Source organism: Candidatus Merdisoma sp. JLR.KK011 (genome assembly GCF_036941125.1).
GTDB lineage: Bacteria > Bacillota > Clostridia > Lachnospirales > Lachnospiraceae > Laedolimicola.
Genome location: NZ_JAYWSZ010000004.1, coordinates 1,874,216 through 1,931,886, shown reverse-complemented (window position 1 = coordinate 1,931,886; position 57,671 = coordinate 1,874,216). Strand labels below are relative to the sequence as shown.

General features: G+C 41.4%; 46 protein-coding genes (2 of these 46 running past the window's edge). 7 read left to right on the top strand and 39 right to left on the bottom strand.

Annotated features, from left to right (window positions below):
- On the bottom strand, positions 1-3,428 hold the 5' portion of the coding sequence (locus tag VV089_RS23125; protein ID WP_334337561.1) for a phosphoribosylformylglycinamidine synthase. The gene continues 322 nt to the left of window position 1, outside the view; only the first 3,428 of its 3,750 coding nucleotides appear in the window; the start codon lies at positions 3,426-3,428; the stop codon falls past the left edge of the window.
- Positions 3,429-3,663: 235 nt separating this feature from the next.
- On the opposite strand from VV089_RS23125, the gene VV089_RS23120 reads away from it, so the two are divergent.
- Both VV089_RS23120 and VV089_RS23115 read left to right on the top strand, forming a co-directional pair.
- Entirely contained in the window at positions 3,664-5,919 is a 2,256-nt protein-coding gene (locus tag VV089_RS23120; RefSeq protein WP_172544535.1) for a hypothetical protein, read from the top strand.
- Between the two features lie 38 nt (positions 5,920-5,957).
- Positions 5,958-6,839: a LysR family transcriptional regulator gene (locus VV089_RS23115; RefSeq protein WP_172544534.1), complete on the top strand. Its 882-nt coding sequence runs from the start codon at positions 5,958-5,960 to the stop codon at positions 6,837-6,839.
- A gap of 4 nt (positions 6,840-6,843) precedes the next feature.
- Here VV089_RS23115 and VV089_RS23110 read toward each other — a convergent pair whose 3' ends face one another.
- Positions 6,844-9,216 carry an ATP-dependent DNA helicase gene (locus VV089_RS23110; protein ID WP_334337560.1) on the bottom strand — a complete coding sequence of 791 codons (2,373 nt, stop codon included), beginning with the start codon at positions 9,214-9,216 and terminating at the stop codon, positions 6,844-6,846.
- 48 nt (positions 9,217-9,264) lie between these two features.
- A complete protein-coding gene (locus VV089_RS23105) occupies positions 9,265-10,959 on the bottom strand; it encodes an AAA family ATPase (RefSeq protein ID WP_334337617.1) in 1,695 nt (564 codons plus the stop codon).
- A 255-nt stretch (positions 10,960-11,214) separates the two neighbouring features.
- Here VV089_RS23105 and VV089_RS23100 point away from each other — a divergent pair, with 255 nt between their 5' ends.
- Positions 11,215-11,607 (top strand): helix-turn-helix transcriptional regulator, encoded by a 393-nt coding sequence (locus tag VV089_RS23100; RefSeq protein WP_172544532.1) that lies wholly within the window; start codon positions 11,215-11,217, stop codon positions 11,605-11,607.
- A gap of 32 nt (positions 11,608-11,639) precedes the next feature.
- Here VV089_RS23100 and VV089_RS23095 read toward each other — a convergent pair whose 3' ends face one another.
- A complete protein-coding gene (locus tag VV089_RS23095; RefSeq protein WP_334337559.1) occupies positions 11,640-13,088 on the bottom strand; it encodes a deoxyguanosinetriphosphate triphosphohydrolase in 1,449 nt (482 codons plus the stop codon).
- 351 nt (positions 13,089-13,439) lie between these two features.
- Positions 13,440-15,284 (bottom strand): MORN repeat-containing protein, encoded by a 1,845-nt coding sequence (locus VV089_RS23090; protein ID WP_334337558.1) that lies wholly within the window; start codon positions 15,282-15,284, stop codon positions 13,440-13,442.
- Between the two features lie 896 nt (positions 15,285-16,180).
- Here VV089_RS23090 and VV089_RS23085 point away from each other — a divergent pair.
- Positions 16,181-16,843 (top strand): tyrosine-type recombinase/integrase, encoded by a 663-nt coding sequence (locus VV089_RS23085; protein ID WP_334337557.1) that lies wholly within the window; start codon positions 16,181-16,183, stop codon positions 16,841-16,843.
- Positions 16,836-17,993 (top strand): IS91 family transposase, encoded by a 1,158-nt coding sequence (locus VV089_RS23080; protein ID WP_334337556.1) that lies wholly within the window; start codon positions 16,836-16,838, stop codon positions 17,991-17,993. Before VV089_RS23085 ends, VV089_RS23080 begins: the two co-directional genes overlap by 8 nt.
- A 510-nt stretch (positions 17,994-18,503) precedes the next feature.
- On the opposite strand, the gene VV089_RS23075 is transcribed toward VV089_RS23080, so the two are convergent.
- The 32 genes from VV089_RS23075 to VV089_RS22920 all read right to left on the bottom strand — a co-directional run bounded on the left by VV089_RS23075 (position 18,504) and on the right by VV089_RS22920 (position 53,614).
- On the bottom strand, positions 18,504-18,731 hold the full coding sequence (locus VV089_RS23075; RefSeq protein WP_334337555.1) for a phosphopantetheine-binding protein: 228 nt from the start codon (positions 18,729-18,731) through the stop codon (positions 18,504-18,506).
- A gap of 98 nt (positions 18,732-18,829) precedes the next feature.
- Positions 18,830-19,642, bottom strand: a complete 813-nt coding sequence (locus tag VV089_RS23070; RefSeq protein ID WP_334337554.1) for a GNAT family N-acetyltransferase — start codon at positions 19,640-19,642, stop codon at positions 18,830-18,832.
- 36 nt (positions 19,643-19,678) lie between these two features.
- On the bottom strand, positions 19,679-21,193 hold the full coding sequence (locus VV089_RS23065) for an amino acid adenylation domain-containing protein (RefSeq protein ID WP_334337553.1): 1,515 nt from the start codon (positions 21,191-21,193) through the stop codon (positions 19,679-19,681).
- A 32-nt stretch (positions 21,194-21,225) separates the two neighbouring features.
- Positions 21,226-22,155 carry a hypothetical protein gene (locus tag VV089_RS23060; RefSeq protein ID WP_334337552.1) on the bottom strand — a complete coding sequence of 310 codons (930 nt, stop codon included), beginning with the start codon at positions 22,153-22,155 and terminating at the stop codon, positions 21,226-21,228.
- Positions 22,156-22,286: 131 nt separating this feature from the next.
- Positions 22,287-23,750: an MBOAT family O-acyltransferase gene (locus tag VV089_RS23055; protein ID WP_334337551.1), complete on the bottom strand. Its 1,464-nt coding sequence runs from the start codon at positions 23,748-23,750 to the stop codon at positions 22,287-22,289.
- Positions 23,747-25,081, bottom strand: a complete 1,335-nt coding sequence (locus tag VV089_RS23050) for a hypothetical protein (RefSeq protein ID WP_334337550.1) — start codon at positions 25,079-25,081, stop codon at positions 23,747-23,749. The genes VV089_RS23055 and VV089_RS23050 overlap by 4 nt, the downstream gene beginning before the upstream one ends.
- 38 nt (positions 25,082-25,119) lie before the next feature.
- Positions 25,120-25,341, bottom strand: a complete 222-nt coding sequence (locus tag VV089_RS23045) for a HisA/HisF-related TIM barrel protein (RefSeq protein ID WP_334337616.1) — start codon at positions 25,339-25,341, stop codon at positions 25,120-25,122.
- A gap of 113 nt (positions 25,342-25,454) precedes the next feature.
- Entirely contained in the window at positions 25,455-26,594 is a 1,140-nt protein-coding gene (locus VV089_RS23040) for a DegT/DnrJ/EryC1/StrS family aminotransferase (RefSeq protein WP_334337549.1), read from the bottom strand.
- A gap of 109 nt (positions 26,595-26,703) precedes the next feature.
- Positions 26,704-28,209, bottom strand: a complete 1,506-nt coding sequence (locus VV089_RS23035; protein ID WP_334337548.1) for an MBOAT family O-acyltransferase — start codon at positions 28,207-28,209, stop codon at positions 26,704-26,706.
- On the bottom strand, positions 28,184-29,254 hold the full coding sequence (locus VV089_RS23030; RefSeq protein ID WP_334337547.1) for a hypothetical protein: 1,071 nt from the start codon (positions 29,252-29,254) through the stop codon (positions 28,184-28,186). The genes VV089_RS23035 and VV089_RS23030 overlap by 26 nt, the downstream gene beginning before the upstream one ends.
- Before the next feature lie 75 nt (positions 29,255-29,329).
- Positions 29,330-30,091 (bottom strand): GDSL-type esterase/lipase family protein, encoded by a 762-nt coding sequence (locus VV089_RS23025; protein ID WP_334337546.1) that lies wholly within the window; start codon positions 30,089-30,091, stop codon positions 29,330-29,332.
- Between the two features lie 13 nt (positions 30,092-30,104).
- A complete protein-coding gene (locus VV089_RS23020; RefSeq protein WP_334337545.1) occupies positions 30,105-31,178 on the bottom strand; it encodes an acyltransferase family protein in 1,074 nt (357 codons plus the stop codon).
- 61 nt (positions 31,179-31,239) lie between these two features.
- Positions 31,240-31,830 (bottom strand): acyltransferase, encoded by a 591-nt coding sequence (locus VV089_RS23015; RefSeq protein WP_334337544.1) that lies wholly within the window; start codon positions 31,828-31,830, stop codon positions 31,240-31,242.
- A gap of 26 nt (positions 31,831-31,856) precedes the next feature.
- A complete protein-coding gene (locus VV089_RS23010; RefSeq protein WP_334337543.1) occupies positions 31,857-33,311 on the bottom strand; it encodes a lipopolysaccharide biosynthesis protein in 1,455 nt (484 codons plus the stop codon).
- On the bottom strand, positions 33,308-33,880 hold the full coding sequence (locus tag VV089_RS23005) for an acyltransferase (RefSeq protein ID WP_334337542.1): 573 nt from the start codon (positions 33,878-33,880) through the stop codon (positions 33,308-33,310). Before VV089_RS23005 ends, VV089_RS23010 begins: the two co-directional genes overlap by 4 nt.
- On the bottom strand, positions 33,877-34,980 hold the full coding sequence (locus tag VV089_RS23000) for an N-acetyl sugar amidotransferase (RefSeq protein WP_334337541.1): 1,104 nt from the start codon (positions 34,978-34,980) through the stop codon (positions 33,877-33,879). Before VV089_RS23000 ends, VV089_RS23005 begins: the two co-directional genes overlap by 4 nt.
- Before the next feature lie 25 nt (positions 34,981-35,005).
- Positions 35,006-36,058, bottom strand: coding sequence for a glycosyltransferase family 4 protein (locus VV089_RS22995; protein ID WP_334337540.1), 1,053 nt, complete (start codon positions 36,056-36,058; stop codon positions 35,006-35,008).
- A complete protein-coding gene (locus tag VV089_RS22990; RefSeq protein WP_334337539.1) occupies positions 35,973-37,430 on the bottom strand; it encodes a hypothetical protein in 1,458 nt (485 codons plus the stop codon). Before VV089_RS22990 ends, VV089_RS22995 begins: the two co-directional genes overlap by 86 nt.
- A 3-nt stretch (positions 37,431-37,433) precedes the next feature.
- Complete coding sequence (locus tag VV089_RS22985) at positions 37,434-38,633, bottom strand: glycosyltransferase family 4 protein (RefSeq protein ID WP_334337538.1); 1,200 nt, start codon at positions 38,631-38,633, stop codon at positions 37,434-37,436.
- A gap of 9 nt (positions 38,634-38,642) precedes the next feature.
- Positions 38,643-39,770 (bottom strand): glycosyltransferase, encoded by a 1,128-nt coding sequence (locus tag VV089_RS22980; RefSeq protein WP_334337537.1) that lies wholly within the window; start codon positions 39,768-39,770, stop codon positions 38,643-38,645.
- A 163-nt stretch (positions 39,771-39,933) separates the two neighbouring features.
- Positions 39,934-41,250, bottom strand: coding sequence for a nucleotide sugar dehydrogenase (locus VV089_RS22975; RefSeq protein ID WP_334337536.1), 1,317 nt, complete (start codon positions 41,248-41,250; stop codon positions 39,934-39,936).
- Between the two features lie 20 nt (positions 41,251-41,270).
- Complete coding sequence (locus tag VV089_RS22970) at positions 41,271-42,353, bottom strand: Gfo/Idh/MocA family protein (protein WP_334337535.1); 1,083 nt, start codon at positions 42,351-42,353, stop codon at positions 41,271-41,273.
- Positions 42,354-42,365: 12 nt separating this feature from the next.
- On the bottom strand, positions 42,366-43,484 hold the full coding sequence (locus VV089_RS22965; RefSeq protein ID WP_334337534.1) for a DegT/DnrJ/EryC1/StrS family aminotransferase: 1,119 nt from the start codon (positions 43,482-43,484) through the stop codon (positions 42,366-42,368).
- A 60-nt stretch (positions 43,485-43,544) separates the two neighbouring features.
- Positions 43,545-44,117, bottom strand: coding sequence for an acyltransferase (locus VV089_RS22960; RefSeq protein ID WP_334337533.1), 573 nt, complete (start codon positions 44,115-44,117; stop codon positions 43,545-43,547).
- 21 nt (positions 44,118-44,138) lie between these two features.
- Positions 44,139-45,260, bottom strand: a complete 1,122-nt coding sequence (locus tag VV089_RS22955; protein ID WP_334337532.1) for an N-acetyl sugar amidotransferase — start codon at positions 45,258-45,260, stop codon at positions 44,139-44,141.
- A 72-nt stretch (positions 45,261-45,332) separates the two neighbouring features.
- Positions 45,333-46,592 (bottom strand): glycosyltransferase family 4 protein, encoded by a 1,260-nt coding sequence (locus VV089_RS22950; protein ID WP_334337531.1) that lies wholly within the window; start codon positions 46,590-46,592, stop codon positions 45,333-45,335.
- Between the two features lie 87 nt (positions 46,593-46,679).
- Entirely contained in the window at positions 46,680-47,336 is a 657-nt protein-coding gene (locus VV089_RS22945) for a sugar transferase (RefSeq protein ID WP_334337530.1), read from the bottom strand.
- Complete coding sequence (locus VV089_RS22940; RefSeq protein WP_334337529.1) at positions 47,302-47,949, bottom strand: acetyltransferase; 648 nt, start codon at positions 47,947-47,949, stop codon at positions 47,302-47,304. The genes VV089_RS22945 and VV089_RS22940 overlap by 35 nt, the downstream gene beginning before the upstream one ends.
- Positions 47,942-49,237, bottom strand: coding sequence for a DegT/DnrJ/EryC1/StrS family aminotransferase (locus tag VV089_RS22935; RefSeq protein WP_334337528.1), 1,296 nt, complete (start codon positions 49,235-49,237; stop codon positions 47,942-47,944). The genes VV089_RS22940 and VV089_RS22935 overlap by 8 nt, the downstream gene beginning before the upstream one ends.
- 54 nt (positions 49,238-49,291) lie before the next feature.
- Positions 49,292-49,798, bottom strand: coding sequence for an antiterminator LoaP (gene loaP, locus VV089_RS22930; RefSeq protein ID WP_172541841.1), 507 nt, complete (start codon positions 49,796-49,798; stop codon positions 49,292-49,294).
- A gap of 321 nt (positions 49,799-50,119) precedes the next feature.
- Complete coding sequence (locus VV089_RS22925; RefSeq protein WP_334337527.1) at positions 50,120-51,628, bottom strand: hypothetical protein; 1,509 nt, start codon at positions 51,626-51,628, stop codon at positions 50,120-50,122.
- Between the two features lie 111 nt (positions 51,629-51,739).
- Positions 51,740-53,614, bottom strand: coding sequence for an SDR family NAD(P)-dependent oxidoreductase (locus VV089_RS22920; protein WP_172541843.1), 1,875 nt, complete (start codon positions 53,612-53,614; stop codon positions 51,740-51,742).
- 179 nt (positions 53,615-53,793) lie between these two features.
- Between VV089_RS22920 and VV089_RS22915 the strand changes: the two genes are divergently transcribed.
- Positions 53,794-54,126 carry a sporulation initiation factor Spo0A C-terminal domain-containing protein gene (locus VV089_RS22915; protein WP_172541844.1) on the top strand — a complete coding sequence of 111 codons (333 nt, stop codon included), beginning with the start codon at positions 53,794-53,796 and terminating at the stop codon, positions 54,124-54,126.
- Between the two features lie 259 nt (positions 54,127-54,385).
- On the opposite strand, the gene VV089_RS22910 is transcribed toward VV089_RS22915, so the two are convergent.
- Together VV089_RS22910 and VV089_RS22905 are read right to left on the bottom strand one after the other, a co-directional pair.
- Positions 54,386-55,459 carry a hypothetical protein gene (locus VV089_RS22910; protein ID WP_334337525.1) on the bottom strand — a complete coding sequence of 358 codons (1,074 nt, stop codon included), beginning with the start codon at positions 55,457-55,459 and terminating at the stop codon, positions 54,386-54,388.
- A gap of 41 nt (positions 55,460-55,500) precedes the next feature.
- On the bottom strand, positions 55,501-56,955 hold the full coding sequence (locus VV089_RS22905) for an MBOAT family O-acyltransferase (protein WP_334337524.1): 1,455 nt from the start codon (positions 56,953-56,955) through the stop codon (positions 55,501-55,503).
- A 123-nt stretch (positions 56,956-57,078) separates the two neighbouring features.
- Between VV089_RS22905 and VV089_RS22900 the strand changes: the two genes are divergently transcribed.
- On the top strand, positions 57,079-57,671 hold the 5' portion of the coding sequence (locus VV089_RS22900; protein WP_334337523.1) for a TIGR01212 family radical SAM protein. 364 nt of this gene lie beyond the right edge of the window; only the first 593 of its 957 coding nucleotides appear in the window; its start codon is at positions 57,079-57,081; the stop codon falls past the right edge of the window.

Sequence of the window (57,671 nt, the reverse complement as noted above, 5' to 3'; positions counted from 1 at the left end):
TGAAGCCAGGGAGACTTGTTGGAAGCCACCCGGGTATAAACCATCTTCGACACATGGCGGTTAATCGTATTAAAGGTCAAGGTAGGCGAATCCGCCCTCTGGCCCGCGATCTCCCCGTGAGGCACCAGTCCCAGCTTAATCAAAGCCTGGAAACCGTTGCAGATACCCAGGGCCAGTCCGTCCCTTTCCTTCAAAAGCTTCGTCACAGCCTCCTTTATTTTCTCATTCTGGAAGGCAGTCGCAAAGAACTTGGCTGATCCGTCCGGCTCGTCTCCGGCAGAAAAACCGCCGGGGAACATAATAATCTGGGCCTGGCTGATAGCCTTTTCAAAAATATCCACCGACTCCCGGATGTCCTCCGGCGTCAGATTGCGGAACACCCTGGTAATCACCTCCGCGCCGGCCCGCTCAAAGGCCCGGCCGCTGTCATACTCACAGTTTGTTCCCGGAAATACAGGAATAAACACCCTGGGCCTTGCCGTCTTATGCCTGCACACATACACCTGCTCCGCCCGGTACAGAGAATCCTGCGCCTTCTCTTTTCCAGAAACCGCAATGGTAGGAAATACCTTTTCCAGAGGAGCCGTCCAAGTGTCCAAAGCCTCATCCGTTCCAATGTACATATCACTGTAGGCAAAGCCGCTCTCCGTCACCTCGCCCACTACCGTGTAGGTCACTGCCAGCTGGCCCACTCTGCCCTCCGGAACCTCCGCAAGGATATTTCCGAAGCCTGGGGTAAACAGGTCTCTCTTATCCACATTGTGCTCAATCTTCACACCGAGCTTATTTCCAAAGGCCATCTTGCTCACAGCCGCCGCCAGGCCCTTGCCGTCCAGGGCATAGGCGGAAATAATCCTACCTTCCTTCACATCCTGGAAGAACTTCCCGTACAAATCCTTAATCTGCTCATAATCCGGCAGATCATAAGCGTCTCTGTCTATGGAAATGAGCACCAGCTTATTCCCAGCCTTCTTAAGCTCCGGCGTAATGATATGCTTATGGCTGGCAATGTCCACAGCAAAGGAAACCAGGGTAGGCGGAACATCAATCTCATTGAAGGAACCGGACATACTGTCCTTTCCGCCGATGGAAGGCAGGCCGAAGCCAAGCTGCGCACTGTAGGCTCCCAAAAGAGCGGCGAAAGGCTGGCTCCAGCGATGCGGATCCTCCGTCATCCGCCGGAAGTACTCCTGAAAGGTAAAACGAATCTTCTCATAGTCGCCGCCGGAAGCCACAATTCTTGCCACGGACTCAATCACCGCATACACAGCCCCGTGATAAGGGCTCCAGCTGGACAAGTAGGGATCAAAGCCATAGCTCATCATCGTCACCGTATCCGTCTTTCCCTTTAAAACGGGAAGCTTGGCCACCATGGCCTGTGTCTCGGTGAGCTGATATTTTCCGCCGTAGGGCATGAGTACGCTGCCGGCGCCGATGGAGCCATCGAACATCTCCACCAGGCCCTTCTGGGAGCAGACATTCAGATCCTTGAGCGTATCAAGCCATTTCGCCCTCACGTCCTCTATTTCATTTCTTACAAAATACTTCTGTCCCTCCTCTGGCAGATCTACGGCCACAGCAGTCTCCTGGTGGGCGCCGTTGGTGTCCAGAAAGGCTCTGGAAATATTTACAATCTCCTTTCCTCTCCAAAGCAGAACCAGCCGGGGCTCCTCTGTCACATGGGCAACCGTGACGGCCTCCAGGTTTTCCTCCTTTGCAAAAGCAAGAAATGCTTCCTCATCCTTCTTATCCACCACAACTGCCATACGCTCCTGGGACTCGGATATGGCGATTTCCGTCCCGTCAAGGCCGGCGTATTTCTTAGGCACCAGATCCAGGTTCACCCGAAGCCCGGCTGCCAGCTCTCCGATGGCTACAGACACGCCGCCGGCGCCGAAATCGTTGCACTTCTTTATCAGACGTGTCACCTCCGGGCGGCGGAACAGCCTCTGGAGCTTCCGCTCTGTGGGCGCATTTCCTTTCTGCACCTCGGCGCCGCAGGTCTCGATGGAGGCCTCTGTATGAACCTTGGAGGAACCAGTTGCGCCGCCGCAGCCGTCACGTCCCGTCCGGCCGCCCAGAAGCACAATCAGATCTCCCGGATCGGAAGTCTCGCGAATCACATCCTTCCGGGGCGCTGCGCCCATTACCGCCCCTATCTCCATGCGCTTTGCAACATAATCCGGATGGTAAATCTCCTTCACATAGCCTGTGGCAAGGCCAATCTGGTTGCCGTAAGAGCTGTAGCCGCTGGCCGCGCCCCTCACCAGCTTCTTCTGGGGAAGCTTGCCCTTCAAGGTATCCTTTACGGAGACAGTGGGATCCGCCGCTCCCGTCACGCGCATGGCCTGGTACACATAGGTGCGTCCCGACAAAGGATCCCGGATGGCTCCGCCCAGGCAGGTAGCCGCACCGCCGAAGGGCTCAATCTCCGTGGGATGGTTGTGCGTCTCATTTTTAAAGTTCACCAGCCACTCCTGGGTTTCTCCGTCTACCTCCACCGGCACCACGATGGAGCAGGCGTTGATCTCCTCCGACTCCTCCTGATCCTCCAGCTTCCCTTCTGCCTTCAGCTTCCGCATGGCCATAAGAGCCAGATCCATCAGACACACAAACTTATCCTCACGGCCCTTGAATATCTCTGCCCGATCTGCAAGGTACTGCCGGTATGTATCCTCCAGAGGCTTCCGGTAATAGCCCTCGCCGAAGGTTACATCCTTAAGCTCTGTGGAAAAGGTGGTATGGCGGCAGTGATCCGACCAGTAGGTATCCAGCACGCGGATCTCCGTCATAGAAGGCTCACGCTTCTCCTCCTCCCGGAAATACTTCTGAATATGAAGAAAGTCCTTAAAGGTCATGGCAAGGTTAAAAGACTGGTACAGCTCCCGGAAAGCTTCCTCCTCCATCTGGCAGAAGCCCTCCAGAATCTTCACGTCTGCCGGTTCCTGGAATTCCGTGATCAAAGTCTCCGGTTTCATCATATTCGTCTCTCTGGAATCCACTGGATTGATGCAAAAGCTCTTAATGGAAGCAAATTCCTCATCAGAAACAGAGCCTGTTATCACGTAGGTTACAGCCGTCCGGATCTCCGGCTCTTCATCCTCCTTTAAAAACTTCACGCACTGTACTGCTGAGTCCGCTCTCTGGTCAAACTGCCCCGGAAGGTATTCCACACTGAACACATGGGAGTTTTCCGCCGTCTCAAAGGCTTCCTCGTAGAGCATGTCCACGGGAGGCTCAGAAAACACAGTCCTGCAGGCCGCCGCAAATACCTCGTCAGAGATATTCTCCACGTCATAGCGTATCAGCACACGCACCTCTGATACCCCGTCAATTCCCAGATAGCTTTTAATTTCTTCCTTAAGCTCCTTTGCCTTTACCGCAAAAGCCGGCTTTTTTTCCACAAAAATTCTTCTTACACTGCCCATATGCGACCTCCTGTTTGATTCTGCTGTGCCCGGGTATCCGGATCTCCCGTTTCTTTGTTATGATCCATCATATCATAAAATCTGTAATAAGTGTAATTAATAAATTTAATTTTATTTATTATTTTATCTAATAGCAAACCAAAAATATTTGTGCTATAATCCATAAAAAAGAGGTGTGCGCCATAAACAACTTTTTCGCATACAACGATAAACTATTTTACAAGGAGAAATCATAATGGAACTTATTCGTCAATATAAAGGGCAGCTTCTCATCACCCTTGTACTTTTTCTGGTTATTCTGGCCATGCCTTTTCAGGATTACACAGAACGCATATTTCTGCAGGATGAAATCAATATTTCGGAGGAGGACGAAGACCTTGTAATCATAGAGCCCGATCACATTGCAGTTCCTGGGGAGACCGGTTCTGTGACTCTTTCCAGTAATAATTATTATTTTAAAAAAGGAACCTATGAGGTTGTTTTCAATTTGTGCTCACAGGCCGACGGAACTGTGGTAGAGATAGTGGATCCTATCCATCTCAATCCTGACAACACTTCCGGCAAAACCCTTGCCTCAGCATCTCTTCCCGCCGGTGAGGAGCAGCTTCGCCTTTCCTTAACAATTGAGGATTATTCTCAGTGTATCCAATTCCGTATCCATACCCAAAGCGCCACCGATTTCTTTTCCATTTACCTTTTATCCCAGGGCGGCCTGTATCGGGATCCCTATATCTATGCAGGTCTGCTGCTTTTGGCCTCTTCCCTGCTTTTCATCTATCGGATGCGCAGGAAAGTACGCCCTGAGACTCTGATCCTTCTTGCCTTTGCCGCAATGTGGTCTTGTCTTCCCTTATGCTTTACCTGGATTTTAAAGGGACATGACCTGTACTTCCACTATGGAAGATTATCCAGTCTGTCGGCGGCAATTGCCAACGGAAATGCCTTCCCCATACGAATTCATCCGGAAATGTATCAGAGCTTTACCTATATAGCTCCGATCTTTTATTCTGAATTTTTCCTATATCCTTTTGCCCTAATGGGTGTAATCGGAATGTCGCCCATTGGCTGTTATAAGCTGTTACTGATCTGCATCAATTTTGCAACTGCCGGAGTCTCTTACTATTCCTTTTCCCGGCTGTTCCGTTCCAGAAGGCTCGGGCTCACTGCCGCCCTTCTCTATACGCTGTCTATGTACAGGCTTATCAACCTCTACACCAGAGCTGCTGTGGGGGAGCTCTTTGCCACCCTGTTTCTTCCTCTTCTGCTTCTTGGCATGTATCAGCTCTTTCTTGGGGATTCGCGCAAATGGCTGACAGCTGTTCTGTCCTTTACTGCCCTGGTCCAGTCTCATCTCGTCACGACTGAGCTGGCTGTAGGCTTCTCCCTTCTCTTCGGAATTTTCAATATCCGACAGCTAAAGGACAGGAAGCGTCTGATTCATATATGCCTGGGCGCAGTCTTTACGCTGCTTCTGAACCTGTGGTTCATTCTGCCCCTTTTGGATCATATGCGGTTTCCTCTGTTTGCTTCTCAGGATGTCCGCAACCTTGCCGGCTACGCTCCCTATGTTATGCAGCTTTTTGACCCTTCTGCTTCCAGTACGACCGGCGAAGCCCTTGGGCGCGGATCTATAGCCGGGGAAATGCCTTATTCCATCGGTCTTGTTCTACTTATAGGCTCCTTGCTGTTTTTATTCTCTTATTTGCAGAAAAAGCATAAAAATTACCATTTTAAGGTTGGCGCTTACGGTCTTTTGATGGGGATTCTGTGTCTGTATGCATCCTCCTCTTATTTCCCATGGGAAGCCATACAGCGCATAGGTCCCCTAGAGAAGATTGGAAATATCCAGTTCTCTTTCCGGTTCCTCCCTCTTGCCACCCTGTTTCTGTGTCTTGCCTCGGCCGTAGGCATCCACAGCTTTTTTACCTCTCGGGATTCTACAAAACTGCTGTTTATTCTCTGTGGGGTTTTGTGCGTATATACAAGCGGAAATTATCTCGGCGCTTTTTCCCGAGAAGCCGAGATATTTGTAGACTGGCGCAATCAGATGGATCACACCAGTGATACAGATATCCAGTATCTGTTCAATGGTAAAAAAGAATACTTCAGTCTGCGCCGGATCATGGAGCGTGAGACAGCTTTCCTTGCCTCTCCCAACATTACTCTTACGGACTGTCAGAGAGACGGCACGAACGCTTCCTTCACCTATCATATGGATTCCGGTGCATCAGATGCCTATGTAGATGCTCCCTTAAACTATTATCCCTACTACCAGGCCTATGACAGTGCCGGTAACCGTCTTGAGACCAGCCAGGGAGAAACCATGCGTCTGCGCATCCAGCTGCCGGATGCTTTAGAAGATACAATTACGATCCACTTTGAGCTCCCCGGTTTCTATCGTGTCGGAGACCTCATATCTCTGGTGACACTGCTTCTTCTGCTCTCCGCCTTTATATTCCGGCGCAGCAGAAGCCGCAGACAGCCTGCATAAAACTGTTTGGAGGCTTCGGATTCAAGAAAGGATTTTTTATGGACATTAATTACGAATTGTATAAAGTTTTTTACCATGTAGCCACATCCTTAAGCTTCTCCGAAGCCTCCAAACAGCTCTTCATCTCCCAGTCTGCCGTAAGCCAGTCCATCAAGGTACTGGAAAAAAAGCTGCACCAGAATCTCTTTATCCGGAGTACCAAGCGCGTCCAGCTTACCCCGGAGGGGGAGATTCTTCTGCGTCATATTGAACCTGCCATCCACCTTATCAAGAGAGGGGAAAACCAAATCATGGAAACCCATTCTCTGGGAGGGGGACAGCTTCGCATCGGCGCCAGCGATACCATCTGCCGCTATGTGCTGGTTCCTTACTTAAGCCGGTTTCACAAAGCATTTCCCAGCGTCCACATCAAAGTCACCAACCAGACCTCCATCGGCTGTGTAGATCTGCTGGAAAACGGGCAGGTGGATCTGATCTTTGCCAATTACCCGAACTCACGTCTGGAGCACTCCGGCCATCTAAAAAAAGTCCTGGATTTCCAGGACGTCTTTCTCGCCAACCGCAGCTATTTTCCGCTGGAACATCAGAAGCTTTCTTTCCGAGAGCTTCTGAATTACCCTATTCTTATGCTCACACGGAAAAGCACCACCAGCGAATTTCTCCACAATCTTTTCCAACAGCATCAGCTGGATCTCGTTCCGGAAATCGAATTGAGCAGCAACGATCTCCTTCTGGATATGGCCGCTATCGGCCTGGGCATCGCATTTGTGCCTGACTACTGCCAGAAAAGCGCTTCCTCGGATCTCTTTCCACTGACTCTTATGGAAACGCTCCCTGGGAGGCAGATTGTGCTGATCAAAAATGAAAACCTGCCTTTAAGCCACGCAGCCATGGAATTCATATCCCTGTTCACACAATGACTTCTTATTCCTGTTCCAAAGTATCCTGCCAGAAGGCTTTCAAAGCGCTCTTGGTCTGTTCCAGGGTACAGGCTTGGAATCCCTCCCACTCCATAGGGAACAGCCGCTTATACTCACTGTTCAGAAAGCGTTCATCCAAAAGCAGAACAATGCCCCGATCCTCTGCTGTACGGATCACGCGTCCGGCTGCCTGCAGAACCTTGTTCATGCCGGGATACCGATAGGCATAGGAAAATCCGTCCATCCCCCGTTCCTCATAATATCCCTTTAAGATCTCGCGTTCATGGCAGACCAGGGGAAGCCCCGTTCCCACTATGGCTGCCCCAATGAGGCTGTCTCCCTTCAAATCAATCCCTTCTGAAAAAATCCCCCCCAGAACACAAAAGCCCAGACGGCTCTTTTCTTCCCCCGGCTTTTCAAACTGCTCCAGAAACTCCTCACGTTTCTCCTCATTCATACCCGGGCTCTGCAAAAAGCACTCCCCTTTCTCTGTCCCATACAGCTCCAGGAATACTTCATGCACATCCAGCAGCATCTTGTAAGAAGGGAAAAACAGCATATAATTTCCTTTTTTCCCTTCTGCCAGCTCTGCCAGGTATCCGGCAATCCGCTCATACTCTCTTCTTGAGCGTCTCTTATAGCGGCTGCTTACATCACGCCCCACCAGCAGAAGCCTCTGCTCCTGTGCAAAGGGAGAACGGGCATACACGGCATAATCCTCCTCTGCCCCCAGAAGATGCTTATAATAAGCCATAGGCAGCAGCGTCGCCGAAAAAAACACGGCACTGTTCCCTTTGTCCAGGCATTCCTTCAAATTGGCCGCCGTCTCTACACAGTACAGCCGCAGCCGGAAATGTCCGTTTTCCATGAATTCACTGTAAATCACATAATTTTCATCCAGCCTGTCCGACACGCCCACGAAGTCCCGGAGAGCGAACCAAAATTCCTGCACTTCCTTCTGAAGCTCTGGCTCCAGCCCCTCCTCCAGCATCGCCTCCAGCTCCCCCATCAAAGACAGGACCATCAGGGAAAACGCCCCCACATCCTCGTGAAGCTGATAGGTTACGCATTCTCTTTTTAGTTCCAACAGATAGTGGTTGCAGCGTTCCAGGCAGCGCTCTGCTTTCCGGTAACGTCCTTTCACCTTCCGCTTCAGCGCCAGAAAATCTTCCTTGCAGAGCGATGCGCTGAACATCTCCCGCCCCCGTTCCACCAGGTTATGCGCCTCGTCGATGAGAAACAAGTATTCGCCTTTGACGCCCTCGGAAAAATAGCGTTTCAGACGCACATTGGGATCAAAGACGTAATTGTAATCACAGATTACCGCATCCGTCCAATTGGATATGTCCAGACTCATTTCAAAAGGACAAACCCGATGCTTATGGGCCTGGCTAAGCAGCGCCTCTCGGTTCAGATTATCCGCTCCCTCTGTCAGAAGCTCATAGACCGCATGGTTTACCCGGTCATAATGTCCGCCTGCATAGGGGCAGTTGTCGGGATTGCAGTCTGTCTCCTGACAGATGCACAGCTTTTCCTTTGCAGTCAGCGTAACGCTCTTTAAGCGAAGCCCCTTTTCCCGAAGTATGCGAAAGGCATCCTCAGCCACTGTCCGGGTGATTGTCTTGGCTGTCAGATAAAAGATCTTATCTCCTAATCCCTCGCCTACCGCTTTCACTGTAGGAAAGAGCGCAGACATGGTCTTCCCTACTCCTGTGGGAGCCTGGATAAAAAGGCGCTTTTTCCGGGCAATCGTCCGGTAGACGCCATGGGCAAGCTCCTGCTGCCCTTCCCTGTACGGAAAAGGAAATTCCAGAGGGCGGATGCTCTCCCGGCGAAGCTTCTGCCAGCCGGCCTGGAAACGGGCCCATTTTTCATATTCTGCCATGAGAGAACGAAACCAATCCTCAAGCTCCTGGCTGTCATAGAGAAAATAAAAGTATTTGAGCTGCTCTGTTTCTATGGTACAGTAAGTCATCCGTACCCGTATCTGTGGGAGTTCCTGCTGAACTGCGTAGATATAGGCATAACATTTGGCCTGTGCGAGATGAACTCCCACAGGCTCCTCAATAAGGGCAGTATCACGGCAGACGCCTTTGATCTCATCCACCGTTACCAGGCCGTCCTCTGTAAAAATACCGTCTGCCCGTCCCTCGATCACACAGTCAAAGTCTTCCATGGACACACGATACCGCAGCGGAACCTCTGCCTGGTAGCCGGCTCCCATACGCCTCTGAAGCTTCCGGTGGAGACGGCTCCCGGCCTGCATGGCTTCGCGCTCGGCCCTCTTTCCTCTTCGGTTGTCTAAGTCTCCGCCGCGCAGGATGAATTCAACCAGGGCGCGGACGGATATTTTTATTTCGGGAAGTGTTGTATTCATGGAATTATTTTAGCAGAATCGGGGTAAGGGTGCAAGAGATATGAAGCTTTACCCCATCCGCACCATACACTCCTTCTTCCGGCATGCAATCCCATATTTGTAAATGGTTTTCATTCCATCCTGGAGAAGCTTTGACTCATAGCGCCTGTTCTCTATCTGTTCCAGGGCCTCCCGGCAGCCGGCCTCCAGACCGTCCTCCCTGGCATACTTCAGCTCAATCGCAATTCCAATCCGCTCGTCCCGGATTTCTATCAGAATATCGCAGAAGCCTTCCCCTGTCTCTGCATTGGATCTGATATCCCACTCCTCACGGTGGCCAAGCAGTCCCAGAAGAACCCCGTGATAAAAATGTTCCTTTTTTTCCCTCCTAGCCCCCGTATCCAGAACGCTGATGGTACGCCAGAGATAATCCCCGAACCCTGCTTCCGCAGCTTCTGCATCCCCCCTGGCAAATGCATCGCAGAATGCATCCAGCTTCTGCGTATCCTTCCTGGCCTCCTCCTGGATCCATTCCATAACCTGTTCTATGAAAATTTTGCGGATCTCAAGATTCGGAATCGCCAGATAATAGGCTTCGCTCTCCGTCTCGCCTCGTTTGGTCAGATATCCGGTGGTAAATAGGACGCTCCAAAGATTATCTATGTTTTTATAGAGGTCGCGGTAGGTCAGCTCCTGATTAATCTTTTTAACAACCGTTCCTCCATTCACCAGCTCTTCGATCTCTCTTTGCACGCTTCCCTTTGCCATCTTAAGGAATATTCGGATAATGTCATTGCCGCTGGTGTTGATCCAGAAGGCCCTGGGCTTTGCATCCGGATCGGAACGAAGTGAATCTGCATAATTGATAACATCCCAGGGGCAGTAGACATCCTCACTTCCAAACCGATAGCCATCATACCATTCTTTTACCAAATCAAAACGATCGGAAAGTCCGTAAAATTCCAGCAGTTCTTTCACCTCCCGATCCAAAAATCCAAAGTGCTCATCAAACTGCTTACTTGTAATAGTAAGCACACGGAGGTTATTAAGGCCTGTGAAAATACTCTCCTTCGCCACCCGCAAGCAGCCTGTCAGCACCGCAAACTGAAGGCTGTCATTCGTCTTTAAGGCCTGCCCCAGCATCCCCCGAAGCAGGCTGCTCATCTCATCGTAATAACCATAATGCTGGGCTTTATCCAAAGGCACATCATATTCATCAATCAAAAGAATTACCTTCTGATCGTAATGCTTCTGCAGAAGCCGGCACAGCATCCGCAGGCTGTCTTCCAGCACTTCATTTGACATAATGAAGGACTGCCGGCCGCTTGTATCCACGTTTACCAGCTGTCGATACTGCTCTTTCTCTCTATCTGACAGTCTGGAGCTATTCTCTAAAAAGGCAAACCGCATAGCCTCGTTGCCTACAATGGAACAGAGCATCCCTCTCGCCGTCTGAAATTCCAAAGAGCCCGCGCCTTTTAACGTGACAGAAACCACCGGGAATTTCCCCATATATTCCTGGCAGAGTTTGTCCTCTTTTGCGATTGCAAGGCCTTCAAACAGGCTGCTGTCGCATCCGTATTCAAAGAAATACTTGAGCATACTCATATTCAGAGACTTCCCAAATCTCCTTGGCCGGGTGAAAAGGTTTACCTTTGCCTTGTTTTCCAGCAGTTCTTTTATCATTCCCGTTTTATCCACATAGTAAAAATCTTCCCTGCGCATTTCTTCAAAATGCTCAATGCCTATGGGTAATTTCTTCATTGTTTTCAAGGCTTATCTGCTCCTTTACCTGTTGACTCAACGTGTGGTTTCCTGGTTATAGGGGTATTATACGTCATTTGGAAGAGGATTGCCAGATACCTGCCGCAAATTTTCTCGTATATGTTTGTCGTATTTTGTCGATTTTTGTCGTCAATCAGCGACGCACAATTAATTATCGCTTCATTTCCTGCCCTTTTGAATAAAGCCTGACAGAAACTGATATAATAGATTTATCATTTTGGGAGGGTTGATGGGATGCGTGAATTAAAGATAGCCGACAATATGCGTGAACTGCGCATTGCAAATGGATATTCCCAGAAGCATATCAGCGAGCTGATTCATATCGCCCGTCAGACCTATTCTTTATACGAAACCGAAAAACGCATTCCCGATTTACGATCCGTCTGTGAACTGTCTAAATTATATGGTATATCTGTAGATATGCTTCTCTATTCGGATTTGTCTGTGAAGCAGATTGCAGATTCACCTACAAGCGAGCATTTCGCCATAGCTCCGGAAACCAGTGCAATTGCCATAAACGGCACCGATGCACGTATGCTGACTAATTATAAATCCCTTCCCTCGGCGGTTCAGAAAGAGATTCGGGAATTTATTTTGTTTAAGAAGAGGCTGGCAAGGAATACGTAAGCTTTTCATTTTATATTCATTATCTTTTGCAGTCATTCAATACCGCTCAGCTCACGGTATAGCGTACGCGCATAGGTATCGGTCATTCCGCTGATATAATCGGTCACCATCAGCAGTCTCAGATATAAGTCATAGTTTTCATTTTCTGTCTTTGCGTTGCGGTAGTCTTGGATATAGTTTTCGGAAAAGATTGCCATATACTTCTTGTCTGCCTTAGAAGAAACAAAGCCACGTACCTTATCCTCATAGTCAAAATACAAAACCGCATGTACAAATCTGTCAAGCAGAAAGGACAGGATTGTCTGTGCGGAAAGCTCCAGCTTCAGAATGCCTGATGTCTGAAAGACAAATTTGCCCATGGCCCCTTTGAGAATTGTAATGGTAATACTGTGATAGGTTTCCCAAAACAGATCATTTTCGTAAGTCCCCGACATGATATCCTGATAGCTATAAGAAAAACGATAGGCTGCAACATACATCAGCCACCTGCGGACATAGTTCAGCCAGTCCTTAAAGGCTTTTAAATCTCCCTCTCTGGAATGTATCTCCCCACGGCGTTTTATCAGATCCTGCTGCAGCTCATAGGTAAAGCATTCCGGCTTTTTACCCGGATTGCTGCTGTCATATTCATAGGACTGTTCATAGAATGCAAGAAATTGATCCAGAGTAAACAGCTTCTTTTTAAATGCATCTTCCAGATCAGCCGTTGCATAAGCAATGTCATCTGCCGCCTCCAGTAAATAGGTCAGAGGATGCCGGCAAATCTCATCATTTTCGTTAACTGTGCCAAGTAATCGGGAAATCTGTAGAAATGTCTGTTCCTCGGCAGAATAGAAACCAAGCTTGTGCTTTTTAATATCTGTACTTCCCTCGTCAAAGGACAAGGAGTCGTTGGGGTATTTTACCAGCGCGCCGATGACAGCTGCGGACAGGTTAGTTTCCGAACCGAAGCGAGATTTTAAAAGTATCCGGAGAGCTTGTGCATTTCCTTCAAAATGTTCCAAATCATGAATCATTTGATCGGTAAGATGGCTGCGCAGGGAATTCCCCTTATAAAAAATTTTCCCCAGATTCTCTTTGAACCAGTCTCCTATGGTAGTTTCTCCAAAATGGCCAAAGGGCGGATTGCCCAGATCGTGAAGAAGTCCGGCGCACAGTAATACGGAGGGAATGGCTTCTGCTTTCACAGTTCCGATGTCTTCCGGGCGATACGGACTTGTATCCTGGGTTACCATAATTCCAAGCTGTCTTGCTATTGTGGATACCTCAATGGAATGAGTCAGCCTTGTCCTCACGAAATCACTTTTATCCAAAGGGAAAACCTGTGTTTTATCCTGAAGCCTGCGAAAGGCAGCGCTGGAAACTATTTTGTTGTAGTCTTTTTCAAACTCGTTGATTGGGTAACGCCCAAAACACCTTGGTTCTTCCGGTTCCTCTTCCAGCTTATTTATTGACAGCAATGCTTCCCAGTTCATATTCATGCGCTTTATCCGTTTCTTTTTATCTCATCCGTACCATGCACTCCTTCTTTCGGCAGGCGATCCTATCTTTCCAATCCATAGTGGTATTATACGTTATTTCATACTGAATTGCCAGATATCTTGCCGTACATTTTACAACTCCCTAAATTTTATCTTTTCCAAACAACCAAATATGCATCCCGTTATCCATATAGATGGCAGCTGCAGCTTGCATCATGTTTTTAAGAACTTTTGAAGCAATATTTTCCTCCAATCACTTCCTGTTTAGAAAATTTGGAAAATTGGGGATCTATCGCAAAAGCTTCTTCAAGATAGCTTCGCTCTTAACAAATGGCCGTTTTGAGGCCTTGATTATTTTTCTGATACCAATTTCCCATCCTCAAATTTACCTTCATTAATCACCTCCCCTTCTTCGTCATATTCTATACCCTCTCCAGAATACTTATTACCATTCCAATATCCTTCATATTGTATTGTGCCATCCGGCCAGTAAGAAATGCCATATCCCATTCTTTCTCCTTGAATAATCTCTCCATTATATATCATCACTTCATCTTTCGTATATATCTTTCCTTCACCATGTTCAATTCCCTTTTCAAAATCTCCTTCATAATATATTTTTCCATTTTCCCAGTACCAGGTACCATCTCCTTTCCATTCTCCAGAAGTCCAATTTCCATTATACCTTGGAATTCCATTTCTGTAATATTCCGTTCCACTACCATTCAATATGCCATTTTTATAATAGCCATCAAAATGAGAAGTCGTCCCATCTTCATAATAGCTTACGCCAAAACCGTTATACTGATCATTTTCCCAATATCCAGAATATTCCAAAGTTCCATCTTCCCTAAAACTAGTTCCATATCCATCTCGTTTATTATCAGTCCAATTACCATCATATCGAAGATTTCCTTCCTTCCAATAAAGTTTCCCTTTCCCATTATAGTCATTGCCATTCCACTTTCCCTCATATTGTAAACTTCCATTTATAAAGTACATGCTGCCTGAAATAGCTTTTCCATCTTTGTATATACCATCAAAATAAAGTTTACCATTAGGATAATATTTTTTACCCACTCCGTCTAAAACCCCATTAATATATGTTGCTTCCATTTTATAAACATTGCTGTTTCCTGTATCCAGGAACCATTTTCTTCCATACCCATTCATTTCTCCCTCAAAAAACATTCCTTCATACACCATTGTAATACCATACAAAGTTCCATAACCGCAATATTTCCCTTCTACAAATTCGCCTTCATAATAGAGATATGGAGATAAACCTTTTTCTTTTTCAAAATCATATTCTGCATCATAGCGATATTCACACCCATGTCCATGAGGAGAACCATTTTTAAAATTTCCTTTATAAACACATTGATACGATTCTGCCACTTCGGATTTATGAATTGTCTCCACAAATTCCCATTTTTCTCCATACCCATTATACAAATTATTTTTAAATTCACCTAAATAAATGAGATTTCCCTGACTATCAAATGCTCTTCCATCACCAGATGCAGAATCCCCTATACTACCGCCAAAATACTGCTGGATTTCTCCCGTTTCCGGATTTTTAATTTCAACACAACAATATTGTGTTTGTATAATAACATTTATGATAAAAATAAGAACCACGCTTTCAATTCCTACAAACATTAACAATTTTATTCTATTCTTTGAACTGTCTATAAGCCCTTCTGTTTCTTCAATTTTTTTTGGCTTTTGTCCTTGTTTATTTTTTGATTTATTTATAGGTTTTATTTCTGCAATAACAGACATAAATGAACACAAAGCCGGTATCAAAATAGATGCTATCAAAGGATTTAATGCAGTTATTGCTTTGTTAAAATTGTAATATCGCTGAAATGGTGGAAAGCAAATGATAATAATAACCAGCAATGATAGACTTGTCATAATTAAAAATGGAGACCAGCATAAAAAATCCGGTACTTTTATAGAAACAGGAGTTCTCCAAACAATCCGAAAACTGGACTTACATTTCAAACATTTTTTTCTTGTTTGATTCTTGAATCTTTCTTTATTATATACACAGATTTTTTTACAATGCCCACATTTTAAATATAAATATTCTGCATTTTCTCCCATATAACGCATTATATTTGTAGTCCTCCTTTGTAAAATCACTTGAATCCTTAAACATTTGTCTCTCACTGGCTCCCTGGATGTCATACCCTCCAAACATTTATCCGGTATCAATTTGTCGCAAAATTGCATAGTTTTCTCAATATGCAGTACCCCATGTTTTCAGAATTCTATCCATTTTCTGTTTTTCCTTTTTCTTTTGTACTTCTGTCCGTTTAGCAGAACTTTTGCTCTTTAAGCTAACACTTTTTTGTCAATACAAATATCAACAGTCAAATGACATCGAAAAGAGCATTTAATGCCGGATATTTTTAATATTGTACTACATTCTTTTATACTTTTGGGTATTCATCCCTCAATTGTTCTTTTTTGACCTTCATTTTTATTGATTCCGACATTTTCAGACAATTCTTCTGAGCATGGCAGCCGGGAATGATTGTCTGCTTCAACTATCTCTGCAATGCCGCACAGTGCTGCTCTGTCCTCTGCCACGGGCGGTGCTTATCACCCATTCAAAGTAAAAAATTGACTGAATTTACACACCAGTCCCCTGGGAAACTTTGCGATTGCGTAATGACTGAATTTAAGATAAAATAGTTTTAAATTAACTTGTTGTGCTAGTTAATTGTTGATATAGAAAAACTTCAACACCATATGCTATCCTATAGTTGTACACGACTACAGACTATGAAAGGAGACACATGATGTTGAAGTTTCAAGATGATTGTACCAAGTCGCTAGCGCGACGGCTAGCTCCAGTTATAATTATTCTCGCTACATTATAGAAAAAAGTAGCAGTTTTTGTTTTTATGTTGTATTGTTGAATTACCCCTAATCCACAATCACATAACAACCAAAACTGCTATGCTTATTTTATCATGGATTTCTCATTTCAACAACTGTATATCTTATTTTCCTCGTCCGCCGCCTTTTCTGAAATGTAACCCGTTGTTTTCTTACATTTCATCAAAGGAGATTTTATTATGGACAATTATTTAAACACTTTCCGGGAGATGATCTCCCTGCGTGGCCTTACGGACCATACACTCAAAAATTACTGCACCTATATCCGGGCCTATCTGGATTATCTTTCCCACTTTCTCCTTAAAGCTCCCGAAGATGTTTCCTGGAATGAATTGCGTGATTATATCAGATGGCTCCAGAATTCCAGAAACCTTTCTGACAGGACTATCAACTGTGCCATCTCACAGCTCCGATTTTTTACCATCTATGTCCTCCACAAAACATGGGACGATACCCAGCTACCCTTCCGCAGGTTCGATGAATATCTTCCCTATGTCCCCTCCAGACAGGATACCTGGACTTTCATTTCCACTATGCCTGATTTAAAGCAGAAGGCCATGACTGCCCTGATGTATTCCTCCGGCCTTCGCATCGGGGAGGTATGCTCCCTGCGTTATGAAGATGTTGACAGAAAGAATCTCAGACTCCATATCACTCATGGCAAGAACCGCCATGACCGCTATGCCATCCTTTCAACAGCCGCTCTTGACCTGCTTACCATTAAAGCTCTGCTGGGACATAAATCTTTAAGCTCCACCGCCATTTATGTCCATCTGGCCTCCAATGGCACCGGCAGTGCCGTCAGTCCTTTTGACCGCATGGCAGGTGTTTCCCGTGGGTGAATTTAAGATCCGGCAGGTATTTGAAGCTTCTTATCAGGCTTATTCCGCAAAAGCGCCTTATCTGTCGGATGTACAGCGTAAAGCGGCACATTCCATCCTGAAATGTAAATCCCCTTCCCTTGGATGTAACGTAAGCCGCTGTGACTGCTGCGGACATATGGTATTCCACAATAATTCCTGCCGTAACCGCAGCTGCCCTGACTGTCAGGCTGTCTTAAAAGAAGTCTGGGTGGACAAGCGCAGGGCCGAGGTTATCGATTCCCCCTATTTCCATGTGGTATTTACTCTTCCGCATGAACTGGGGCCGCTCTTTTACCACAACCAAAAGCTCCTTTACGGACTTTTCCACAGATGCTGCGCCCAGACCCTTCTCGAATTAGCTTCAAGCAGGAAATATCTCGGGGCTGTGCCCGGCATCATACAGGTCCTCCATACCTGGAACCAGGAGCTTTCCTACCATGTCCATATGCACTGTATTGTTTCCGGAGGCGGCCTTACAAAGGACCATAAGATACGCCTCTCTTCCAATAACTTTTTTATTCCGGTCAGGGTTCTGAGGGATAAATTCAAGGGAAAGTTTATGGCCTGCCTCAGCCTGCTTTATAAGGACGGCTCCCTTGTTTTTCCTTCCTCCTGCTCCGCTCTTAAAAATCCCTGCTCTTTCAGGGAGTGGAAGGATTCCCTTTATGCAAAGGACTGGTGCCCTTACATAAAAGAAACATTCAACGGATTCGGCAATGCAATTGAATATCTTGGGCGTTACACCCACAGAATTGCTCTTTCAAACAGCAGGCTCCTTTCCGTTTCACGGGATTCGGTCTCTTTTTCTGCCAGGGGTTTAAAACCCGGCGGCCCAAAACGCACCATTACACTGGACTGCATTGAATTCATCCGCCGCTATCTGATACACGTCCTGCCTTCCGGTTTCCAGAAAATCCGGTACTATGGTTTCCTGAACAACCGCATGAAGACACACAACCTGACGGTTATTTTTAAACTTCAGGGCGGACAGCGTTTCCGGCAGCGTTATGCCGGTATGGCCATGGCAGAACTGCTCAAAGCGGTCTGGGGTTTTGATATCCGCATCTGCCCGGAGTGCGGCTGTGCTTCCATGAAGCAGCTTGGAAGAATGTATGCGGCTTCCGGATAAAACAGCGTTTTTTCATACTGTTTTTCAAGACCTCCCGGCGGAAGGTCTGTGAAGCATGCCCTGAAATACGGATACCGGATAACAAAGACTTGTCTTCACAGCCTTTTTTCATATGATTCTCCTGTTTAGGGGAGCTGGAAAAGATACTATCCCCATATACATACCGGCTGCACGTCCGCGAATTGGTACAATTGAAAAGAATCACATTCCGAGCAGTTTTATCTTTTGTATAAAGCTGTTCTCTTTTTCTGCTCTGAATCTGATACTTTCCTTAAGAATTGTACCATATTTCTTTCTATTTTTGTGAGATTGTGCTCCAATTGTGGGTTTTTGTCCTCGAATTTTTAAACAACTATTTGTTAACGAATAAAGCAGCTGTCGCATAAGGCGACCAGCTGCTCTTCAGTCATTAAAATCATACAAGTCTACCCCTGCAGGGTAATGCAAAATCGCATTTAGATGTAAAGCTTCTCAAATTTTTTTGCTTCCCATCTATTCCCCTGTCCTCAATTATTTCATCAGTTCTTTCACTAACTTCATTATATTTTCTTTTGTTCTGAAGTTTTCTTCCAGCACATACTTTGCATCAATCTCAATATCAAAAGCTTCCTCAATCTCCGACACCAAATCAATAACCAGAAAAGAGTCCAGAAGCCCTGCCTCAAATAAATTCTCTCCTTCATATTCCAAAATGTCCTCATCAATTTCTTTTAATAAATCCAGCAATTTTTCCTCCATTACAATAACCTCCTTAGATATTTTTCTAAACTATAAAAATTGCGTTATAATATTTCTTTTTAGATTTATAAACAAAGACAGTATTTAAATATCTCTCTTTAAATACTTTCAGTTTTCAAAAACGTAATTTTCATTAGATCCTGTTTTTCATAATTATAAGCTTTGTGAAGATTTATACTCTCGAGATTATTCTCTCGTATCCATGCAATACACTTTACCTTTTCACCAGCATACTTTTTATATAAAGTATTATGCAGCATCCTACCCATTCCCTGCCTGCGGCATCCAGATGCCGCAAACAGAAATTTCTCGGTAATAACACACCCTTCTTTTGAATAAACCATTCCTGCCACAAGTGCATCGCTATATATATCATGTATCCCGATAAAATGCATATCCCTAATAAATTCATCTGTTTCATTTTGGTCAGGCAGTAAATCTGACAATTTATCAAAATACAGATTCAAAGCATTGATAAACAAATTTCCATCATCTTCATCCACAATTCGGAAGTCATCATGCATTTTCGAATTCGAATGTACTGGATTATCGCATACCCACCTATTGTAAACTGCATGTCTATGCATTCCTGCATTTCGTAATGTCTCACAGACTTCTGCTAAATGGATAGGCCTCCCAACAAAATCACATACACACCAGCTGCAGTCATTCTCTATTTTATAATAACATGGATCCGCAATAAAATAGTACAGTCTCTTAAAATTCTCTTTTTTCCACCAGAGATTGAGATATTCGTTTTCTTTATAAACATATGTCACATCTCCCTGTTGGATCGCCTTTAAAAATACAGGTTCTCGTAAAAAAAAATTAGACAAATATTTTCTGTTTGCTTTCTTAATTTGTGATACCATTTCGTAAAAATGCTTTATGTCAGTCATTCGTTTTTCCAATTGCATTCTCCTGCTCCATTCCTGGGCTAAAAACCATCATACACTTAAATATTCCTTCAGCGCGATCCGGTCAATCTTCCCATTCGCATTGACAGGCATTTCTTCCTTCGCGATAACCTTCCCCGGCAGCATGTATTCCGGTATCATTTCCTTTAACTGCCGGTTTATCTCGTCCTTTTTCAGTTCCGTATCTATGAACAGGACAATCCTGCTGCGCTTTTCGTCATACAGGCAGCAGCACAGGGTTATCCCTGGAAGAGACGACGCTGCTGTCTCAATTTCCCCCAGCTCTATCCGATGCCCCATATGTTTGATCTGGAAATCCTTCCTGGACAGATACACCAGCTCATGCCGCTCATTGTATTTCACCAGATCCCCGGTACAATAGATTTTCTCTTCATAGGCATCGTTCAGGGGATTCTGGACAAAGGCTGCCTGAGTCTTCTCCGGATTCCGGTAATAGCCCTGTGAAAGCCCTGTGCCTCTCACACACAGCTCGCCTGCTATATCCGCATCCGTCACCAGGCAGTTGTCCTCATCAAGTACCAGAATATCCGTGTTCCTCATGGGATATCCCATGGGCAGCGGCTCATCATCCCCGAATTCCCGGTCAACAATATAGCACACACAGGCATCTGTGATTTCCGTAGGCCCGTAAAGATTTGCATAAACGGCATCCGGAAGATATTTCCGCCAGATGTTCAGCTGTTTGTTCGGCATGACTTCCCCACAGAACAGGACTCTTTTTAATGTGCCTGTCATATCTACATTTCTCAGAGCTTTCAGCTTTGAAACCACAATAAGGGCTGACGGCACCCAGAAAATGGTACTTATTTCATGCTCTTTTAAATATTCCAGAAGCAGAACCGGCTGGGAAAACAGCCTCTGCGGAATAATATGAAGCGCAGCTCCTGTTTTCATTGCCGAGTAAATATCCAGAATGGAATTGTCAAAATAAAAAGGCGCCTGGTTTCCAAAGGAATCCTTTTCTGTAATGCCAAACGTTTCCGTAACCCAGTCAATATAATCAATTACGCTTCCATGGGTTATGCAGACTCCTTTTGGCACGCCTGTGGAGCCGGATGTGAACAGCACGTATAAAAGATCTGTGTCAATAATGGAAGCGGCAGCCTTCTGTACTTTTTCAGACTTCTCCCTTTCCTTTGCTTCTTCATAAAAAAGAAAATCTCCCTGGTAATCAAAGGCCTTGAATTCTCCTGCCAGTTCCTTTGTCGTAATGACAAGCTCCGGCTTTAAAACCTCCAGTATCTTATTCACTCTTGCCGCCGGCATTTCCGTATCGATGGGCGAGTAGAAGTTACCGCTGTATGCAATGCCCATAAAGGATATAAGAACCTTCACGCTTTTTTCTATATATACTACTACAGGCTTCTTTGTTCCATGGCCTGCCTCTAAAATTGCTTCTGCGATTCCTATGCTTTTGTCATGGTATTCCTTAAATGTAACCTGTTCCCGTTCATCCAGGAGGGCTGTCTTTTCCGGTATTTTTTCTGCTGAACGCTCCAGCCATTCCAGTACATTTGACTGCATCTGCTGTTTCCTCCTTTTCCTGTGGCTGCATGTTAAACCCTGAATCCTCTCTCTATATCTGCCTGCTTGCTCAGAAGCATCTGCTGTGAAAACCTGCCTGTCAGCTCGGCAAATCGTTCTGTCATCCGTCTTGATTCCATATTGCCTTCCCACACCCACATGCTGTCTTTTGTACATCCCCTGGAGAAAATATTCATCAAACTCCTGCATAACAAAGCTCCGCCAGTTCCGGTACCGCTGCAGGATATGGCTGTCGCAATATTCTCCGAAAACCCGGCAGCTCCATTCACCTCAAAAGCACAGGCAGCAGTGATATGCCCCTCCTTGTCCCGTATTAGGAGGCACTCTGCTTTTTCTTCTGCACGGCGTATCCTGCTTTTCAGCATGTCCTTTACCGAGTATCTGTCTATCCGCTCTCTCCACATCTTAAAAACCTCCTCATAATCTTCTATCCGAAAGGGCGTATAGCAGAAATTCATTTTTTCCATGAAACGTCTGCATTTCCTATCCATTTTTTCCAGCTCCGGTATCTTCTCTGATGCAACCATATATTCTAGGTTTCTGCGGTACCTTATGAAGCCCAAGCCTGCCAGTTCTTCCTCCCGTTTTGCTGCATACTTCTTTTCACTGCCTATCAGATAGACAACCACGTCCAGATTCTGGGGACGTATGCACAGCTTTTCCTCTTTCGGCACATAATAATATCCCAAATAATAGTCCCGTTCCTGCTCGAAAAGCCAGAGAGCCCGGCCCGGTATAATTTCATATCTTAAACGTCCTTCATGGATATATTCCTCCATCTGGGGAAGCGGAATATAACAGTTTGTCTCGCATCTGCCGCAGCTTCTTTTAAATGCGCTTAATATCCCCAGCCATTCCTCAAGAGACTGTATTTTACCCCCCCCCACTCCTTTCCAGGCCTGTTTATTTTCTATATCTATTCTATTCTCTTCAGCTCCCATTCGTTTGCTCCTTTTCTGCGCTGCGGATCTCTTCCAGCCTCTTGCGGTACTATGCCTTCCGCTGTCAAAGCACGGCAGACTGATATCCGGAATCAATATCCCCCTCTTCACTGACGGCTGCCGGACATGTTCTAAAACTGCATATATAGAAACTGGCCTGCGTTCTGCTGGGATCCATACATTCCGAACAGAAGCACGCCGAAAATCAGCAGATAATAAACGCCCCATCTTATTGGCAGGATCCGTCTGTCAAGCCACTCTAATATATTTATGTTTTTTTCCTTTCCTATGGATATGAAAAGCAGAGCCAGAAGGCCCGTGCCCAGAACAGCCGCATCCTGCCCGATCCAGTTAAGAGCTGACAGACTGACATAATCTCCAATAAAAAAACTGCGTCCCACAATCTGACGGACAGCAGTATAAAAATCTTTAGGGCTCTGCACCTGGAGTATCATGTTGGCAGCCAGCAGAAGCCCCCAGGTGCGTGCCATACAGAAGGCTGCATATATTTTTGAATCCTCTTTTACGGAAAGCTTACGTCTTATCTTTGCATATGTCCCTTCCAGCACCAGGGAGCTGCTGATAATCGCGCAGTAATACATTCCCCATATCAGATATTTCCAACTGAAATCATGCCAGAGTGATGTGCAGATCCATACCAGAAAAGTCCCGGCCAGAACCGGAGCCAGCTTTCCTGCATTCTTTCCATATTTCTTGAAATGCTTCCTAAGTCCCCTGCCCTGTTTTGACTGGATAAAAGGCATCATAATATAGTCCCGAATCACCCCCCCTAACGTGATGTGCCACCTCCGCCAGAATTCGGCTATGCTTTTGGAAAAATAGGGCTGTCTGAAATTTTCCGGCAATGAAATTCCAAAGGTTCCGCTCATTCCAAGCATCATATCCATATATCCGGAGAAATCCGTATAGAGCCATAAAGAACAGGCTATCGTCCCTATAAGAATGGACAGTCCGCTCTGGGTATCCAGATTTGCGTACACATAAACAGCTGCCTGCTCCAGCCTGGCTGTCAGAACCAGTTTCTTGAAAGTCCCCCACAAAAATCTCTGAAGCCCGTGCATAAACCTGGTGTAGTCGAAGCTTACCTTTTCTTCCAGGCTTTCCCTAAACCCGGCAAAGCGGTTGAAGGGCCCCTGCAGAACTGTCGGCAGGTATATTAAATATAAGAGATAAAAAAAATAGTTTCTCTCGCAGTTCTCTGCATCCCTGTCTGCATCATTCAGGTAGCTTATGGCTTTTAAGGTAAAGTAGGAGTTCCCAAGCATGGCAAACCAGCCTGCAGCTGATCCGGCAATAAGCGCTGCAATACAGATACCTGTGATGAGCCTTCTGACCAGTTTTACTTTCTTTTTTGGTACCTCCTTTTTCTTTCCTGCTTCCGTAATCCACAAAGCACCAGAATAAGTCAGTACACTCACAAGCAGCAGAACGACCGGAGCTTTTGTGATGGAATATGCGTAAAAGGCAAGGCTCATAAACAGAAGTATAAGCCACTGGCAGCGCCTTGCTATGGTGTAGTACAGGATGATGCTGATTATCCATAAAAGGAAAAAGCCATGTGAAAATATGTTCATTTCAGTTCCATCCTGTAACACTGCTGATAATCTGTTTCTTCCATAGATACTCCTTCCGGTTTCGCCCATACCATGAGCATATTGCATTCAGCCGGTATCTCATCATCTGCAATCTGATCATTTTTTGAATATGCCTGTAGTATATGCCATGTTTCTCCTTTGTCTTCTGACCACTGGTAACAATATTCCGGATTGACGCCGTTTCCATAGGTGGATAGTGCAGTATAGCCGTCTTCCGTCTTTTCTATCCAGGTATTAAAAATCCATGGGGAATTATCCAGGAGTTCTTCGTAAGAGGAATAGAAATATTTATTCCTGTCAATTTCTTCTCCATCTAGATACTTCTTTACAAGCTTGGATGCTGCTCTGCTGAATTTTTCTGCTCCCTTTCCGGACATGTGTCCATAATCATAAAAATCACTGTCCTCCATAAACAGGTACCCCGGCCTGGACAGGTCAAAATTGAACAGAATTACATCCAGTTCATCAGCTATATCAATATAAAAATCCTGTATCGCTTGATAGTCTCTCTGCCAAGCCATACTTGCATACGGAAAGGGTGGAACTATGAATATTAATTCACAATCGTTTTCACAACACAATTTCTTTAATTTCTTCACATAAAACATATATTTATCAGACACCTGATACTCACTGAAATTGTCTCCAGTAAGTCTCCCAACCTCTCCTTTCCCTGTCTGCTTATAAGAATAAACAAATCCACGGCCTCTATAATCTTCTACTGGTGTTTCATAAATTTCGTATCCATATCCTTGATAATTCTCAGTCTGTTTTATACTTAACACATTTTTTACCGTACCTGCTAAATCCATATTTGTGCTGCGTGTTGCCGGTATCCATGCATTCAATAATGATTTGTCTTGAAATGCAATATACCCATATACGCATTTATTAAGCGATGGTTTTAGATAGTCAAAAACAATAAAACTTTTCACAGGGTCATTATACACATCCATATCAAGAAAAAGAATAGAATTAATCCCATAAATGCAGTACTTTGGTGACTGATTTTTAAATAACTCTTTCATTATAAAATATGCATCATCTGGTGTCTGGGAAGATGTTCCCAAATTAAATGTGCACATTCCAAGATTTTTGTCCCATATCTCGGGAACAAAATGTCTGTATACATTGGAGCTTCCAATAAAAGCAGCATCAATTTGTTCAGAATTGTACATCTCATGAAACATTACCCTGGTATAGGTGTTGTCATTATATAAGCAGTAATTCGCTGCTCTGAACAATATCCCTAATATAAATAAAAAAAGAACACAACGCACGAATTGAAAGAAACTTCGTTTATCTGACATCACACCAATCCTCTTTTATTTTATAGTTAAAGATTTATTTATGAAAACAAAGTTTTCATTTCATCAGCATCTGGATAATTGATGAGCACTGCCTTATTTCTTCCCCAATATACAAATAAACTTCCAGCCGCTGCTGCACTTGCCCCAGTTTCTATAGCCTTTTTACAATCTTCAATTTTTCCTGCACCACCACAAGCAATGATAGGAACACTAACTGAATTAGAAATTTGTTTTATCATTTGATAATCATATCCCCCCATCATTATCAATAGAGCTCAGAAAAATCTCTCCTACTCCTAAACTTTCTAAATACAATGCATATTCGACGGGATTCATTCCTATATTTTTACTATGCTCAATCATATATCTAACTTTATTTCTTTAATGATGCCGCTAAAGCAGAAACAATTCTCCTGCACTCTTCTTCTTCCAGATATGGATGTATTGGCAGACACAATACTTTTTTACATAGCTCTTCTGCTATTAGACAGTCTACATTTGCACTGTTTGTTTCCTTAAAAGCTTTTTGTCTGTGCATAGGTTTCGGGTAATAAACCATTGTTGGAATACCAGCTTTTTTCATACACATCTGTACTCCATTCCTGTCCGCCCTTTCCGGCAATTGAATTGCATATTGTGCCCAAGATGAATAATAGCCGTCCGCAATCATTGGCAGCACAAGATCCATATGAGCCTCACTTAATAACTCTGTATATTTAGCGGCTACTTTATTTACATCTGTAAGCTCATAATCCTGAAAGGCCTTTAATTTTACTTTCAAAACTGCTGCCTGTATAGTATCCAGACGAGAATTTATGCCGATACGTACATTATCATACTTATCAGCCCCTTTTCCATGAACCCTATAAGATTTCAATAATTCCGCCCATTCATCATTATTAGTAAAAATTGCACCGCCGTCTCCATAACATCCCAACGGTTTGGCAGGGAAAAATGATGTAGTGGAAATATCCCCAAAGCTACAGGCTTTCTGTGTGCCGATCCGTCCTCCAAATCCTTGAGCTCCATCCTCTAAAATAAGTAATCCATATCTGTCTGCAATTTTCTGAATTTCAGGATAATTTGCCGGCAGCCCAAAAAGATCCACGGCAATAATAGCTCTCGGTATTAATGCTCCTTCTTCTTTTACTTTCATAATTGCCTGTTCCAATGAGGCCGGTGATAAATTAAAAGTATCCGCCTCTACATCCACAAAAACAGGAGACGCCCCTTCATAAGCAGGGGTTTCGCCTGATGCGAAAAAAGTAAAATCCGGAACAAAAACTGCATCTCCCCTTCCTATATTCCATACCATAAGCGCTAATGTCAAAGCATCTGTGCCATTTGCACAGGTGATACAATGTTTTACACCCACATACTCTGCTAACTGCTCCTCCAATTCTGTTACCTGTTTTCCAGAAATGAAATTTCCAGCAAGAAGTACTTGCTGGATCTCTTGATCAATTTCTTTCTTCAGTCTTTGATATTGTTTTTGTAAATCTCGGAATTGCATCTTTCAACCCTCTTTCACTCTTTTGTTTATATTTATTCTCATTACATAAAAATTCCTTTATAGAAACAAACTCTGCAAGCTACCTCTCTCATCTCCCAATTTGAAAAGTTTAGAAATCAAAATAAAGAAATGTGGATACCCCTGCAAAAGATATAATTGACCAAAATATAAAAATTGCTGCAATAAGAGAACGGGCCGCCGTAGGTTTAAAAATAATTTCCTTACTGTTTCGAAAATTTAATACAATAAAAAACGCACCTAAAATAAACATCCATAGATCAAAGCCTTTGATTACTGAGACTATGTAATTTAAACCCGGCACATTCTCTCCTATAACCTCCAACTCTCTTAGTTGAAAGCAGTTATACAATTCTTGTCTAATACTAAAATCTGATAAACAAAACATTCTTTTTATAAATATTAGTGCACTACTAATATTATCCGCCCGGAAAAGGATCCAAAGCACATTTACTGTCATAAATGTAACTGCCCACCTAGTAATATCCCCCAGTCTTTCCCATGATTTTTGACATAGACGATTTAGACAGTTTAGAATACCATGAAATGTCCCCCACAAAATAAATGTCCAATTTGCGCCATGCCATATTCCGCTAACCAGATAAACTATCATTATATTTATATAGGTTCTAACCTTTCCCTTTCGATTTCCACCCAGCGGAATATAAATATAAGTACGTAAAAATCTAGTAAGAGACATATGCCATCTTTCCCAAAATACTGTGATAGAATCTGCCTTATATGGAGAATTAAAATTTTGTGGCAAATCTATATTAAACATATGACCAATACCAATAGCCATATCACAATATCCACTAAAATCAAAATATAGCTGAAACGTGTAGGATAAAGAAACAAGTATTGCTTCCATGGAGCTAAGAGTCGCAATTGTTCCAAATCCATATGAGACTGCCTTCCCAAATGTATCTGCAATTAAAACCTTTTTAAATAACCCAAGCGCAAAAATATACATTCCTTTAGAAAAATTCTGAGCTATAAAAATGCGGTTTTCTTTTTTCTTAAACTGAGGAATTACCTCACTATGCAGAACAATCGGACCTGCAATCAGTTGTGGAAAAAAAGTTACAAATAAAGCATATTCATCTAATGTATATTCTTTTGTCTCTTCTCTGTAAGAATCTATCAGATAAGATATTTGCTGAAATGTAAAAAAACTTATTCCTAATGGTAATATGATATTCTTAAGTTCAAAGGAACTTTTAAAAATAATATTAATATTATTTATATAAAAATCATAATATTTAAAATAAAAAATTATTACAATATTTGCAAGAATACCCCCCCCCAAAAGAATTTTTTGATATTTTGGTTTTTGTTTGATATTCTGCATACTTTTTACTATCAAAAAATTTATTGCAATACTTCCACATATAATAAGCAAATAGGACTTATTAAAATATCCATAGAACCATAGCGACATTGCTATCATAAACAGATTTGCCGCTTTATATTTTTTAAAATGATTTAGAAAATAATACCCTATTAATGTCAAAGGTAAAAACACGAAAATAAATATATAAGAATTAAATAACATATAGTTTTCTTTTCCTCTACTCCCTAAGCGTACTATAATCATAAGTATTATAGAATTCTCTTATCGTATCAATATATTCTTGATAATTATCGCCTGTCAGTCGATATTCATTATCATGTATCCATTCCAGTATCCAGGTATTCACCCATTCACCATAATGCGCCTGATCACTATAATTATCCAGATTGCAGATAAGTTCAAAGTTATCACAAAAAGAATAGAGTTCTATATTTTTATGTTTTAAAATTTCTTCAATTGCAATCTCTTCCGCATCTATGCGCCAGTCAACCTGCCCTCTATTCTTAATGGCATCCCAATAGCAAATACTATATGGTGGAAAAAATAAATAAAACTTTGTTTCCGGATGCTCATCAACCAGCTCTGTTACATTTTGCCGAACATTTTCAAGAACCATTTTTTGCTCATCTTCCGTCAATGTCTGCGGAATCTTAACGGGTTCTTCTAAAGTATATATATTTAAGACAACTTCTTTCCCAAATTCCCGAAATGCATTCCAATTTGCATAAGCATCAAAGCTCGTGGTCGTATTGCCTGCCGCTGTATTTCTAAAAACATTACATGTATAGTCAAATAATATGGATTTATTCAATACATAATTAACATCATCAAATAAATTATTATTATATAAATATTCAGGATAATCTGTCCCTTCTCGAACAGCATCTTTATCTGTAACCAGCATACTATAATCCAAGCATCGAATTACATATTTAATGTCTTTTCCTGTATCATAAGCTCTTTCTAGGTTATCATTTATTTCTTTGTAACGCCCTCCTGCAAATGGAACTTTAATAAAATTTGCATTAAATATTTTATCAGCCTCAGATGTTTTAAAGTTTTCTGTCATAGAAGTCCCTATAATAATACTGTCATACTTAAAATTTCGTATTATTCCATCATTTTGATATCTTTCATCAATTATTGGATATGCAAATGATTCCAGAGGTAAATGGTAATGAAATAGTGGATCAATATAAATGGTTATAGTCGCAAACAAGCCAAGTGCAATAATTGTTTGTATTAAAGTAATTATTATCCAACATTTATACTTCTTTTCATCATCCATACCCTGTATTGCATCCTCTCTTTATCCATAAAAGGTTATAATATTTGCCGCTCCTACAATATAGCAGTGAGCTGTTTAATTGCTGTTTACATATTCTTTTATAGTCTCTACCCACGTCTTATAGCCTTCACCATTAAGATGAGTACCATCTATCGAAATTTTATTGCTGATTATTTCACCATTTTCATCCAAAAAATGAGCATATATATCAATATATATACACTCTGACTTTAATGCAACATCCTGCAATTCTTTATTTAATTGTAAAATTTCCCATTCATATTCCGTTTGTGTTGGTAATACACTTTCTATATATACCTGACAGTCCGGCAATGAAAAATGTATTTTCTTTATAATTTCGGAAATGTTATTTCGTGTAACTTTTTTATCAATACCTCTTGCAATGTCATTGATTCCAATCATAATAAAAACTTTTGAAGGCTGATGCACTATTATTTCATCTATACGCGCTAGTAGTCCTGCAGATATATCACTACCAATTCCTCGATTCAACAAAGAAATATCTTCAAAAAACTCTCCAAAATTCCCTCTGGCCGTAAGACTATCTCCGGCAAATATAACATCTGACTTTCCTTGATACAATGAAAACATAGAAACATATGCATTGTACTGGGAATTCGTATAATAATCATATTTCTGTGCCTCTTTTATAATTGCAGGTATTATAATGGACAATTCTGATTGTGCAAAGGGCTCTTGTTCTTCCCTCCTAATTCTGAGATTCTGAAAGGAAATTATACAAATTAAAATCAAATTGCAGCATAGAGAAATTATTAGAGATATGAAGATCTTACTTCTCCTGTCCATTTGTCTCATTACTAATCTCCCGTTAAAATATCCATGTCTTTAAATTTTTATCAAAAATAAATAAAATCCACGATATCGGCATCATGAAAAAAATTGCAGCCATAATAATAAACATTGGTAAACGAAATACATATAATAAAGGCTGAATTGATTCATAAAGTAAAAAGCTATGAGTAAGCCACAAGTAAAGAGAACAACTTCCAATAATATTTATTCCCTTCCTACACTTTTCACTTTGAATAAGCACCGCTGCAATTCTGATTACAGCATACATATAGGGGATAATAAAAACAGAATCAAAATTTGAATATATTCCCAAATATCTTTGAATAAATATTTTAACCAAAGTTATACTTGATAATAAAATAACTGGAAACGCAATTGAATCTCCAAATATATGCCTTATTTTTTTATCAATAAATTCAAATATTGATTTATCGCATATATAAGCTCCCAGTAAAATAACTGGCATCCAGGTTAAATAATGTACAATAATACTAAGAACTCTTCTATCAAACATCCCCAATCCATAACATATTCTTGTACCTGTACGTAATAAAATAAAAGACAGTAAAATTAGTCCAATCGTGATTATACTATTTTTCTTTGCCTTTTTTATCAACTTATTTAAAAAGGGAAATGTAAGTACTGCTAATACATAAAAATAAATATACCAACAAAATCTAGATCCTTCAGACGATATAGAAAGTAATATCATTATTCCTTTTAAAGTTGTCAAACTTTGAATATCAAACTCATGGAACAATATTCCTGTGGGAATGTTAAAAAGAAACAGCACTAAAAAATAACTAAGATATATTTCCGCAATTCGTCTGAATATATTCTTTTTACCAAATCCATAATTCCACCCGTATCCAGTTGTAAATGCAAAAATACCTATGCAAAATTCACATGTATCCGAAACGGCCTTAGATATTAACACTCCCCCTATTTGAAAATCCAAAAGCATTGACGGTTCCGCAAGCCATTCAGTATTTAAAAGATGCAACATAAACATCAAAATAATAGCTATTGCTTTTACTGGATTCACCAGAGCCTTTTTATAAAAAACCTGCCCTTCGTTTGTCGTTTCCATACTATAGAGTCCTCACCTTTATCTTTGCCATATCTGTAGTAAAACATTTCTTGCAGATTGCTTATAAAATATCTTTAGTTCTCATTAATAAAACTTCCTGGATTCTACCATGCATATATTGATATTTTCTCTTACAAATAGAACAAGATAGTTTTTTATCCAACACTTGTCCACATTCACAAACCCATCCAACCTGTTTTGCCGGAACTCCGGCCACTAGTGCATGAGCTTTCACATTCTGAGTAACAACAGCTCCAGCTGCTACTGTTGCGAATTCTCCAACAATATGACCACATACAATTGTACAATTTGCTCCTAACGTCGCATCATGCCTTATCAATGTTTTTTTATATCCTTCCTGTCCCTTTGGATATCTCGCCCTTGGTGTTAAATCATTTGTGAACACCATGGAAGGACCACAAAATACGTAATCCTCTAGTTCAACCCCTTCATAAATTGAAACATTATTTTGTACTTTTACGCCATTACCAATTTTTACATTATTAGAAACGTTTACATTTTGTCCAAAAGAACAATTTTTCCCAATTCTTGCACCTGATTGAATATGGCTAAAATACCATATTTTTGTGCCATCACCGATTTCAACATCCCTATCAACAATACTTGACGGATGGATATAATACTCTATCATCTCTCACCTCACCATACATACATTAGCTACTCGGTATCTTCTCTCATCAATATTAAGAGATTTCTCGTTCTCTTAAGCATAAATGCACCATATATCATCAACCATATTGCGCCACATACAACCGTTTCCCCAAATGACAATATCTTGCCCTGCAAAAGCCTTTTTAAGCAAAATGCAGTGACTGCCAGTACTAGTAATATGACTGCCGGATACATATATTCTTTTAAAGTAAATATATCTTGAATCCTAATATCTATTATTTTAGAGGTTAAACGTAATTGATAATATGCAAGCAATGTAACACAACCAAGTGTAGAAAGTGCAGGCCCCCAAAAGCCAAACACATAATAAAAAACAATATTCAAAATCGCATTTGCCAGCATACTAATCAGAGAAGCTTTAAAAATATATTTCGTATTACCTGTCACATTTAAAAACATCCCAAAATATGTTGACTGGAAAATTAATGATATAGAATATATAGCAAAAACTATATAACCGCCAATATACTTTTCGGAATATAAAATCACCAATACTTCTTTAGAATAACTGCATAAAAAAACACAGAAAAAAATAATTACCGAATAAGAAAATAAAGTCACTCTGTTCCATAAAACTGCAGCATCCTTATATTTTTCATCCTTTATCATTTTAGATATTCTGGGAATCAATACAGTTGTAAACGAACTGGCTAGTACAGCAATTGGCAGTTCTCTGGATGCATTTGAATAAATTGCAAGTTCATCTGTTGTCAAAAAATATCCAATAATCAATTTATCCATTTCAACATTAAGTATTCCAACAGCAGATGCCAATCCTAACGGAATTGAAAAAGTCAATACCCTCTTTAGCAAATCCCATTTTATGCAAAAAGAAAAAGTGCCCACTTCACGATACGTAAGGAAAACTACCAGTAAAGAAAAAGCACCCTCTATCATTACATATAATGCCAGATAGCTCTGAAATGATTTACTTAAAAACTGAATAACAAATATTAGCACCAATTGAATAAAACTATGAGCAATCCGATATACTACTAAAAAATTTGTCCTGTGGAAATTGATAAACAGATTATCTGCTCCTGTTGTCAAAATTTTAGTAAGTGGAATAACTAAAAGAAAAAACCAATATTTTTGTATTTCTGGATTTCCAAAATATTTTATCCATAACGGGATTGTGGAAAATACCAATATACCTGCTATACTCCCCATAACACATGAGGTCGAAAAATATGTTCCCAAAAAACTTCTTTTTTCTGTTTTATCTTCACATCTTGGAAGAAAAAAATTTATACTATTAGGTAATCCAAGAAATAGGGCTGTTGATACTAGATTTATAATGATTAACAGTTCTGAATAAGTTCCATAATCCGTCAATGTCCTAAATCTTGACAGCAACATTGTGGATATAATTGTGAACAGCGTGACAATCCCCTTTGAAATTGTTAGCCAGACTGCATCAGTCAGCAAAGATCTTTTCATGAAATACTCCTTTGGGGCTTATCCAGATATCTCACTATTTTTGCCGGATTACCTGCTATGATACAATTTCCTTCAGAAAAGCTCTTTGTTACAATCGAGCCAGCACCTACGATTGTATGATCCCCTAATATTACCCCTGGAAGAATCACCGTATTCATTCCTATCCAGCAGTTCCTCCCAATCTCAATATCCTTTCCTATAGCATTTTGATCTAAATCATCAAAAGAATGGTTTGCAGTAATCAATCCCACTCCTGGTGCTATCTTTGTCCCTTTTCCAATTTTAAGCCGTGCATTTATAGACTGAAAATACGTACCCGGGGATGTAAAATTATCAATATCATCATTATCAAATTCAATATTTTTCCACTGCCCGATTTTAACAAGCGGGGAACATGGCCAAGGGACTTTTCTATTGACACCAACTATTTTTTGAACAAACCAGTACCGAAGCACCAACCTCCATCCCAATGTTAAATGATCACTGGCAAACATTTTGCCCGAAAGATACTCCCTTTTATAAAAAAGCCTGGCAAAGCAATGTACAAAAAAAATCAGAACCCTTTTCATCTTCCTAAAGCCTTCTTTACACTGTTTTTAACTAATAAGTATCTAGATGTTTTATATTGATTATGTTGTACTCCTGGTATGCTTAACATATTGTATATTTCATCATCAGATACTCCTATTCGCGATGATAGATCCGATATCAGTTTTTCTTTCTCTTCTATAGATATAACCGGCTTCTCCAGCATCTTTAAAGCTTCTTCTCTCGTTAACTGATCCGATGCAATCATACTAGAATAATGAGACTTTCTCTTATCAACGCCAAACTTATCAACAAGCCATATTTGCTGTACGAATTTAGTAAAGGCATTCTCATAATGCTTACCCCCATAATAGTTAAATCCGCATGCATCGTTTAATTCCTTAATTGCATTCTTCATGTTGTAATTAATATAATTTAATGGTGCATATACCTGTATCTTTAAAAATCTATGGTAAACATCCTGCTTAAATGGTGAAATAAACTGCAAATTACTTATGTCTGCTCTATTTCCAAACCGTCTATGAATATCATAAAGATTTTTTGTATCTTTATTTGTAAATGTATTTCCTCTTTGTAAAATGCATTCCAGTGCATAATTGATTCCTGAAAGAAAATACTTTATATTCTTTTCTTTTGCCAGTCCCCATATACCTGCTACAATTAAATTATCCTGTGGAACAGCACAATTCGGTACACCAGCACGCAGATAAGATGCAATTACATTATAAAATTGCTCTAAATCTACATTTAGATTAACCAAATCTACACCCATATATTTTACAAGATTTTTTACATTACTTATGCCGATTTCCTCATCAAACCCATCATTACAATGTACTGCCAGGATTCTCAATCCCCATTTTGAAGCAAGATATGCCAAATAAGAGGAATCCAGGCCTCCCGACAATCCCATAATACAGTCATATTCACTATTTCTACTATTATTTTTAATAGTCTCTACCATTTTACTGATTTCTTTTTCGCCAAGAGCATTTGGAAAATATTCGTTTTCCTTCTTTTTCATAGCCTCTCTCCAATAATTGGATACTCCTTCATTATCAAAAGAAATACATGGATCTCCTACATTATCCATTACACATTTCGTACACATCTGTTTCATAGCTGCTCTCCTTTTTCATGCTACTTTAGTTAAATAATATCTCTCTAAAATAACTAATCGAATCATTGTCATTAAAATTTTTTTCTGCAAAATTTCTTGCATTTTTCACTATAAAATCCGCCTTTTTAGAGGATGTCTCTGTTATTGCCCTTTTTATACCTTCTGAAATCCCTTCAATTGAATTATCAACAAAGCAACAGAAATTTTCATCCACAATCTTACTTGTGTCATCATCTCTTATCGTAACAATATAGTTCCCTGCACTAATACTTTCCAAGAGAACCTGGGAGGGGTAATTTGTTAAATCACTCAGCGATAAAAATATCTTGGAATATGGTAGAACATCTCGCATATCAGCATATCCGCATAAAGTCACATATTCCTCCATATCATATAATTTCAGCTTTTTGACAATTTTATCTTTTAGAATTCCGTCTCCATAAATAAATACATGAAATCCAGCTTCTTTTATATCTGTTTTAGCTTTTTTTATAGCATCTACAGCTTTCTCAACATTTTTTGCTGGGATTAGACGTGATGCAAATACAATATTTTTAGATTTATTTTTTGGTATAAAATCAGACAAATTTATAAATGGACAAGGTGTTATTTTTACGTTATCATAATGCCTTTTTTTAAATTCACTTAATGCTGCCGGGTAAAGGCAATCAACCATATCCACTTTTCTGCAAAGATATCCAAATGCCGCCTTTTGCCTCCAATGGAGAAATTTAAATCTGCTTAAATACATATTGGCTACAGTCATAACTATCCGATATTTATGTGGCAAAAAAGTCAAGACAAGCCCCATATGGTTAATATTAAAAAACCATACAGTATCAAAACGAGCCTTTCTTATGGCCTTGATACATTTGAAATCTGATTCAAAAAAGTTATATCTAATATCTGTTAATCTTTCTACTTTTAAAAAGTTCTTAACTCCGGTACTTTCTCCTGTAAAATAAATTGTGCATTCTAATTCGGACATCTTATCAAGTGCATTCAGCACTCTCCCTAACCTTCTTTCCGCACCTCCATAAATTTTCTCGATTCTTAGAAGAAGTACTATCCTTTTCATAACGTTTTCTAACCTTTACCATGGAAATTCTTATTATAACAAAGAGAAACAAACTTGTTAACTGTTGCCTAAAATCATTTGAAAAATCACCTGAAATACAAAAACTCATATATACAAATAATATTGCTGCATAATACTCATGCGCAAATATAACATTTTCTTTTATTCTTTTATAAAAAACTTCTATTTTTCTTCCCACATATCCTACCAGTACTGCATAAAAGATAACCCAAATAACTCCCCCAGAGTAATAAGCAGAAGCCACTATCCCAGGTGGAATTTGTGCCACCCCGGTTTCCCCAGCTATATAAGCAGAATTAAACACTGTCAAACTTTGTCCCTTATTAACCCCTAGCAGTAATGATGGAATAGGGGAACACAACATAATCCAAAATTCTCCAAAATAATTATGCGTATGCGTACCATTGCCTACCATTTTAATTGCTGTTTCTACAGATATAAAATAGTGGTCAAAAGCATTTAATAAACTTCTAAGCATAATCAAAGGACTAGCCGCAGAATACCTCCCTTCCTTTGTAATCTGCGTCAAATATAAATCAAAAGCATATTTCACTCCATGTTCTCGTATCATCCCTGCTGCAAAAATAAAAGGTCTGTATAAAACTATAAATATAATTCCAAGAACCAGTAACTGGAATAACTTTTTAACCAAAACTTTATTATCTTTCTCTATGTTTATGCGCGCTATAATAAACACCATAAAAAACTGAAGCATTGCTCCTCTTCCGCCTTTAGAAAGCTGAATCAAGAATGCACTTATAAGTGATATAATAATTAGGATTCTATATGATTTTTTTTTATTCCAGTATGCAAAAAGAAGTACGGGCGCATACAATACCACATTATATAACTTATTAAGGAACTCATAACTTGCGTTATTAGACAAAACTATTCCATCTCTAATAAAATGTATAGAACTTAAAAGCTCTTTTACTCCGCCAAACAAATTACAATATAGAACAAAGCAAGTCATTGAAAAAAACAATACACCAATCACAATAAATCTAGTCGTATCATTTGCACGATTTACTTTTAAAATATAACTATTATTCTCTCTCATTTTTGCATGAAACAGCAAAGTAAATGTAAAGTAAAATAATATAATCAAAAAAAATCCGTAAAATGTCGATTCCACAAACCAATCATAACTAGATGCATAATTGCCCTCAAAGCCAAATATACAGTGCCGTATTCCCGGAACTGCATAATACATAAGCACTGACACATTAATAACAAATTCTGTATTTACTCTCTTCTTTTTAAAGATTGTAATCAATCGTATAATAAGAAAAGCAGTGAATACCAAATATAATGCACCCAAAAGTTCCTGCATTGCTTCTGTTCCTTCCATCCTTTAGCCATTTATTAATAATTTGAATATAATTTCAGTCCAGTTAAATGACAGTTCTTCTTTTCTTTTTTTCTGTTTCTCTTTTAATTCCTTATAATAAACCTTATCCCGATAAATTTGAGTTATTTTTTTCTCCAAAATACTCCATTCTAAATCGAAAACAGCACTATCATCATTTATCATCTCTGGAATGCCTCCTGCATTACTTCCTATCACCGGAACTTCATTATATAATGCTTCCATTATCGTATTGGGGCATGAATCTGCAAGAGATGGAACTACCAACATATCTGTTTTTTTTAGTAAACTCAAAGGATTATCCATTCTCCCCAAAAACTTTATATAAGGGTGATTATACTTTTCCTTATATATATTAAGTTTTTTTCCTCCACCTATAAGTATAAAGCGAACTGCTCCTTCTTTTTTCACAATAGATTCTGCTGCCTTTAAAAATAGCTCCTGACCTTTTCTTAAATCTTCAAATTCTCCTATAAAACAAACCCAAAATTCGCTCTTGTCACGATTTAATCCTGTTGTCTCATCTGTTAAAGACTTATTTATAATCCAGGAAGGATTCACATTATTTATTTGTATGCGAAATTTTGCCTCTATGACTTTTCTGATAAATCCATGTCTCTTTAATAATACATTTTTATCATACTCACATTGGCAGATAACTGTTTTTGCCTTTAAAAGTGTAATTCCTTCGCTCAGCCACTGCATTGCAATTTTTAGTCTTTTCTTTAGATTAATTTGCCCATTTACACTAACCTTTTCATATCCGATCATATCCTTTCGAATCATCAGGATTATATTTTTTACTCTTGCAAGGCATAAGCCAATAGCAGGAGGAACATCAAATACTATAACTGCATCATATTTTTCTTTTTTAATCTCACGGAAGACGCATTTGTTGCGCAAAAAAATGCATGCTTCCGGCGGAATAAATTTAAAAAGTTTTATTTGAGGTAATTCATGCATGTGATATTTCGCTTTTAATCCTGCCTTTTTTAAAATATCATTGTTCTCACTACAGCAAAGATCCGAATAGATCTTATATCTACCTATCTTTATTTCCTTTTCTACACTATATTGTGCAAGTTCGATAAATCGCTTTACTCCTCCTGTCTGTCTGGTATTAATAATATTTCCCGAAGCATATAGGAGAACCTTTTTGTCTGCATCCACTCCACATTCCTTCATACAATTTTCCTATTCCTTTACACGTTGAGATCTCATATTCACTACTTTTTTATATGCCTCTTCCATCTGTATTACGTTATATTCAATATCATATCTTTCTAAAACGCGTTTTCGCCCATTTCTTCCCATGCGATAACGAAGCTCCTTATCTATTACGAGCCTCTTTAAACCGGCTGCAATTTCTTGTATATTTTTTCTTTTTACAATAATTCCTGTCACCCCGTCCTCCACTACTTCACAAAATCCTTCTACATCAGAGACAACTACGGGAAGCTCCATAGCCTGTGCTTCGACAACCGCAACGCCAAAGCTCTCACTATCTAAAATACTTGTCGCACAGAAAATATCCATTTTGCTCATGGCCTCCGGAACCAACGTATTACTTACTTCCCCCATAAGAGAGACAATTGAACCTAGCTGCAATTTTTTGATCAACTCACAAAGTTCTTTTTCCTGCACGCCTGAACCATATATCTTACAACGTAATTTTGGTGCCAAATTTGAATACTGCTTGTCTCTCTGTAAATCCTTTTTAAGTACTTCTATTGCTTTTATAAGATCTTCTATTCCGTATTTGGGAGAAAGACTTTTTACATTTCCAATTACTATAGTGTCATCCTGTTTACTCGTAAATTTTTCCGGATTAAATTTATTTGTATCTATTCCAAACGGAGTGATTGTAACAGGTCTCTCATGTCCAATAAGTTTATATACCTTTTCTGCCATACAATAACTTGTCGAGCCTATAGCCTTTGCATGAAGCAAATTCTTTCTTATAATATTCATGCATAATTTATTTTTATAAGGAAAACCATAAACATCGTGTCCCCATACAGAAAGCATTTCATTATCCAGTCCTGCAAAACGTGCCAGCGTTCCAGTTCCGCTGGCATTATGCACATTTGCCACATTCGGATGATATTTCTTCTCTATTTTTTTCAAAAAAGGAGCATTTAAATAATATCCAATCCTGCCGCTAAAGGGTAATTCAATCAGTTTTGCTCTGGAATCAATTTCTTGCTTGGATTCATCTGAAGACCTTGGAATAACAAATATTACTTCATGCCCTCTTTTGCAAAGAATATTTACCCACTTTTTTGAATGCACTTCCGTATACCCAACAAATAAAATTCTCACTAAAGTTTCCCCCTGTTTTTTCCCAAAGCTTTAAACATATATATTGAATATACATTGCTTAAAAATATCTCTGGACTTTTTGACTCTACAACTAAATTTACGGCTTTGGCAATTTCATTGCTAGTCCCATGCCCTACAATCATACATTTTATGTGCTATTTTCCTATAACACTTCAATGTTTTCTCTATTTTCAATTTTACTCATAGCATTTTTTGTATCGAATATAATTTTGGCATTTTCCTGTACCATTTTATAATCTATATTATGATGTGCTGCTGTAATCATAATGAGATCGTATTTAGATACCACCTCCGGTGTCAGTTCTGTAATACTAATTCCATTTACTCCATATATATTCTTAAATTCAGGTACCCAGGGATCAAAGTATTCTACTTCTGCCCCTACCTTTTTAAGTTCCTTTAAAACTCGGATTGCCGGTGATTCTCTATAATCGTCAATATCATTTTTGTAAGCAATGCCAAGCATTAATATCTTTGCACCGTTAATAGCTTTTTTATGGCGGTTTAATAAATGCATTGCTCTCTCTACACAATACTCGGGCTGTTTATCGTTAATAACCATAGAATTCTCTATAAGCGTAGTATGAAACCCATATTCTCTTGCCTTCCAGGTAAGATAGTATGGATCAAGTGGAATACAATGCCCACCAAGACCCGGTCCCGGATAAAATGCTTGAAACCCATAAGGTTTTGTTTTAGCCGCTTCTATGACCTCCCAAACAGATATTCCCATTTTGTGGCATAGACGCCCCAGTTCATTTACCAATCCAATATTTATATTCCGATAAGTATTTTCTAAAATCTTTTCCATCTCAGCAACAGCCGGCGATGAAACTGTATGCACTTCTCCATCGAGCACAGCTCTGTACATTGCTGAAATTGTTTCTGCCGCATCTTTCCCTATTGCTCCAACTACTTTGGGAGTGTTTTTTGTATTATAATGCAAGTTACCCGGGTCAACTCTTTCCGGAGAAAAACCTAAATAAAAATCCTGGCCGCATACAAGACCCGAACCCTTTTCCAAAATAGATTTTATTAACTCTTCCGTTGTTCCCGGATATGTTGTTGATTCCAAAACAACCATCGTTTCTCTTTTTAGATATTTTGAGATTTCAATACATGATTGTTTTACATAACTTATATCTGGCTCTTGGTGTTCATCCAATGGGGTCGGAACACAAATTGCTATAAAATCTACATCCTTTATAAAATTAAAATCTGTTGTTGCTGATAACATTCCTTTTTCAACTAATTCCGCTAAATCTGAATCAACTACATCCCCAATATAATTATGTCCCGCATTTACCATATCCGTCTTAACCGACTGCACATCAAACCCAATTGTCTTAAACCCGGCCTTTGCCTTTTCTACAGCTAATGGTAAACCAACATATCCCAGTCCCACCACACCTGCAACAATTTTTTTTTCATTGATTTTATTAATAAGTTTTTCTTTCATTACAAATGCCTCACCATTTATTAAACTAAATTTTCTCCTATCATATCAACACTTGCAAATTCCTTTAGCGGAAATTTTACAGGCAGCCCTGTTTTCTGACTTTTATATATGGCTAAAACTACTTCAAGCGCATTCCTGCCATCTACTGCAGTAACATAAGGTTCTCGATTCATTTCTATTGCATCTATTACATCTGCAAATAAGCTTAAATGTCCATTTCCGTATACATTATTTGTCTCTTCATGAAATCCCTGTATGTCCCCATCCGCATCATTCATATCTGAAAAATCCCAAACATCAACACTATTTGTGGAAGTTCCTCCTATCTTTGCGGTCCCTTTTTCACCAAACAAGTAAAGCGTTTCTTCCAGATTTTTGGGATATACATTCACAGTGCCTTCAATTGTACCAATTACACCATTTTTAAATTTCACTACAGCCATTCCCACATCTTCAGCTTCCATGTAATTATGATACTGCTGTCTTGTCAGCCCATATACTTCTTCTATTTCTTCCCCCAGCATCCAACGAAAAAGATCAATCCCATGTATACATTGATTCATCAGAGTGCCTCCGTCGGAAGCCCATTTTCCTCTCCACAATGCCTGATCATAATATTCCTTATTTCTATTCCACCGGACATGAATAGCCCCATGGGAAATCCTTCCGAATCTCCCACCTTCCACTGCTTTTCGCATCTTCTGCACCGCAATATTAAAGCGGTTCTGATGACAGGCTGATACTTTCACGCCTTTCTCTTCAGACCGCTTAATAATCTCATCCGCATCTGCAATAGACATTGCAATGGGTTTCTCAATAATAATGTTGATTCCATGATCTATGCAATACAATGCAATTTCAGCATGCATACCGCTATCTGTGGCAATACTGATAAGTTGTAAATCAGGATTTTCATCTACTAATTTTTTATAATCATTATAGTGTTTTATCGTATTGTCTTTTTCTATCCCTCCCCATTTTAAAAGTAAATCCATGGCCTTAGATTCTATATCGCACACAGCCGCAATTTCTAATTTATTATTAAGAGCTGCCTTTATATGATTTTTTGCGATTCTTCCACACCCTATTAATGCATATCTCATTTTTCTCCTCCATTATTTATATATTGATTTTATTGTGTGAATTACCATATCCTGTTCTTCTTCTGTTAAATACGGCGAAAAAGGTATGCCAAAATTACAGTTGGCATACCTTGCTGCATTTGGAAATTCTTCATTATTATCCATATGAAATGCATCCATTCTATGCATCTCTTTGGGATAATATAATAAAGAGGGAATATCTGTTTTCTTCATCACTTCAAGAACTTTTGCCCTATGCTCCTTATCCTTTGCTAAAAGGACATATTGTGCATATGAGCAGCGGCATCCCTCTTTCACAAACGGAATCTGGAATATGTCTGCAAAAGCATAGTCATAACGTTTTGCTATTCTTTGCCGTTCTTGTATTTCTTTATCCAGAATTTCCAGTTTAGCAAGTAGGACAGCTGCTTGAATTGTATCTAATCTTGAATTGATCCCTATTCTAACATTGTCATATTTACTGCTTCCTTTGCCATGCATTTTATATGATCTAAGTAAATCCGCAATATTATCGTCGTCTGTTAATATAGCTCCTCCATCGCCATAGCATCCTAACGGTTTAGATGGAAAAAAGCTCGTACAACTGATATCACCAATGCTTCCACACTTTTTGTCCTTATAAAACGCCCCTATTGCCTGTGCCGCATCTTCAATAAGAATTAACCCATATTTCTTACAAATATGTTCTATTGCTTCCACATTTGCCGGGTTTCCCAGAAAGTCCACCATAATAACAGCTTTGGGATTTAATGTTCCTTCTTCTATAACTCGCTTTATTTCTTTTTCAAGACATTCCGGGGAAAGATTATATGTTTCCGGCTCTATATCTACAAATACAGGCGCTGCTCCCAGCATACAAGCCGGTTCTATTGATGCGATAAAGGTCATATCCGGACAGAAAACTGCGTCGTCCTTTCCTACACCATAGACAAGGCAGGAAAGTAATAATGCATCTGTTCCATTTCCGCAGGAAATACAGTGCTTTCTTCCTATATATTCAGCAAACTTTTTTTCAAATTCATCTACTTCACTGCCTCCGATAAAGCTGGCTTTTGCCATAATATTCTGGATTCTTTCATCAATTACAGGTTTCAAAACTTGATATTGTTTCTTTAAGTTGATAAATTCCATAATAACTCTCCTCACTGCAATATGTTTTTCTTAGGTAATATTTTATCTCTCCGCAAATAACTATACGTTTATTGGTATGATTTCATCTGTTTCGGCAGCAGTATACTGCTGCCCACAGGAAACACATTTCAAATTCTTGTTCAGTTTACATCCACATTTGCAAACATACGCATAAAACCGAGCTGGATTTCCCACAACCATTGTATAATCTGGCACGGTTCTTGTAACTACGGAACCAGCCCCTACGAATGAATACTTACCTATATCATGTCCGCAAACAATCGTGGCATTTGCACCAATTGTTGCTCCTTCATGAATGATCGTTTCCTTAAACTCATTCTTTCTTTCTATAAAGCTTCTAGGATTTGCAACATTAGTAAACACGCAATTAGGTCCCAAAAATACGTTGTCTTCACATATTATGCCTGTATATAAAGCAACATTATTTTTCACCTTTACATAATTTCCCAGTTTAACCCCTGTCTCAATAAAAGCATTTTCACCAATATTGCAATGCTTTCCAATCGTTACTCCTTTCATAATATGGCACCAGTGCCAGATTCTCGTCCCATTACCAATTTTGCATCCCGGATCAATTATTGCTGTATCATGTACAAAAAAATCATTTTTCATAATTAATGTTAATACTCCTGCCTACTCAATTATTTTTCTAAATTTTCTTGCTATCGGCGACATCTCATTAAGCAGAGAATGCGGATAATCACTTTGCTTCTTAGGCGGAAGATTTATCCATGCATCTAATTGTTCCAATGAAACACCCATATAGTCAGCCAAAAATTTCTTATCACTGTCAAGTAAATCTTGAGATAAATATAAAGGTTCTTCTAGTTTTCTTAAAGCTTCATCTCTTGTCATCTGGCCCGAAACTATAAGGCTGGAATAGTGTGATTTTCTCTTATCTGCACCATACTTTTCCGGAAGGTAATAGCATTGCAGAAATCTCGTTAATATAGACTCATAATGTTTTCCGCCATAATATTCAAATCCGCAAAATTCATTTAGTTTCTTAATACTTTCTTCCAGATTATAAGATATATAGTTCAGCGGCCTGATATGTTTTAAACTTGACAGAAAGCTTCTCTTCAAATATCTATCACTAAGAGTAATAAATTCTGTCTTTTTTATCGGCATTTCTCCAAACTTTTTATGGATAGCAAGAATATGTTTTTTATCACAAAAATTCACATTTCCATCCCCATGTTCCAGGATACTTTCATGTGCAATATTGTTCCCATCCAGCGAATACTTGATATTATTATCCTTTCCATATTGATCTATGGCTTTAACAATCAGGTTATCCTGTACGATTGCCAGATTTGGTACAGATGCCTTAAAAAGAGCCTTAAGTAAGTCTGCATATTCTTCATGGTCTGGTTTTAATGTAATTAAATGTGTATTGGTTTTATTAATAAGCTTTTTAATATTCTCTACTGCTACTGGATTATCAAGCCCGTCATCAATGTGTACAGCCAGCATTCTTAAATTATATTGATATCCCAAATAAAGGATATATGAACTGTCAATTCCGCCTGACACGCCTACCAGACAATCAAATTTGTCTTCTCTGCATTCTGATTTTATCTGTTTAATTGTTGCATCCAATAGCTTTTTCCCTTCTTCATTGGGAAAATAAGAGGTTGGCATCCGTTTTATAACATCACTGCAATAATTGCAATATCCCTTATTATCAAATGTGATTGTTCGATCCGATTTATTATCCATTACACATCTTGTACATCTTTGATATTTATACATATTATCCCCAGCTTCCTATCAAACAAATATTATTAAGTCTACCAATAAGCAACTCAGTATTTCTATCTTTAATTACATACTCTCTATAATATCTATCAATTTATTTGTCATATTTTTAAAATCAAAATCCATAGCCGCCTGACGGGCGTTGGATGACATTCTTTCCTGATTTTCTTTAGAATCATTAAAAATTTCCATAATTCCGGAAGCTATTTCTTCTGGCGAAAATCCAGTTGTTTCTCTCCCACACTTATATTTATTTATAATGCTGAAATTAGGGCAGACTGTTGAAAAAATTGGTTTTCCTGCAGCCAAATACTCAAACAGCTTATTGTAGCTTACCCCAAACCTCAGTATCGGCGACATCTCCCAATGTAAAAGAGTTAAATCTGCCTGCTTAATTACTGATGGTATATATTGTTTTTCAATGCGCCCTTTAAAATCCACATTTGAAATATTCTCAGTTTTTACCCGTTCTTTTAAAGTATCTATTTCATCTCCATCACCCCATATTAAAAACTTAATTCTCTTCTCTGTTATCCTTTTTGCGCAATCTAAAATAATGCCAAGATTATTGACCCTCCTGACAGAACCAGTATATACAATTTTATAAATACTTCCATTTTCAAGATCGGCATCCGAAAATTTATAAGTCTTTGCTTTCTCATCAAAATCCGATAGATCAATGCCGTTATTAATATGATAAACTTTATTTATATCAATCTTTTTTTTGCCTTTTACATTCCATCCCTTTTCTTTAATATATTTCTTTCCTCCGGACATCGTAAAAATCAAGGCATCCGCCTTTTGATATATCCATCTTTCGCCCAAATATAATAATTGTATGAGTAAATTACTTTTTTTAAAGTGCTTTGAATAAGAAACTATGGTTTCTGGCCACAAATCACGTACTTCGCATATGCATTTTACCTTGTACTGCTTTGCAAGCTGAAGTCCTGCTACCAGCGTTAAGGGATGAACAGAGGATGCATAAATCATGTCCGGCCTCCCATATTTACTGGCATATGCTTTTGCTGCTCTTTTAACGTTTCTATAAAAGTCCAGCATATTAAATACTCTTTCTTTGTTATTATGATAAGGGCGCCCTTTTACAAATATAAATGGCACATTTATTTCAGGTTCTATACAGGCAATCCATCTTTTATTTTCTTTTATATAATTTTCCTCATTGCCATGCTTTCTATTGCAGCAAAAAACAATTGGATTATAACCATTAATTTTTAAATATTTAGCAAATGAATAATGACGTCCACCTTTGTCAAAATACATATTTCCTGCATAATGATTTAATATCCATATAGTCCTTTTCATTTGCCTTCCTCCGTCATAATAGAATATTTTTTCTATTATTTAATATTCGTGTCTGCGTTCCCTGTTATAGAGCATACAATGTAATATTTACTTAAGGCAGGAATTGATATTACAACAATTTCCTTTAAATTCTTCCATCGTCACAGATGCTTCCGAAGACACACCTTCTCTTTTTATTACTGTTTTTATTGTGTCAACAAGCACTCTGATATCTGTTACAAACGAAATATGGTCTACATACCAGACATCCATTTCAAATCTTTCCTCCCAGGAAACAGTATTTCGTCCATGAGACTGTGCATATCCTGTCAGACCTGGGCGTATTTCATGCCGTCTGTGCTGCTTTTCACTGTATAAAGAGAGATATTTAACCAAAAGAGGTCTCGGCCCAATCACTGCCATATCCCCCCGCAGAATATTCCACAATTCCGGCAGCTCATCAAGAGATGTGGAGCGAAGCCACTTTCCAAAGGGGGTAAGCCGGATTTCATCCGGCAGCAGTTCTCCATTTTCATCTCTGGCATCTGTCATTGTGCGGAATTTATAGAGCTGGAAAATCTTTTCATGCAGTCCCGGCCTCTGCTGCTTAAAAAGAACCGGGCTTCCCAATTTAATCCGGACGCAGACTGCCACTGCCAGGAGCACCGGGCTCAGAATCAAAATTGCAGCCAAGGCGCATAAAAAATCCTGCGGCCGCTTTACATATTTTTCATAGAATCCCTGTCTGTGCATCTCTTCTGCCATGAATGACTCTTTTTGCCGGAACCCCGACATACGTTCCTTTCCTTTCAATATCTCCAATCACAGCTGCACCTGCGCCTATTACACATTCCTCACAGATGCTTACATTATTTACAATACAGCTTCCCACGCCTACCCAGACCCTGTCTCCAATGAAAACTGTTCCCGAAATGTGGCTGCCCGGTGCCGCATGTACATAATTTCCGATTCTGCAGTCGTGATCGATCGTACTTCCTGTATTCACAATGACTCCCTTTCCAAGGATACTTGCACTGTTTATTACCGCATTGGCCATAATGACAGTTCCTTCTCCCAGCACGACATTTTCACCTAAGGCTGCAGTTGGATGGACAAGCGTGGCAATCCTGGTATCTCTCTCTATCTTTTTTTGAATCTCGCTGCGGATCCTGCAGTCCCCGACTGCCACAATGAACTCACAAGTGTCTTTCCACTTCTTATACTCTTTTACACTTCCAAGAAGCTGATACCCTGGTATTTCCTTTTCCAAATCATCATCCAGAAATGAAATCTCAGAATATCTCCCCAGTTTCCTGGCTATATCTGCTACAACCTTCCCATGGCCGCTGGCCCCGATAATCATTAACCTTTTACTCAAAACATTCTCTCACAGTCTTCACTATTGCCTCCTGCTGCCCCACCGTCATCTTATTATCCGAAGGCAGACACAGCCCTCTCCGAAAGATATCGGCTCCCACATCCACAGTCTCCTCTTCCTTAATATAAGCATTACTCTTCGCCCGTCCGTTCCCAGCTGCCGTAACAAACCCGTGGCTCCTGTACACCGGCTGCATATGCATAGGCTTCCAGATAGGCCTTCCTTCCGCATTCAGCTTTCCAAGGGCCTCCAGGATCTCATCCGGACACGACTTCCCGTTTTCACTCTTATAGAAAAACCGGTTCTCGGATCTCACACTCTCACACATGGCATCCGGATCTATCAAAAGGCAGCTCAGCCAGAAATTCGGCCGGCTGCACGACTCATCATAAGGATTCATCCTTACCGGCAGATCCCGAAACCCTTCCCGATACCTCTCATAAATCTCCCGTTTCTGCTCGATATGCTCTGAAAGATATCCGAACTGCCCTCTGACCACACCGGCAATCACATTGCTCATGCGGTAGTTATATCCCAGCTCCTCATGCTGGTACCAGGGCGCCGCCTCCCGGCTCTGGGTGCTCCATTTCCTCGCTTTATTGGCATCTTCCTCTGAATGGCACAGCAGCATTCCTCCGGAAGACCCCGTGATAATCTTATTCCCGTTAAAGCTGATAATACTGTAATCTCCAAATACCCCTGTCTGCCTGCCGCAGTATGCCGCACCGAGAGATTCCGCAGCGTCCTCAATCAGCAGCGCCTTATGGGTGTCACAGACTGCCCGGATCTCCTCTATCTTTCCAGGTGTCCCGTAAAGGTGGGCCATAATCACAAGCTTCACATCCGGATACAATTCAAAAGCCTGCTCCAGCGCTTTGGGAGACATATTCCAGGTATCGTATTCTGTATCTATGAATACCGGCTCCCCACCCTCGTAAACAACAGGATTCACTGTAGCGTCAAAGGTCATATCCGAGCAGAACACCCGGCGTCCGTAGAGGCTGCCGCCCCTTCCCAATCCGTCCGGCGTAGACACCCCAGAGCTGCTGCCATACAGGCGCTCCGCCGCCAGCTTCACTGCCAGATGAAGGGCCGCCGTACCGCTGCTTAACGCCACTCCGTGTTCAATTCCGATATAACCGCTGAGCAGCCGCTCCAATTCATTGATATTTTCCCCTATTGTGCTCATCCAGTTTGTTTCATAGGCTTCCAGCATATATTTCTTCTCATCCCCATGCATGGTGGGCGAGGAAAGCCATACCTTTTCCGGAAATCTCTCAATTATCATACGAATTCCATCCCTCTATTTTTTTATCTAAAAAAGGAAGGTCATACCTTCCTCTCATTTCTTCTCCACAATCTCCAACCCCACCTGCGCATTCAGCACTCTCCCAAACATGGGAATCTCCAGATAAGCCTTCCGCTTATGCCTGTCAATCCTCTTGATGCTCCCTTCCATCCCTTGAAGAGGCCCGCTAAGCACAATTACCTGTGTCCCCACAATATACCCTTCCGAAAACCTCACAACCCGTTCCCTTCCGGCCAGCACTTCCACAATCTCAATATCCTCCCTTGTCATAGGCGTCCACTTCTCTCCCACTCCAAGGATCTTCGTCAGTTCCGGAATATGCTTCAGCGACTGGTACAGTTCCTCCACCTGGTCGCTGATGACAAAAATATAGCCTGGAAACAGAACGGCCTGCTCCTGCCGCCACTGTCCCAGGTACTTTCGTCTGTGCTCATATCTTGGAGAAAAACACTCCTTCAGATATTTCTGCACCCCATATTTTTTTATCATTGCCAGGATCTGTTCCTCTTTTCCTGCTGCAACCTGAATTACATACCACATATGCGTACTCTTTCCTTCTGTAATGAATGGCAGCCTCCCCACAGACATGCTGCTTCCGGCCCTTCATCCTAAAAATGAGTATGCTTCGCCACTTCGCACTTTCGTCCGAATTCGATTCCTTACACTGCTATATCCACCCTCCTCCAAAACGCGGCGAAGCGACGATTTTGGAATCCAGGCTTTTTAAATATTCTATAGTTAATTACTGATGCAAAAATAACCGGCCGGCAATCCCGACCAAAGATAATGTTACTTCCAATTCTTATCCGGGGTGCCAGCCTGCACAAAGCAGACCGGCAATCCCCATAACTTCACAGGATCTCAGACCGCAACTGTCCCCAGCACCGGAATATCTCTTCCCGAAGCCAGCTCCCGTTCCTTCTTAATCAGCTTGGAATAGGAAACGCCTTTCTTCTCCAGGAATACCACTGCATCATATCCGTCCAGTTCTTCCAATGCCGCTGCGTCAAATACAATCTGCCTGTAATCAGAGAAAACAGTATCCTGCATATGTTCCTTTAGACAGCCGCAGAACTCTGCAACGTCTTCCTTGGCTATTGTACCAGTAAGCATGATTTTTTTCAAGCCCTCTTTTTGTGCTGCCGCTCCCTTCAGGCTGGCTGCCGCAATCCGCATCTGCTCATCCCTGGAAATATTGGCATAGGCCCCTTCCTCCAGATGGTAAAGCCAAGTGTCAATAAAGCCAAAGAACTTCTTTTTTTCTGCAGGTGCTTTCACCTCTCCTAAAAGCTGCATTCCAAACTCTTCCCGGAATGTCTCCGTACTCTGGAGCCTGCCGCTCATCAGATAAATAAGAATCAGCAGGAACGCCATCAGAAATGCTCCCAGCACCAGGCCTACAATTGCAAACTTCACGCCAGCAGACACCGGATTTGCCAGGACAATCTCTTCTTCAACCGTAATTGTCTCGCCCTCTTCTTCCAGTACCGTTTCCAGAGCGGTCCGGGAAGTCTGCAGATTCCCCAGCTCCGTTGTATAAGAAGCTAATATATCGGACTGATATTTGCGAATGCTCATATCTGCCTTTTCCGACTGTACAGCTGCCAGAAGCTCCAGTTCATGCTCTGCTATTTCGCCCTGAAGCTGATTGCTGTAGGCTGTCACAGCTTTTTCAATCTGAGACAGATATTCCGTACACACATCTTCGCTGGATGCCACTATCCCTATCTCGAAAATGACCTGCTCGGGCATTGCCACCTGAACCTCAAGAACTCCGCCGCCCTGGGCTGCCTGGAAGTTCGTCGTGCTGGTGGAACGGTAATTATTCTGACCGTCACATGAGAAAGAAAGCAGGTATTGAATCTCTGCTTTGGAAATATCTTCGTCTATTCCGTAAAGCTCCTCTGCAAGCCTTCCGTCCCCAACATAATTTCCGTAAGCAGTAATCAGGTTCTCCAAAGCATTTGCTGCCTGCTCATCTGCTATGTTCAGATAAAAGCTCACAGTCCCTCTGGGAAGATGATAAGGATCCAGCTTCATAATGACAGAATCCTTCATATAAGTCTCCTGCCTCTCTATTTCCTTCTCACTGTTGGCAATGAGCTTCTCATAGTATTCCACGTTTGGATTTTTTATCAATCCCTCCGCATCCCTATCCGCCGTTTCATCCTCATCCTCATTCTCCTTCTCCAAAAGTGCCTGCTCCTGCCGAAGCTGATTCCCCTTTACCGTAGACATATACTTATAGCATCCTGCCGCCACGGCAACAACCAGCATAGCTGCCACAATCCATCTCCACTTCTTCAGACAGTAAAACATCAGCTCCACCAGACTGATCTCTTTTTCATAAGTTTCCTGATACTCGTTCATTGGATATCTTTTCCCCTTTTCTTTATTTTTATCACTTTACATTGTAAAATCTTTCCTTATTCACGCTGCATTCTTCCGGCCGACGGAAAGCTGGTATGGGATTGCAGCGAATTAATTGCTTTTAATCACATAAGTGGGCACAATCTCCTGAACCTTCCTCCGGATGGCCTCCGAATCCTCATTGGCCGCCTTCTGCAGCTCTTCCAGCTGCCTTAAGAACCGCTTTTCATCCATCTCAATGGGTTTTCCAATATGAATAAGCTGATTCTCTGTCCCCTGGAGCCCTTCCTCGCTCATCAGCAGCTCCTCGTACAGCTTTTCTCCCGGGCGCAGGCCCGTAAACTCAATATCGATGTCCTCATAAGGCTTATATCCCGACAATCGGATCAGATTCTTGGCAAGATCCACAATCTTCACAGGCTCTCCCATATCCAGCACAAAGATCTCGCCTCCCTTTGCCAGCGCCCCGGCCTGGAGCACAAGGGAAACCGCCTCCGGAATGGTCATAAAGTAACGGATAATATCGGGATGGGTTACAGTCACCGGACCGCCCTGCTCAATCTGCTTTTTAAACAGCGGAATCACGCTGCCGTTGCTCCCCAGTACATTTCCAAACCGCACTGCCACAAAATCCGTCTTGGAACAATTGTTCATCGTCTGAATAATCATCTCGCAGATTCGCTTGGAAGCCCCCATAATGTTGGTGGGATTCACCGCCTTATCCGTGGAAATCAATACAAACCGCTTTGTTCCATACTTATCCGCAGCCTTTGCTGTCTTATAAGTTCCGAATACATTGTTCTTGATGGCCTCGTTGGGGCTGTCCTCCATCAGAGGCACATGCTTGTGGGCCGCCGCATGATACACAATATCCGGCCGGTAAGTTTTAAATATGCTGTCCACCCGGTGGGTATTGCGCACAGAGGCAATGAGCACCGTCAGCTCCAGCTTCGGATAATTGTGCTTAAGCTCCTGCTGGATATCGTAAGCATTGTTCTCATAAATGTCCACAATGATCAGCCGCTTCGGATTGTGCGCCGCTATCTGCCTGCACAGCTCGCTTCCGATGGATCCGCCTCCGCCCGTAACCAGAACCACCTTGCCGGAAACATACTCCATAATCTTGTCCAATTGTATCTTAATGGGTTCTCTTCCCAGCAGGTCTTCAATCTCCACCTTCCGCAGCTTGGACATGCTCACCTCGCCCTTAATCATCTGATAAAGGCCCGGCAGCACCTTCAGCTCACAGCCTGTCTCCTGGCAGATATTTAAGACCTCCTTCACCTCTGGCTGAGGTACGGAAGGCATCGCCACAATAATCTCGTCAATGTTCAGTTCAAAAGCCAGACGGGCGATATCTTCCCGTCCGCCCATGATCTTGATGCCCCGGATATACTTTCCGTGCTTGGCCGCATTGTCATCAACCACACAGCAAACGCACTGATCCAGGTAGCGGCTGTTCTGCAGCTCCTTGATAATCATGGCCCCGGCCTCGCCGCCTCCGATGATCATCGTCCGCTTTCTGGCGTCCTTGCGCTCTCCCATTCTCCGCTCCTGGAGCATACGGAGAATCCGGTACGTAAAGCGCACCGTTCCGATTCCCACAATCAGCAGTACGTATTTCATCAGATAATAGCTTACAGGCATCCGCATTCCCAGAAAAGCCATAAGCACAATCTGTATGAGAATACTGGCCGAGCAGGCCCCTATCACATTCAGCAGCTCCGTTGTGCTGGCAAACCGCCATACGCTCCGGTACAGCTTGAACAGCACAAACAGCAATATGGTAATAAGCAGATTCGCAGCCAGATACTGAATCTCAAAATCTACGTACCGCATCTCCATATTGCTGAAGCGGAAATCATATCGAATATACAAAGCCAGGAAACCGGATACGGTAATCAATAAAATATCTACCAGCACCAGCAGCGCAATCCGGTTCCTGGGTGCGTTTTTTTCTACAAACCTTTCTAAATTCATATACATCCCTCTTTTGCAATTGTGCATATACGGACATATTATACACCAGTATTGTCCTCCTGGCAAACTTTATTTATTCTTATTTCAAAAAAGTTTTTTTATTTTTTCCCGAAAACTTTACGATATTTCCTTTCTCGATCGTATTCATTTATACAATTTAATATTTTAAAAGGGAGGGGTTCAGCATGAACAAAAAAATTCAAGCTATTTTGCACTCAGCAGGCATATTCCGTCACTACTATGGGTACAGTTATTTCCAAGATGCCGTCCTTCTGGCTGTAGAATGTCCGGACAGACTGCAAAGCATCCGGAAAGAAATCTATTTCCCAATTGCGCAGACACATCACACTACAGTCGCCAATGTAGAACGAAATCTCCGAACAGTCCGTGACGCTCTTATCAAAAACGGCGGTCTGGAAACCCTGGAGGCCATGATGGGATGTTCTTTACCTTGTGGGAAAAAGCCTTATCCTAAGGATCTCATCTGTATTTTTGTAGGATACTTAAGCGAACAGTAACACCGGATTTCCTATAAACTTCAGCCCCTGCGCTGAAATCTATTTCACAAATGTGCAGCTACGACAGACAGCCTGCAGCCTGCAGCCTGCATAAAAATTGGTATATTGAATGAATTATCTATTATTAATGAAAAAAAAGTATTTAAAATAAAGGGGCTCAGCCAAATCTGAATTTCTCTCATGCTTCTGGCTTATCGGCAGGCTTGTCATAGAAAATTCATGCAAACTGGCTGCGGCCCCTTATTTTTTTATGAAACACCTATTCCTCTGGCATAAACAAAGCATCATAATCATACGTCGTATAAAATTCATAAATCCGGCTGCAGTACTCCCGGTAATTCTCCTTTGTCAGCAGATGCTCCTTCCTGCTCATCCACTTAAGAATCTGTGTATTAATCTCCTCACTGTAATGAATCTCATCCTTATAATAATCCAGATCGCAAATCATCTCAAACAGATCCGAAAACGCAAAGAGATAAATGTTTTCCTGCTCCACCAGAAGCCGGATGGCCTCCTCCTCAATCGCAAGCTGCTTCTTAAGCGTTCCCGTCTGATTCAGATTATCCCAGTAATAAATACTGTAGGGCGTCAGAAACAGGTAAAAGTCAATCTCCGGATGCGCCTTTGCCAGATCCGTCACGTTCTGGGAAAGATTCTCCCGAAGCATCTCAAAATCGGCTTCTGTTACCTCCTGGATCTCATCCGTCCTGTCCGCCCTGTGGTATACCGCATCCACCGCATCCTTTCCAAATGAAAAGGCGTGCATCCAGTTCCCATAAGTATCAAAGTCTGTACTCTTCTGCCCGGAACAGGTAAATCCAAGAACTCCCTTTACATGGCTGCACAGCACATCCTTATTCAGTACATAATACACATCATTGTACAGCACATCGTCGTACAGATAGTACGGATAGGAATCCTTATCATACCCTGTCTTATCTGCATCCTCCAGAAGCCAGAGCTTGTCAAGCCCCCTCACAACAAGCCGGATGTCCGGATTGGCCGCAACAGCCTTCTCCAGATTATCGTTGATCTCCTTGTACATTGCTCCCGGGAACGCAACCTTTACGGAATGTACGCCAAAAAGCTCATCCAGCTCCGAAGCTTTAAAATTCAGCGTCATGGAAGTCCCCGTAATCACCGCATCGTAATCAAAATGCTTCACAATCCCGTCATTCTGGTATCTTTCATTATTTAAGGGATAAGAAAGGCATTCCAAAGGCTTATGATAATGAAAAAACGGATCCACCACAGCCGTCAGCCCAGCTATCCCGGCCAGACAGACGCCCACAAGAACCAATAACGTAATCCCCCACTTTTTATCCCTATCCATTATCATTCCTCCAAAAAACACATCCCCAAAGCGCCGGATTCTTAAAAATTAAAGTACAAAAACGTACTGACTCCGGAAAAAGAGCAGATGCACCATACCAGCAGCAGCGCCGTTAAAAGCAGCCGCCCAAGCTCAGGTTCAAAGGCCTTCATCTTCTCATAAGCATTCCGTACCCCAAACAGCAGGAACAAAGCAGCCGCCGTAAATACAATCAGAAAGAACTCCGGACAAATCCTTGTAAAAGGAATCAGACTGTCCAAAAGCCCGCACTCCGGAAGATAAAATCCAGCCGTCAGGCTTCCATTCACCGGCCCGAAGTCAAGCTCCAGAAGCTTTCCAAGAAGCCTTGCCGCATCCCCTATACTGTCCGCCCGGAACAGCACCCAGGTCACATTGAGAAAGAGAAACGTTCCCAGCCATCGGACTGCCTGCGGAATCCTTTCCAGAGTTCCCTTGCAAAGCCTGGTCAGTACAGAACATACTCCATGACAGGCCCCCCACAGCACAAAAGTCCAGTCAGCTCCATGCCACAAGCCGCTTACCAGAAACACAAGCATCACATTCCGGCAAGTCCTCACTGTCCCCTTCCGGCTGCCCCCAAGGGGAATGTAAACATATCTCGTAAAAAACCGTGTCAAGGTCATATGCCACCGTTCCCAGAACTCCGTAATCGACGCGGCACGGTAAGGGGAGTGAAAATTCAGCGGCAGCTCCAGATTCATCATCCTCCCAAGCCCCACAGCCATATCACAATACCCACTGAAATCAAAGTAAATCTGAATCGTATAAAACAGCATCACGAGAAACCCGTTGGTACTGTCCAGCTCCCCTATATTGGCAAACCCCCAGTTCACCCCGTTACCAAAGGTATCGGCAATCAAAACCTTCTTTGAAAGGCCCAGGACAAAGAGATAAATCCCGCGCACAAAGTTATCCCACCGGAACCGCTTCCTCTCCTCATCCATAAATTGGGGAATCAGCTCGTCATGGGTCACAATGGGCCCGGCAATCAGCTGGGGAAAATACGTCACAAAACAAGCATAATCCAGAAACCGGTAAGCAGGCACTTCTCCCTTATAAGCATCTATCACAAAGGAAAGCTGCTGAAAAGTAAAAAAGCTGATGCCAAGAGGAAGCAGAATGGACGTAAGGGCAAAATTCCGCCCAAAAATCCCGTTCACATTTTCCAGAAAGAAATTAAAATATTTATAATAAAACAAAATCCCCACATCCAGCACAAGGGCCCCCGCAAGCAGCCGCTTTCTCCTGCCGCTTCCGGAACTTCTCCCCAGCAGCACATAAAAACCATAATTGCACAGTATGCTGAACACAATGATAAACAGATACTCCACATGAAAATACCCGTAAAACCACAGAGACATCCCCAGCAGAAACACCTGCCCGTAAGTCCCTTTCCCAAAATGGCTGCATCCAAAATACCCAATCATGCAAAGAGGCAGAAAAACCAGCACAAATATGTATGAATTAAAAAGCATTCCGTACTCCCAAATCCGTTTCTCTTACGTTTAAACAATAACTATCTTACCATTCTTCTCCCAAAAAGGGAATCCCAAAACTTCAAATTGCATTTCCCTTGCGCCTATGCTAAATTATATACCATGAGACCATACAACAGCTTAAACGAATCCTTACAGCAGCGCTTCGGCGAAAAACTATACAAGATCACCTTAAACATCGGCTGCACCTGCCCCAACCGTGACGGCACCTTGGGCACGAGAGGCTGCATCTTCTGCAGCGCCGGCGGCTCCGGCGAATTCGCAGGAGATCCGCGCCTCACCGTCACCGAGCAGCTCGAAGCGGGCATCAAGGCTATAACCGGCAAACGCCCGGCCCGGCGCTACATCGCCTACTTCCAGGCCTACACCAATACCTACGCTCCCCTGGACTATCTGGAAAAAGTCTACCGGGAGGCCTTAGGCCACCCAAAGATCGCAGCCCTTGCCATAGCCACCCGGCCCGACTGCCTTCCCCCGGAGATCTTAGAACTCCTATCTGCCCTGAACATCGAAAAGCCTGTGTGGGTAGAGCTGGGCCTTCAGACCATCCACGAGGAAACCGCCGCCTTCATCCGAAGAGGCTATCCCCTCCCTGTCTTTCAGGAAGCAGTCGAAGCCCTCCACGCCCGGAAGCTGGATACCATCGTCCATGTCATCCTGGGCCTTCCGGGCGAAACAAAAGAAATGATGCTGGA

Coding starts and splice junctions, on each gene's coding strand:
- VV089_RS22915 (WP_172541844.1), top strand. CDS start 53,794: ATGAACAAAAAAATTCAAGCTATTTTGCACTCAGCAGGCATATTCCGT.
- VV089_RS23030 (WP_334337547.1), bottom strand. CDS start 29,254: ATGGATGATGAAAAGAAGTATAAATGTTGGATAATAATTACTTTAATA.
- VV089_RS22925 (WP_334337527.1), bottom strand. CDS start 51,628: ATGAACGAGTATCAGGAAACTTATGAAAAAGAGATCAGTCTGGTGGAG.
- VV089_RS23050 (WP_334337550.1), bottom strand. CDS start 25,081: ATGTCAGATAAACGAAGTTTCTTTCAATTCGTGCGTTGTGTTCTTTTT.
- VV089_RS22970 (WP_334337535.1), bottom strand. CDS start 42,353: ATGAGATATGCATTAATAGGGTGTGGAAGAATCGCAAAAAATCATATA.
- VV089_RS23045 (WP_334337616.1), bottom strand. CDS start 25,341: ATGGGGGGATATGATTATCAAATGATAAAACAAATTTCTAATTCAGTT.
- loaP (WP_172541841.1), bottom strand. CDS start 49,798: ATGTGGTATGTAATTCAGGTTGCAGCAGGAAAAGAGGAACAGATCCTG.
- VV089_RS22975 (WP_334337536.1), bottom strand. CDS start 41,250: ATGAAAGAAAAACTTATTAATAAAATCAATGAAAAAAAAATTGTTGCA.
- VV089_RS23120 (WP_172544535.1), top strand. CDS start 3,664: ATGGAACTTATTCGTCAATATAAAGGGCAGCTTCTCATCACCCTTGTA.
- VV089_RS22905 (WP_334337524.1), bottom strand. CDS start 56,955: ATGCTTTTTAATTCATACATATTTGTGCTGGTTTTTCTGCCTCTTTGC.
- VV089_RS23005 (WP_334337542.1), bottom strand. CDS start 33,880: ATGAAAAGGGTTCTGATTTTTTTTGTACATTGCTTTGCCAGGCTTTTT.
- VV089_RS23010 (WP_334337543.1), bottom strand. CDS start 33,311: ATGAAAAGATCTTTGCTGACTGATGCAGTCTGGCTAACAATTTCAAAG.
- VV089_RS23040 (WP_334337549.1), bottom strand. CDS start 26,594: ATGCAATTCCGAGATTTACAAAAACAATATCAAAGACTGAAGAAAGAA.
- VV089_RS22990 (WP_334337539.1), bottom strand. CDS start 37,430: ATGGAAGGAACAGAAGCAATGCAGGAACTTTTGGGTGCATTATATTTG.
- VV089_RS23115 (WP_172544534.1), top strand. CDS start 5,958: ATGGACATTAATTACGAATTGTATAAAGTTTTTTACCATGTAGCCACA.
- VV089_RS22985 (WP_334337538.1), bottom strand. CDS start 38,633: ATGAAGGAATGTGGAGTGGATGCAGACAAAAAGGTTCTCCTATATGCT.
- VV089_RS23035 (WP_334337548.1), bottom strand. CDS start 28,209: ATGATTATAGTACGCTTAGGGAGTAGAGGAAAAGAAAACTATATGTTA.
- VV089_RS23110 (WP_334337560.1), bottom strand. CDS start 9,216: ATGAATACAACACTTCCCGAAATAAAAATATCCGTCCGCGCCCTGGTT.
- VV089_RS23090 (WP_334337558.1), bottom strand. CDS start 15,284: ATGACATCCAGGGAGCCAGTGAGAGACAAATGTTTAAGGATTCAAGTG.
- VV089_RS22965 (WP_334337534.1), bottom strand. CDS start 43,484: ATGGAATTTATCAACTTAAAGAAACAATATCAAGTTTTGAAACCTGTA.
- VV089_RS22935 (WP_334337528.1), bottom strand. CDS start 49,237: ATGATAATTGAGAGATTTCCGGAAAAGGTATGGCTTTCCTCGCCCACC.
- VV089_RS23060 (WP_334337552.1), bottom strand. CDS start 22,155: ATGGGAGCTGAAGAGAATAGAATAGATATAGAAAATAAACAGGCCTGG.
- VV089_RS23015 (WP_334337544.1), bottom strand. CDS start 31,830: ATGATAGAGTATTATATCCATCCGTCAAGTATTGTTGATAGGGATGTT.
- VV089_RS22945 (WP_334337530.1), bottom strand. CDS start 47,336: ATGGCAGAAGAGATGCACAGACAGGGATTCTATGAAAAATATGTAAAG.
- VV089_RS23105 (WP_334337617.1), bottom strand. CDS start 10,959: ATGAAGAAATTACCCATAGGCATTGAGCATTTTGAAGAAATGCGCAGG.
- VV089_RS22950 (WP_334337531.1), bottom strand. CDS start 46,592: ATGAAAAGGACTATATGGATATTAAATCATTATGCAGGAAATATGTAT.
- VV089_RS23085 (WP_334337557.1), top strand. CDS start 16,181: ATGGACAATTATTTAAACACTTTCCGGGAGATGATCTCCCTGCGTGGC.
- VV089_RS22920 (WP_172541843.1), bottom strand. CDS start 53,614: ATGTATATGAATTTAGAAAGGTTTGTAGAAAAAAACGCACCCAGGAAC.
- VV089_RS23065 (WP_334337553.1), bottom strand. CDS start 21,193: ATGCAGTCAAATGTACTGGAATGGCTGGAGCGTTCAGCAGAAAAAATA.
- VV089_RS23095 (WP_334337559.1), bottom strand. CDS start 13,088: ATGAATATGAACTGGGAAGCATTGCTGTCAATAAATAAGCTGGAAGAG.
- VV089_RS22960 (WP_334337533.1), bottom strand. CDS start 44,117: ATGAAAAATGATTTTTTTGTACATGATACAGCAATAATTGATCCGGGA.
- VV089_RS23100 (WP_172544532.1), top strand. CDS start 11,215: ATGCGTGAATTAAAGATAGCCGACAATATGCGTGAACTGCGCATTGCA.
- VV089_RS22910 (WP_334337525.1), bottom strand. CDS start 55,459: ATGGATAGGGATAAAAAGTGGGGGATTACGTTATTGGTTCTTGTGGGC.
- VV089_RS23025 (WP_334337546.1), bottom strand. CDS start 30,091: ATGAGACAAATGGACAGGAGAAGTAAGATCTTCATATCTCTAATAATT.
- VV089_RS23000 (WP_334337541.1), bottom strand. CDS start 34,980: ATGAAACAGATGTGTACGAAATGTGTAATGGATAATGTAGGAGATCCA.
- VV089_RS23075 (WP_334337555.1), bottom strand. CDS start 18,731: ATGGAGGAAAAATTGCTGGATTTATTAAAAGAAATTGATGAGGACATT.
- VV089_RS22955 (WP_334337532.1), bottom strand. CDS start 45,260: ATGTATAAATATCAAAGATGTACAAGATGTGTAATGGATAATAAATCG.
- VV089_RS23020 (WP_334337545.1), bottom strand. CDS start 31,178: ATGGAAACGACAAACGAAGGGCAGGTTTTTTATAAAAAGGCTCTGGTG.
- VV089_RS22995 (WP_334337540.1), bottom strand. CDS start 36,058: ATGAAAAGGATAGTACTTCTTCTAAGAATCGAGAAAATTTATGGAGGT.
- VV089_RS23055 (WP_334337551.1), bottom strand. CDS start 23,750: ATGAACATATTTTCACATGGCTTTTTCCTTTTATGGATAATCAGCATC.